Origin of the sequence: Nocardioides sp. Root1257, from assembly GCF_001425175.1 — a bacterium.
Taxonomy (GTDB): Bacteria; Actinomycetota; Actinomycetes; order Propionibacteriales; family Nocardioidaceae; genus Nocardioides.
Window position 1 is genome coordinate 392,346 of sequence record NZ_LMDV01000008.1, and the last position, 56,540, is coordinate 448,885.

Genomic DNA, 56,540 nt, shown 5'->3' on the forward strand with positions numbered 1-56,540 from the left:
CCCGTCGACGGTCCGGGCGTCGCGGCGGGAGTGCTGGAAGAGCATCAGGGCGAGCAGGGAGTCCACCTCGACGTCGTCGTACGGGAGCACCGAGCGCAGCACGCGCACCAGCCGGATCGCTTCGCCCGCCACGTCGGCGCGCAGCACGTCGGGCCCGGACCCGGGCGCGTAGCCGGCCGTGAACGCCAGGTAGGCGACGTCGGTGACCGTCGCGACCCGGGGCGCCAGGTCGGTCGGGATCGCGAACGACTCCCCGGCGAGCCGCTTGCGGGCCCGGGTCAGCCGCGCCGCCATGGTCGGCGTGGGGACCAGGAAGAGGCGGGCGATGTCCTCGGTCGGCACGCCCAGGACGAGCCGCAGCGTCAGCGCGGCCGCCGACTCCGGGGCCAGCGAGGGGTGCGCGCAGAGCAGCACCAGCCGCAGCCGCTCGTCCTGCACGGGCTCCCCGGCATCGGCCATGAACGCCTGCGCCTCCTCCTGGACGGTGGCCTCGACCGCGAGCAGCGGCAGCTTCCGGGCCGCCACCGCCTCCGAGCGCAGCCGGTCGACGACCCGGCGCCGGGCCGCGGTGAGCAGCCACGCGGGTGGGTTGTCGGGTACGGCGTCCCAGGTGCGCGCCGCCGCCTCGAACGCGTCGGCCAGCCCGTCCTCGGCGAGGTCGAGCCGACGGAACTGCGCCACGAGCAGGGCCAGCAACCGGCCCCACTCGTCGCGCAGCAGCGTCTCGAGCCTCGCGTGCGGCGTGGTCACGTGGGCAGGACCGGCCGGACCTCGATCGTGTACGCCGCGGGCAGCGACCGGGCCGCCGCGACGGCGTCGTCGAGCGACGGCAGCTCGACGAGGTAGAACCCGCCGAGCTGCTCGACGGTCTCGGCGTACGGCCCCTCCGTGACCACGCGGTCCGGTCCGGGCCGCAGCGTCCGGGCCTCGGTCGGGCGGGTCAGCGCCTCGCCGCCGACGACCTCGCCGCCGCGAGACGCGATCGCCTCGTCGAAGGCGCGGAACTCGTCGAAGACCGCCTGCTGCTCCGCCTCCGAGAACGCGTCCCACCGGGCGAAGTGGTCCGCCTCCGTCATCAGCACGAGGAACCTCACGTCGACGGCCCGTCCGCACCGCCGACCGCGGCCCGCACCTCGACGGCGCCCTCGGCGTCGGCGAGGATGCCGACGACCTCGAGCAGGTCGTCGAGGTCGTCGGTGTCGACGACGTAGTAGCCGGTGAGCTGCTCGACGGTCTCGGCGTACGGCCCGTCGGTCACGACGATCCCGTCGTCGCCGCGGCGGACGACGCGCGCCTCGCGCGAGTGCGTGAGCTCGGCCCCGCCGGTGATCGTGTGGCCGCGCTCGCCGAGCACCCGGGCGAACTCGCCGTGCTTGGCGTACATGGCGGCGCGGTGGTCCTCGGACGCGGACTCCCAGGTGTCCTCGTTGCCCGGCAGCAGGACGACGTACGTGCTCATGATGACTTCCTCTCGTGATCCCCGAGGGGTGCGGATGAGTCTGGCACCGAGATGACGCGCGGGCGCGCGGCAAATCGACAGCAGGTCCTTGACAGCCCGTGGGCGAGCGACCACAGTGGGAAGTGGGAACGCTCCCAAAACACCACCGAACGACGAGGGGTGGACCGCGCGATGGCCTCGGAACGACGTGGTGGGAGTGCCCGGCCCGAGCGGCGGTTCGTGGCCGGGCCCCGTCGTGCGGCGGGCCCGGGGCTCCTCGACGTCCCGGGCCCGCCGTTCGTCCCTCATCGCTCGTGGCGGCTCGGCATACTGACGCCATGAGCCGACCGCCACGTACCCGCCCGACCCTCGAGGAGGTGGCGGCCAAGGCCGGCGTCGGACGCGGCACGGCGTCCCGGGTCATCAACGGGGGCGAGAAGGTCTCCGAGCGCGCCCGCCTCGCCGTCGAGGAGGCGATCGCCGAGCTCGGCTACGTCCCCAACGCCGCCGCCCGTGCGCTGGTGACCCGCCGCACCGACACGATCGCCCTGGTCATCGCGGAGTCGGAGGAGCGGGTCTTCGGCGAGCCGTTCTTCGCGGGCATCGTCCGCGGCATCGGGTCGGCGCTGGCCGCCGCCGACCGCCAGCTGGTGCTCCTGCTCGCGCAGGCCTCGGAGCGGCGCGGCGCCCTCGACGACTACCTCACCCGCCAGCACGTCGACGGCGTGCTGCTGCTCTCGCTCCACGACGACGACCAGCTGCCCGAGCGGATCCGCGCCCACGGCGTCCCGGTCGTCGTCGGTGGCCGTCGCGAGGGCGTCTCCAGCGACTTCGTCGACGTCGACAACCTGCAGGGCGCGCGGCTCGCCGTCCAGCACCTGGCCGGGCTCGGGCGCCGCCACATCGCCACGATCGCCGGACCCGCCGACATGGTCGCCGGCCACTCGCGCTTCGAGGGGTACGTCGCCGCGCTGACCGCCGCCGACCTCCCGATCGACGACCGGCTGGTCGCGCGGGGCGACTTCACCCAGCAGAGCGGCGCCGAGGCGATGCGCGCCCTGCTCGCGAGCGGCGCCGAGGTCGACGGCGTCTTCTGCGCCAACGACCTGATGGCGGTCGGGGCGCTCCAGGTGCTGCGCGACGCCGGCCGCCAGGTGCCCGACGACGTCGCGATCGTCGGCTTCGACGACGCGCCGATCGGGCTCTCCACGGTGCCGCCGCTGACCACCGTGCACCAGTCGCCGGAGCAGATGGGGCGCGAGATGGTGGCCATGCTCCTCGAGGCGACCGGCGCCCCCGGCGTACCCCAGCCCGGCCTGATGCTGCCGACCCACCTCGTCGTCCGCGGAAGTGCGTGACCACCTACTCTCGCCCCATGACCGACCGGCCCGTCGTCCTGCTCGTCACCTGCACCGGCATGGACGACGGCGAGCCCGGCCATGCCGCGCTCGACGAGGCCCTGCAGGTCCGGGGCGTCGACGCCCGCTGGGTCCGCTGGGACGACGAGACGGTCGACTTCTCGGCCGCCGCGCTGATCGCCGTCCGCTCGACCTGGGACTACGACGCCCGGGTGGGGGAGTTCCTCGGCTGGGCCTCGGGCCTGGGCCCGCACGTCCTCAACGGCTATCGCGTCTTCAGCTGGAACGTCGACAAGCGCTACCTCCTCGACCTGATCGACGCCGGCCTGCCCGTCGTCCCGACGCGCACGGCCGACACGGTGGCCGACGTACGACGCCTGTCCGCCGAGCACGGCATCGCGGTCGTCAAGCCACGGGTGGGCGCCGGCGGCCGCGGCCTCGAGATCGTCCGTGACCCGGCCGGGTGGGAGCCGCTGGCCGGCCACGAGGGGCCGTGGATCGTGCAGCCCCTCGTCGAGTCGATCCACCACGACGGCGAGATGTCCGTCTTCGTGATCGCGGGGCACGCGGTCAGCCAGGTCGACAAGCTGCCCAGCACCACCGACATCCGGGTGCACGAGGAGTTCGGCGGCTCGTCGCGGCCCGCTCCGCTGCGACCCGACACCACCCGACTGGCGACCGAGGCGATCGCCACGGTCGCGGGCCTGCTCGGCGAGGAGATCGCCTACGGCCGGGTCGACATGATGCGCCACGAGGGCCGGCTCGTCGTGAGCGAGGTCGAGCTCACCGAGCCCGGGCTCTACCTCGACGTGCTGCCCGAGAACGCCGCGCCGTTCGCCGACGCCGTCCTCGAGCACCTCGACCGGCACCGCTAGCCGCCAACCTTTCCGGGTCCGGCCGCGTTCATGATGGCGTGATGTCGGACGAGACCGGGTTCCGTCGCTGGGCGGAGGAGCGTCAGCTGGCGCTGCTGCGCACGGCGGTGCTGCTCACCGGCGACCGGCACCGCGCCGAGGACCTCGTCCAGGAGGCGCTCACCCAGGTGGCGCTGCGCTGGCGACGGCTCGCGGACGAGCACCCCGACGCGTACGCCCGCCAGGTCATCGTGCGTCGCAACATCTCGTGGTGGCGCAAGCACCGTCGCGAGGTGGTCGCCGACCCGCCGGAGCGCGGAGCGGACTCCCGTGCGGAGGCGTACGCCGACCGCCGGATGCTGCTCGACCAGGCGCTGGCGCAGCTGACGCCGCGTCAGCGCGCGACGGTCGTGCTCCGCTACTACGACGACCTGTCCGAGCGCGAGACCGCGGAGGCGCTGGGCGTCAGCGTCGGCACCGTCAAGAGCCAGACCCACGTCGCCCTGCGCCGGTTGCGCGAGGCGTCGCCCGAGCTCGCCGACCTGCTGGGAGAGGAGTGCAGATGAGTGACCAGGACCTGCGCGACCTGCTGCATGACCGCGTCGACGACCTGACGTCGATCGACCTCGCCCCGGGCGCGTGGGAGCAGGCCGCACGCCGTCGCCGGGTGCGTCGGTCGCTCGTCGCCGGCGGCGTGGTGCTGGCCGTCGTGCTCGCGGCCGTCACCGTCGACCTCGTGCGCCTGCCGGACCGGGAGGGCGGCGCGCCGATGCCGGCATCGCCGGCGCCCACGCCGTCCGACTCGACCTCCTCGACCGCGTCGCCGATCGTCCCTGACGCCACCTACCAGGGCCTGCCGGTCTGGTGGAGCCCCGACCTGGACGAGGAGCTCGACCTGCCGTTGGTCCCTCCTGACCTGATGCCCTCCTGGGACGTCGACCTCACGGCCGAGGCCCCGGACCCGGCCGCCGCCCCGATCGTTCGCGCCGTTGCCGCGTTCGGGCGGGATCACTCGGTGGTGCTGGTCGCACCGAGCAGGGCGACGCGCCGCCTCCCGGTCGACCTCGACCAGCCCGAGACCGACGAGGCCGGCTACGAGGTCTCGCCGTACGGACCGTCGATGCTGTCGCCGGACGGCCGCCACCTGGTCTTCCCACAGGCGGGCAGCCTCGCGCTCTACGACGTGGCTCGGCACCGGTGGAGCTCGATCGACGTCGGGTCGGCGACCACGGCGTACGTCACCTGGGTCGGCGACGACCAGCTCCTGCTGCCGCGGCTGCCCGAGCAGTCGGGTCCCCTGTACGACGTCGACGGGACCCGCGTCGGCACCGGGGCGAAGCCGCCGGTCCGGGTCTTCCGGCTCCAGGAGTCGATGCAGAACCCGATCGGGCCGGCGCGCGGCGACGGCGAGGGTGCCACCGCCCAGAGCTGGGGGATGGGCCCGGGGATCCCGGTGCGCGATCCAGCGACCTACCTCAGTGGGCCCGCATCCCTGGTCGTCACCGGCGGTCCGACAGGCACCAGCGTGCTGGCATTCATGACCGCGATCGACGACCACCGGTGGATGGACGCGCCCGCCGTCGCGGGGTGGCTCGACGACGAGACGGTCGTCTACGAGTCGATCGCCGACGACCGCGACCTCCTCATCGCCTGGACCGTCGGGACGGACCTGTTCCGGAAGGTGGCATCGGTGACGCCGGGGTGGACCTCGAGCTTCGCCCGCCTCGGCTGAGGAGCGACCCGCTTCTTGCACTCGCCATGGTCGAGTGCTAAACATGACGCTGGCACTCTCGTCATGAGAGTGACAACTCCGGATCGGTGCCAGTTGAGGCCCTCCGCGCCGGCGAGAAAGGGTTCGCCGGGTCAGCAGGGTCGTCCGTCGCGGGCAACCCATCGACTCGGATCCCCGAACTCTAAGCGTGAGGAATCGCAGGAGTTATGCCCAAGCTGATTGCTTTCAACGAGGAGGCCCGGCGCGGTCTCGAGCGTGGCATGAACACGCTCGCCGACGCCGTCAAGGTCACCCTCGGCCCGAAGGGCCGCAACGTCGTGCTCGAGAAGAAGTGGGGCGCCCCCACGATCACCAACGATGGTGTGTCCATCGCCAAGGAGATCGAGCTCGAGGACCCGTACGAGAAGATCGGTGCCGAGCTCGTCAAGGAGGTCGCCAAGAAGACCGACGACGTCGCCGGCGACGGTACGACGACCGCCACGGTCCTCGCCCAGGCGATGGTCCGCGAGGGTCTGCGCAACGTGGCCGCGGGTGCGAACCCGATGGGCCTCAAGCGCGGCATCGAGGCCGCTGTCGCCGCCGTGTCGGAGCAGCTCTCCAACATGGCGATCGACATCGAGACCAAGGAGCAGATCGCCGCGACCGCGTCGATCTCCGCCGCGGACACCACCGTCGGCGAGATCATCGCCGAGGCGATGGACAAGGTCGGCAAGGAAGGCGTCATCACCGTCGAGGAGTCGAACACGTTCGGCCTCGACCTCGAGCTCACCGAGGGCATGCGGTTCGACAAGGGCTACATCTCGGCCTACTTCGTGACCGACCCGGAGCGGATGGAGACGGTCCTCGAGGACCCGTACATCCTGATCGCCAACCAGAAGATCTCGAACGTCAAGGACCTGCTGCCCCTCCTCGAGAAGGTCATGCAGTCCGGCAAGCCGCTGCTGATCCTCGCCGAGGACACCGACGGTGAGGCGCTGTCGACCCTGGTCGTCAACAAGATCCGTGGCACGTTCAAGTCCGTCGCCGTCAAGGCTCCGGGCTTCGGCGACCGCCGCAAGGCCATGCTGCAGGACATCGCGATCCTGACCGGCGGCCAGGTCATCTCGGAGGAGGTCGGCCTCAAGCTCGAGTCGACCGGCATCGAGCTGCTCGGCCAGGCCCGCAAGGTCGTCATCACCAAGGACGAGACCACCATCGTCGAGGGTGCCGGCGACGCCGACCAGATCGCCGGTCGGGTCAACCAGATCCGCGCCGAGATCGAGAAGTCGGACTCCGACTACGACCGCGAGAAGCTGCAGGAGCGCCTGGCCAAGCTGGCCGGCGGTGTTGCGGTCATCAAGGTCGGCGCGGCCACCGAGGTCGAGCTCAAGGAGCGCAAGCACCGCATCGAGGACGCCGTTCGCAACGCGAAGGCGGCCGTCGAGGAGGGCATCGTCGCCGGTGGCGGCGTGGCGCTCGTGCAGGCTGCGGCCACCGCGTTCGACAAGCTCGAGCTCGTCGGTGACGAGGCGACCGGCGCGAACATCGTGCGCTTCGCCTCCGACGCCCCGCTCAAGCAGATCGCGGTCAACGCCGGCCTCGAGGGCGGCGTCGTGGCGGAGAAGGTGCGCAACCTGACCGCTGGTCACGGCCTGAACGCGGCCACCGGCGAGTACGTCGACATGATCGCCTCCGGCATCATCGACCCCGCCAAGGTGACCCGCAGCGCGCTGCAGAACGCCGCCTCCATCGCGGCGCTCTTCCTCACCACCGAGGCCGTCGTGGCCGACAAGCCGGAGAAGGCGGCGCCCATGGGCGGCGACCCGACCGGTGGCATGGGCGGCATGGACTTCTGAGTCCAGCTCTCGCACAGCACTGAGAACGGCCCCGGGCACCAGCCCGGGGCCGTTCTTCGTTGAATCGAGACTTCTGACGGTTGAGTCCGGACTTAACTCTCGATTCAACCGTCAGAACTCTCGATTCAACCGTCCGACGTCCCGGCTCGACGGGAGGTGTGACAGCGTTGAGGTGTGGACGAGAGCCGACGGGAGCGCTTCGAGGCGGTCGCGCCGGGGATGGTCGAGCCGCTGCGGCGCTTCCTCGCCCGGCGTACCGACGCAGCCACCGCGGAGGACGTCCTCGCCGAGACGCTGCTGGTCTGCTGGCGCCGGGTCGAGGACCTGCCCGACGAGCCGTTGCCCTGGGCGTACGCCGTGGCCCGCAACTGCCTGCGCAACGCCCAGCGCTCGGCCCACCGGCAGGAGCGGGTGGCCGCCCGGCTGGCGGCCCAGCCGACCGTGGAGCCGACGGACCCCGGCGCGCCCGACGACACCGTGCTGGACGACGCGCTCGCACGGCTGCGCCCGGACGATGCGGAGCTGCTGCGGCTCTGGGCCTGGGAGCAGCTGACGCCGGCCGAGATCGCGACCGTCCTCGACATCACCGCGAACGCCGCGAGCATCCGGCTGCACCGGGCTCGCGAGAAGCTGAGGGACCAGCTGCGAAAGATCGAGACCGCAGCCGGACATGAGGAGTCGAGAGAGGGGAGAAGGCCATGACCGACGTGCACGACGACGAGCTCCGAGCTCGGCTGCGCGCGTCCGACCCGGCCGGATCCCTCCCGCCGGCCGCCCCGCACGAGGTGGCCCGACTCCTGGAGGACGTCATGGCCACCGAGCTCACCACCGAGACCCGCGAGACCGGCACCCACGGCCGCGGCCCGCTCACCTGGCTGGTCGCCGCTGCGGCCGTCCTGGTCATCGCCGGGGTCGGGTTCTTCGGCATCCACGCCCTGACGGGCAGCGACGACGTCGCGACGACGGGCGGCGACCCGGCGGCGTCGACGACCCGGCTCGACGTCCCGGCCACGGGCGACGCCAAGTGCGCGGTGCCGAGCGCCGAGCTGCTGGCGAGCGCGGACGTCGCGTTCGACGGCACCGTGACCGGGATCGTCGGTGACCAGGTCACGCTCGAGCCGACGCACTGGTACGCCGGCGACCCCACCGACACCGTCGTGGTGACCGCGCCGAGCAAGCAGATGCAGGACGTCGCCTCCGGGGTCGAGTTCCGCACGGGCGAGCGCTACCTGGTCTCCGCGAGTGGGGACCAGGTGAGCCTGTGCGGGTTCTCGGCGCCGTACAGCGACGAGCTCGCGGCCATCTTCGCCGAGGCCTTCCCGGGCTGATATGCAGGGACCCATGCACGGACTGCTGCTCGCCGCCGGGGCCGGAAGTCGGATGGGGATGCCCAAGGCCCTGGTGCGCGGCGACGACGGCGAGCCGTGGCTCGTGCGCGGGGTCCGGGCACTCATCGACGGCGGGTGCACCCGGGTGACCGTCGTGCTGGGCGCCTCCGCAGAGGAGGCGCTGCCGCTGCTCGAGGGCTCCGGCGCCACCGGCATCGTGGTCGCCGACTGGGCCGACGGCATGTCGGCGTCCCTGCGGGCCGGGCTCGCCGGGCTCACGGTCAGCGACTCCGACGCCGTGGTGGTCACGCTCGTCGACCTCCCGGACGTCGGCGCCGATGTCGTCCGTCGCCTCCTCGAGCCGGCCCCGGACCGCGCGACGCTGCGGCGCGCGTCGTACGACGGCCAGGTCGGTCACCCGGTCGTCCTCGGCCGCGACCACTGGGTCGCGGTGGCCGACGAGACGAGCGGTGACCGGGGCGCGCGGGGCTACCTCGCGACCCATGAGGTCGAGGTCGTCGAGTGCGGCGACCTCGCCACCGGCGAGGACGTGGACTCGCGGTGAGGCGGCTGGCGGCGGCACTCGCGCTGCTCGTCGTCGCCGGCCTGCCGGCTGCTCCGGCGGCCGCGCGGGCGGACGACCCGCTGCGGGTCGGCAGCTTCAACATCGACAAGGGGCAGCCGCTGGCGCCCTGGAAGCGGAAGGTGCACGCGCTGCGTGCCGAGGTCGACGTAGCCGGGCTCCAGGAGGTGAGCACCGCGGCCAAGCGGCGCTTCCTCGTCGCCAGCCCGGGGTGGGGTGTCTTCGGCGCGACGCCAGGCCCGGACCAGAACCCGGTGATCTGGGACGGCACCGTCTTCCGCAGGGCCGGCGCGCAGGCCGTGCGGATCGCGGGGAAGCAGGGTCGCTTCCCGGCGGCGTACGCGACCGTGGTCCGGCTGGTCCACCGCACGACCGGTCAGCGGTACTCCGTGCTCAACGTGCACCTCGTGTACGGCGCGGTCGCCGACGGGCGACGGATCCCCGGGCAGGCCGCGCGCTACCGCTACTACGTCGCCGAGGTGCGTGGGCTGGCTCGGGCGGTCGCGCGGGAGCAGCGTCGGACGGGTACCACGGTGCTCGTCGTCGGCGACTTCAACGACGACCACGTGGGCGACCGCGAGGTGCGCAACGCGGACCTGCCGGTGGTGCGGCTCGGCGCCCGCGACCTGGTCTCCGCGTGGGACAGCGCCGACGTCCTGCGCGAGGACGGCGGCACCAGCACGGTCGGTGCCGGCTACATCGACAACGTGTGGGCCGAGCGGGAGGCGCTGTCGGTGCGCGCCCTCGCGATGTCGGGCGGGCAGCACCACCCCGTGGTCGCGACGTACGACGTGGCTCCGGACCCAACCGTGGTCCAACGGCACGCTGAGTAGCCTGGAGGCATGGAGTCGTCGAACCTCGCCGGTGTGGCTCCCGGGGAGCTGGCAGAGCGCCTCGGCGCCACGGGCTACCTGTGCGACGACGCGCTCGCGACGGTGACCTACCTGGCGCTGCGGATGCAGCGTCCACTGCTGCTCGAGGGTGAGCCCGGCACCGGCAAGACCGCGCTGGCCGAGGCGATCGCGGAGTCGCTCGCCCTGCCGCTGGTCCGGCTGCAGTGCTACGAGGGCATCGACGCCACCCAGGCTCTCTACGACTGGGACTTCCCGCGTCAGATCCTGCACCTGCGGGCCCTCGAGGCCGCCGGCGCGACCGCGGTCGAGGAGGCCGAGAAGAGCCTGTACGACGAGCGCTTCCTGCTCGCGCGGCCGGTTCTCCAGGCGCTCCAGGCGAGCCCGGCGGTGCTGCTGGTCGACGAGGTGGACCGTGCCGACGACGAGTTCGAGGCGTTCCTGCTCGAGGTGCTGTCGACCTACCAGGTCTCGATCCCGGAGCTCGGCACCGTGCGCGCGGCCACGCCGCCGATCGTCGTGCTGACGTCCAACCGCACCCGTGAGCTGCACGACGCGCTGAAGCGGCGCTGCCTCTACCACTGGATCGACCACCCCGGTCTGGAGCGCGAGGTCGAGATCGTCCGCTCCCGCGCGCCCGAGATCTCCGCCGTCCTCGGCCGGCAGGTGGTCTCCGTCGTGCAGGAGCTGCGCGGCCGCGACGACCTGCAGAAGCCACCCGGTGTGGCCGAGACGCTCGACTGGGCGCGGGCGCTGCACTACTTCGGCACCGCCGAGATCGACCTCGCCTCGGCGTCGGCGACGCTGGGGGCGCTGGTGAAGTACCGCGAGGACGCCGACCGGGTGCGGCACGCGCTGGACCAGATGCTGAGGGCGTGAGCACCGTGGACCGGGGCGGTGACGAGATCCTGCTGGGCTTCGCCCGCGCGCTGCGGACGGCCGGGGTGCCGGTGACCCAGGACCGCGCGCACGGGTTCCTGGCGGCGACCGCGACGCTCGGCCTCGACGACCAGCGCGCGACGTACCTCGCCGGCCGGGCGACGCTGTGCGGCAGCCCCGACGACCTCGAGCGCTACGACCAGGTGTTCACGGCGTACTTCGACGGCCGCGACGGACTGCCGCGGCCCCGGCCCGCGCAGGCAGGGGTGCCCGGCTTCTCGGGCCTGCCCGACACGGAGTCGGCCGGAGCCGGCGAGTCCGACGCGGACGAGGAGGTCGTGCGCGCCCGGGCGAGCGAGGCGGAGGTGCTGCGGCACCGTGACGTCGCGACGCTCTCGGCGGCCGAGAAGCACCGGCTCAACGCGATGTTCGCGACGCTGCAGCCGCGGCCGCCCCTGCGGCGTACCTCCCGGCACCAGCACTGGCACCGCGGCCAGGTCGACGCCTCGCGCACGCTGCGTGCGTCGCTGCGCCGGATGGGCGAGCCCGGCGAGATCGCCTGGCGGCGGCGAGGGGTCCGGCCGCGGCGGGTGGTGCTGCTGGTCGACGTGTCCGGCTCGATGAGCGGGTACGCCGACGCACTGCTGCGCCTCGCGCACCGGTTCACCCAGGCCGGCCGCGCGAACGGCGGCGTCGTCGAGACCTTCACCGTCGGCACCCGCGTCACCCACCTGACCCGGGCGATGCGGATCGGCGACCCCGAGCGGGCCCTGGTCGCCGCCGGCGAGACCGTGCCCGACTGGTCGGGCGGCACGCGGCTCGGCGAGACGCTGCGGATCTTCTCGGACCGGTGGGGCCAGCGCGGGATGGCCCGCGGGGCGGTGGTCGTCGTCTTCAGCGACGGCTGGGAGCGCGGCGACCCGAGCCTCCTCGGCGAGCAGATGGCCCGGCTGCGGCGGGTCGCGCACCGCGTCGTGTGGGTCAACCCGCACCGTGGCAAGTCCGGGTACGAGCCGGTGCAGCAGGGCGTGCTCGCCGCGCTGCCGCACTGCGACGACTTCGTCGCCGGCCACTCGCTGGCGACGTTCGCCGAGCTGTCGGAGGTGATCTCGCGTGCGTGACGTGCTGCCCGAGCTGCTGGCCTGGTGGCGGTCCGGTGCGACCGTCGGCGTCGGCACGGTCGTCGCGACCTTCCAGTCCGCGCCCCGCCCGCCCGGCGCCTCGATGCTGGTCGGCCCCGACGGCACCGCCGTCGGCTCGGTGTCGGGAGGCTGCGTCGAGGGCGCCGTCTACGACCTCGCGGAGTCGGTCGTCGAGTCCGGCGAGCCGGTCCTCCAGCGCTACGGCGTCTCCGACGACGACGCCTTCGCGGTCGGCCTGACCTGCGGCGGCATCCTCGACGTGTACGTCGAGAAGGTCAGCCGCGAGACCTTCCCCGAGCTCGAGCAGGTCGCCGCCGACATCGAGGCCGGCCGACCGGTCGCCCTCGCCACCGTCATCGAGCACCCCGACCCGTCCTGGCTGGGTCGGCGCCTCGTCGTACGCCCTGACGCGCCGCCCACCGGGGGCCTGGGCTCGACCCGCGCCGACGACGCCGTCCACGACGACGCGCTGGGGCTGCTGGCGTCGGGGTCCAACGCGACGCTGACCTACGGGCCCGACGGCGAGCGCCGGGGCGAGGGCATGCGGGTGTTCGTGTGGGCGTTCGCGCCGAAGCCGCGGATGCTGGTCTTCGGGGCGATCGACTTCGCGGCCGCGGTGGCCCGGGTCGGCAGCTTCCTCGGCTACCACGTCACGGTGTGCGACGCCCGTCCGGTGTTCGCGACCCACAGCAGGTTCCCCGAGGCCGACGAGGTCGTCGTCGACTGGCCGCACCGGTTCCTGCAGGCCGAGTCCGACGCCGGTCGGGTCGACGGCCGCACGGTCATCGCCGTCCTGACCCACGACCCCAAGTTCGACGTACCCCTGCTCGAGGTGGCGCTGCGGCTGCCCGAGGTCGCGTACGTCGGGGCGATGGGATCGCGCCGTACCCACGACGACCGGATCGCCCGGCTCCGCGAGGCCGGCATCGACGACAAGGAGCTCGAGCGGCTCTCCAGCCCGATCGGCCTCGACCTCGGTGCGCGCACCCCGGAGGAGACCGCGATCAGCATCGCCGCCGAGATCGTCGCCCGACGGTGGGGCGGCAGCGGCGAGCGGCTCGGCGTCCGGGACGGCCGGATCCACCGCGACCTGATGTGAGCGCGATGGGGCGGCTGGCGGGGGTCGCGGTCGTGGCGGTCCTGCTGCTGACCGGATGCACGTCCGAGGCCCCGACCGCAGAACCGGCGCCGACCGCCAGCGGCCCACCGAGCGCAGCGCCCTCCTCGGGCCCCACCCAGCCCCCCACCCCCGCCGAGCGGGGCGAGAGCCTGCCACCGCGCACCGACACCCCGTCGCTGGCCAACCTGATGCGCGCGGACTTCGACGGCCGAGGGCTGCGGGTGCTCCGCACGGAGACGCGCACCGACGCCTACACCCGCCAGCAGGTCACCTACCGCAGCAACGGCACGCTGGTCTCCGGGGTGCTGCTCCGGCCGCACGGCGGTGGCCCGTTCCCCGCCGTCGTCCTCAACCACGGCTACATCGAGCCGTCGGCGTACGTCACCGGCCAGGGCATGGCCCGCGAGCAGGACTGGCTGGCGCGGGCCGGCTTCGTGGTGCTGCACACCGACTACCGCGGCCACGCGGCCGGGGATCCGGCCGGTGACCGGGAGCGCGAGCTGCGGCTCGCCTACACCCGCGACAGCATCAACGCCGTGCTGGCGCTGGAGAGGCTGCCGTACGTCGACGCGGACAAGACCGCCATGGTCGGTCGCTCGATGGGCGGCGGGGTCACCCTCAACGCGTTGGTCGCCGCGCCCGGGCTGGTCGACGCCGCGGTGATCTACGCCAGCGTCAGCTCGCGGTTCCTCGACAACCTCGAGCACTTCACGCGCCCCAACCGGCCCGAGGCCGTCGCCGCGCTCGCGTCGGAGTTCGGTACGCCGGAGCAGTCGCCCGGGTTCTACCGCGGTCTCTCCTCGCGCACGTACGTCGACCGCATCACCGAGCCCGTGCTGATCCACCACGGCACCGTCGACGCCACCTGTCCACCACGGTGGTCCCGCACCACCCACCGCCTGCTCGAGCGGGCCGGCGTCGACAGCACCCTCGTCGAGTACCCGGGCGAGGACCACGCGTTCTACGCACGCTGGCAGGACTCGATCGTGCGGACCGTCCGCTTCCTGCGACGGCACCTCGACGTGTGACCCGCGTCACGGGGCCGGTGCTACCTTCGACCGCATGGCACGGACCGAGCTCCAGGCGCGCAGGCTGGAGGCCGTCCGCGCGTGGACGTCGTTCGTCGAGCGCGGCGACGGCGCGGTCGACCTGGTCCGGCCCGAGATCCTGACGAGCTGGGCCCGCTCGGAGGCGGCGGTGCGCGCCGACGTCGCGGAGGCCCCGCTGGCCGACGAGGCCGAGACCGCGGCCTCCTGGCACGGCTCCCCGCTCCAGACGGCCGTCGAGCGCGTCGAGGCCGAGCTCCGGCGTACGGCGGAGGACGGCGACCTCGTCATCGCCGTCACCGACGCGCAGACCCGCATCCTCTGGACGTACGGCGGCCGGGTGATGCGCCGCAAGGCGGAGACCGTCAACTTCGTGCCCGGCGGCCGGTGGGACGACGAGTCCGTCGGCACCAACGCGCTCGACCTGGCGAACCGCACCGGCGCGCCCGAGATGGTCTTCAGCGCCGAGCACTACGCCTCCATCGTGCACAACTGGGTCTGCTGGGCGGCTCCGGTGCACGACCCGGTCACCGGCGCCAAGCTCGGCGTCATCGACCTCTCGACCTCGTGGGACCGCACCCACCCGATCGGGCTCGCCACTGCCCGCGTGATGGCCCGGCTGATCGAGACCGCGATGCCGCTCTCGCATCAGTACGCCGTGCTCGAGCAGCTCGACGAGACCTCCGAGCCGGGGCTGGTGATGCGGCTGCTCGGCACCGCCGAGACCTGGCTCGACGGCCAGCGCCTGCTGCTCAACCGGCGGCAGACCGAGGTGCTGGCGCTGCTCGCCATCCACCCCGAGGGGCTGTCGCTGGAGCACCTGCACGCGCTCGTCTACGGCGACCAGGCGGTCACCACCTCGACCCTCAAGGCGGAGGTCTCCCACCTGCGCTCCTCGCTGGGCGGCCAGCTCGCGTCGCGTCCCTACCGGCTGACGATGCCGGTCTCCACCGACGTCGACCTCGTGCTCACCCTGCTGCGGCGCGGACGGGTGGCGGCCGCCGTCGACGCGTACGGCGGCGACCTGCTCCCCGGCACGAACTCGCCCGCGCTCGCCGAGCTGGCCGAGCTCGTCGCGGTCGCGGTCCGGGAGGCGCTGCTCGCCGATCCCGACCCCGACGCCGTGCTGCGCTACGGCGAGCTCGCGCCCTACGACACCGAGGTCGTCGAGGTCTGCCTGAACCGCCTCCCGCAGGGCCACCCCGCCGTACCCTTGCTGAAGGGACGGCTCGCCGCCGCCCAACGCTGATCAGCCAGCGCTGACGTGGGGGGAACGATGGACGACGCCGAGCGCGTGCGCGCCGACATGGGCGCGGTGATGGCGACCCTGGCGGCCCGGATCGGGGCCGTGGCGGACGCCGGCCCGGACTGGTGGCTCGGCCTCACCGGCGGCGTCGCTCCTGACCTCAACATGGCGCTGCTGGCGACCGCGGACCCGGTGGTGCTCGACGGCACGATGACGATCCTCGACGAGGCCGGCCTGGACGCCCTGGTCTTCCTGGCCGGCCCCGGTCGCGAGCTCGCGACCCGGTTCGCCGCGCCGTGGGTCGGGGTCGGCGCCGCACCGGTGATGACCCGCGACCTCACGACCGGACCGGCCGAGGTCGTCGACGGCCGGGTGCGACAGGCCGGTCCGGCGGACGCTGCGGTGCTCGCGGACCTGATCGCCGAGGCGTTCTCGCTGAGTGCCGACGACACGGCCCTGATGGCGGCCGGCGCGGTGCCCGGGGGCGTGATCCGGGCCTGGCTGCTCGAGGACGGCGGTGAGGCGGTCTCGGCGCTCGTCTCCGGCCACGTGGACGACGGCGTCTCGATCTGGGCGATGTCGACGCCGGCGCGGTTCGCGCGCCGCGGCTACGGGCGGGCCCTGCTGGGCAGCGTGCTCGCGCACGCGCGCGCCGACGGAGCGCGGGTCGGCATGCTCGGCGCGACCCCGGCCGGGCTGCCGCTCTACGAGGCCACCGGGTGGCGGACGCTCGAGGAGTGGGAGCTCTTCACCAACGCCGCGTCGGCGCAGTTCGGCCACTGATGCGTGCTTAATGCGAGTTGTTCTCTAGACTTACCGCATGGTTGTCACCGACCGCGCCCCCGTCGAGACCGGCGCCGCCACCAGCACGGACCGCGTCGCGATCATCGGCGGCGGTGCCAGCGGGGTGCTCACGGCGCTCCAGCTGCTCTCCACCTCGACCGACTCCGCGCTCTGCGTGACGGTCCACGAGGCGACCGGCGTCCTAGGCCGGGGGATCGCCTACGGCACCTCGGACCCGCGGCACCTGCTCAACGTGCGTGCCCGGCACATGAGCGCGTACGCCGACGTGCCGTCCGACCTGCTCGACTGGGCCCGCCGCGCGGGCCGTGACCCCGACCCGCTCGGCTTCCTGCCGCGGATGGAGTTCTCGGCGTACCTCCAGGACACGCTCGCCGACGTCGCCGACCACCGCCTGACGATCAGCGCGGGCCGGGTCGACGACATCGTCCCCGTCGGCGGCGCGTTCGAGCTGCGCACCCGTGACCGGGTGGCCACGGCCGACACCGTCGTCCTCGCCTACGGCAACCAGCCGCCGCAGCCGCTCGCCGTCGACGGCGTCGACCTCGCGACGCTGCCCGGCTACCTCCCGAACCCCTGGGACCTCGCCGCGATCCGCGCCCTGCCGGGCGACGCCGAGGTGGTCATCGTCGGCACCGGGCTGACCGCGATCGACACGGCGATCACGCTGCTCGAGGAGTCCCCGCACCGCCGCGCCGTCATGGTGAGCCGGCACGGGCTGCTCCCGCGCGCCCACATCGAGCAGCAGTCCACGGCCTGGGTCAGCAACGTGCCGGGCGGACCCCTGACCGCCGACGGCATCGCTGCCTTCGTGCGCGGCCAGGTCGAGTCCGCGCGGGCGCACGGCGTCGACTGGCGCAACGTCGTCGACGGCCTGCGGCCCGCGACCCAGTCCATCTGGGCGCGCCTCGACCTCGACGAGCGACGACGCTTCCTCGCGACGTACGTCCGCGACTGGGAGGTGCGCCGCCACCGGATGGCACCCGAGGTGGCCGACCGGATCGCCGGCTACCGCCGCGACGGGCGCCTGAGCGTCGCCGACGGAGGTCTGGCCGGCGTCGACCTCAGCGCCGTCGACGCCGTTGTCAACTGCACTGGCCCGCTGACCGACATCTCGCGCACCGACGACCCGCTGCTCCAGGCGCTCCAGCGCCGCGGCCTCGTCGCGCCCGACCCGCTGCGGCTCGGCCTCGACTCGACGCCCTCGGGTCAGGTGGTCGGCGCGGACGGCGTACCCGTGCCCGGCCTGTACGCCGTCGGCCCGCCTCGCAAGGGCACGCTCTGGGAGTCGACCGCGATCCCCGAGATCCGCACCCAGGCCGCCGAGGTCGCGCGGCTCGTGCTGGATCGGACGAGGGCCCCCGCCTAGCTCACCGGGTTTCGACTCGCGGTCGTGCCCTCGCAGGCTCGGGCCCGCGCTCGCTCAACCGGGACAGCCTCGCCTCGGCACTCGTCCCTCGTGGTCGCGCGGATGAACGCCTCCGCCCAGCCCACCGGGTTTCGACTCGCGGTCGTGCCCTCGCAGGCTCGGACCCGCGCTCGCTCAACCGGGACAGCCTCGCCTCGGCACTCGTCCCTCGTGCCGAGGCGGCCTGACCCCAACCATTGACCAACCGGACGCTCCTAGCGTGACCTGCACCACTGCAGGTCCGCCCTAGGGAGAGTCCATGACCCGGATCAGCCTCACCGTCGACGGCGCGAGCGTGTCCGACGACGTCGAACCCCGCATGCTGCTCGTGCAGTACCTCCGCGAGCGTCTCGGCAAGACCGGCACCGTCATCGGCTGCGACACCAGCAACTGCGGCGCGTGCACCGTGCACCTCGACGGCACCAGCGTGAAGTCGTGCAACGTGCTGGCCGTCCAGGCCGACGGCGCCGAGGTCACCACGATCGAGGGGCTGGCGCAGAACGGCGAGCTGCACCCGGTGCAGGCCGCCTTCCGCGAGTGCCACGGCCTCCAGTGCGGCTTCTGCACGCCGGGGATGATCATGCAGAGCGTCGACCTGCTCAACACCAACCCGAAGCCCTCCGAGGAGGAGATCCGCCTCGGTCTCGAGGGCAACCTCTGTCGCTGCACCGGCTACCACAACATCGTGAAGGCGGTTCAGCACGCGAGCGGTCAGGGGGCGACGGCATGACCGTCACCGACGAGCGCCCCTCGGACGCCATCGAGAACGAGATCGGCCGCGACCGGCGCCGCAAGGAGGACCAGCGGCTGATCACCGGTCGCACCCGGTGGACCGACAACATCGTGCTGCCGGGCATGCTGCACCTGGCGATGGTGCGCAGCCCGTTCGCGCACGCGACCATCACGAGCGTCGACACCTCCGCAGCCAAGGCATCGACCAACGTGGTCGACGTCTTCAGCGGCGCCGACTTCGGGGAGGAGCTCGGCGCGATCATCAACGCCTGGCCGATCACGCCCGACCAGGTCACCCCGGCGCACTCGCCGATGCCCTCCGACCGGGTCGCCTTCGCGGGCGAGATCGTGGCGGTCGTCGTCGCTCGCAGCGCCGCGGAGGCACGTGACGCCGCTGAGCTGGTCGAGGTCGAGTACGACGAGCTGCCGGCCGCCCTCGACCTGAAGAAGTCTGCGGCGGACGAGGTGCTGGCGCACCCCGACCTCGGCACCAACAAGTCCGCGCTGTGGGTCTTCGACTCCGGCGAGGCTGGCACCGGCGGCAACGTCGAGGACGCGATCGCGAAGGCCCGCACCGACGGCATCGTCATCGAGCGGGAGTACCGCCAGCAGCGGCTGATCCCGGCGTTCATGGAGCCGCGCAGCGTCGTCGTCGATCCGACCGGCGAGCAGTACACGATGTGGTCGGCGACCCAGATCCCGCACATCGTCCGCTTCGCGCTGGCCGCCACGACCGGCGTGTCCGAGTCGAAGATCCGCGTGATCGCCCCCGACGTCGGCGGCGGCTTCGGCGGCAAGCTGCAGGTGACCCCCGAGGAGTGGATCGCCTGGGCGGTCGGTCGCCGTCTCGGCAAGCCGGTGAAGTACACCGAGACCCGATCCGAGTCGCTGATGAGCGCCCACCACGGCCGCGACCAGTGGCAGAAGCTGACGCTGTCGGCCGAGAAGGACGGCACCGTCACCGGCCTCAAGGTCGAGCTGCTCGCCGACCTGGGTGCCTACGTCGCCATCGTCGGTGGCGGCGTCCCGGTGCTCGGCGCGTTCATGTTCAACGCCATCTACAAGTTCCCGGCCTACCACTTCGCCGTCCAGACCGTGCTCACCAACAAGGCCTGGACGGACGCCTACCGCGGCGCCGGCCGACCCGAGGCGACGTACGCCATCGAGCGGCTGATGTCCGAGCTGGCCGCCGAGGTCGGGGTCGACCCGCTGGAGATCCGCGAGAAGAACTGGATCAAGCACGAGGAGTTCCCGTTCACCACGGTGGCGGGGCTCGAGTACGACTCCGGCAACTACGAGGCCGCCACGGCGAAGGCCAAGGAGATGTTCGGGTACGACGAGCTGCGCGCCGAGCAGATGGCGCGGCGGGCGTCCGGCGACACCGTGCAGCTCGGCATCGGCATCTCGACGTTCACGGAGATGTGCGGCCTGGCCCCGAGCCGGGTGCTCGGCCAGCTCGACTACGGCGCCGGCGGCTGGGAGCACGCGAGCGTGCGGATGCTGGCCACCGGCAAGGTCGAGGTGGTCACCGGGGCCTCGGCGCACGGCCAGGGTCACGAGACGGCGTTCAGCCAGATCGTGGCCGACCGGCTCGGCGTCGCCTTCGAGGACGTCGAGATCCTGCACGGCGACACCGCGATCTCGCACAAGGGGCTGGACACCTACGGGTCGAGGTCGTTGGTCGTCGGCGGGGAGGCGCTGGTCAAGGCCGCCGACAAGGTGATCGAGAAGGCCAAGCCGATCGCCGCCCACCTGCTCGAGGCGTCGGTCGACGACCTCGAGTTCTCCGGTGGCCGGTTCTCGGTGCGCGGCACGGACGCCGGGATGGGGATCGGCGAGATCGCGACGGCGGTCTTCGCCGCGCACAACCTGCCGGACGGCGTGGAGCCGAGCATCGACTCGGAGGCGACGTACGACCCCGTGAACTTCAACTACCCGCACGGCACCCACCTCTGCGCGATGGAGGTGGACACCGAGACGGGTGCGGTGAAGATGCGCAAGTACGTCTGCGTCGACGACATCGGCAACATCGTCAACCCGCTGATCGTCTCCGGCCAGGTGCACGGCGGGCTGGTGCAGGGGATCGCGCAGGCGCTGTGGGAGGAGGCGGTGTACGACGACGCCGGGACCCTGGTCTCCGGGTCGTTCGTGGACTACCTGCTGCCGACGGCCGCCGACACGATCAGCTTCGACATCGAGCACACGACGACACCGTCGCTGACCAACACGCTCGGCACCAAGGGCGTCGGCGAGGCCGGCACGATCGCCTCGACGCCGGCCGTCGTCAACGCGGTCGTCGACGCCGTACGCCACCTCGGGGTGAGCGACATCCAGATGCCCTGCACGCCCGAGCGGGTCTGGCGGGCGATCAACGGGCCCGGATCCGGTGGCTCGACCACCGAGGCCGCGATGCCCCACTTCGACGCGGAAGGCGGCCAGGCATGATCCCCGCAGCGTTCGACTACGTGGCCCCGACCTCGGTCGAGGACGCCCTGGCGGCCCTCGCGCAGTACGGCGACGACGCCAAGATCATCGCCGGCGGGCAGAGCCTGCTCCCGGTGCTCCGGATGCGGCTCAACGCACCCGAGTGGATCATCGACCTCGGGAGGATCGAGTCGCTCCGCGGCATCCGCGACGACGGCGACGCGATCGTCATCGGGGCGATGACGCCGCACGCCGTGGTCGGCTCCGACCCGCTCGTGGCGGAGCACGCCGCGCTGATCGCCAAGGCCGTCGAGCACCTCGCCGACGCCCAGGTGCGACACCGCGGCACGTTCGGCGGTGCGCTCGCGCACGCCGACCCCGCCGGCGATCTCGGGGCGCCGGCGCTGGCGCTCGGAGCGGAGTTCGTCATCGCAGGGTCGGGCGGCACCCGGACCGTGGCGGCCGACGACTTCTTCGTCGACCTCTTCGAGACTGCGATCGGCGAGGACGAGATCCTCACCGAGGTGCGGATCCCGAAGCGGACCGGCTGGGGGGCGACGTACGAGAAGTTCGTGCGGGTCGCCCACCAGTGGCCGATCGTCGCGGTGGCGGCGACGGTGCGCGTCGACGGCGGCACCATCGCCGAAGCACGGATCGGGCTGACCAACATGGGATCGACGCCGCTGCGCGCGCGGGCCGTCGAGGACGCGCTCGTCGGGCAGCCGGCCACCGCGGACGGCGTACGAGCGGCGGCGGAGCACGCCACCGACGGCACCAACCCGCCCTCGGACCTGAACGGCGACGCCGACTACCGGCGCCACCTCGCCACGGTGCTGACCCGGCGTGCGGTGCTGGCCGCGGCGGGAGCCTGAGGCCCGTGGACCTCACCCACCGCTTCACCGTCCCCACCTCGGTCGACGAGACCTGGGCGCACTTCCAGGACATCGCGTCCGTGGCCGAGTGCTTCCCGGGCGCGACCGTGACCGAGGCCGACGGCGACAGCTTCGCCGGCTCGGTCAAGGTCAAGCTCGGCCCGATCGCCCTGGTCTACAACGGCGCCGGCACGTTCGTCGAGAAGGACGAGGCGGCGCACCGCTTCCTGGTCGACGCGAAGGGGCGCGACAAGCGCGGCAACGGCACGGCGGGCGCGAAGGTCACGCTCACCATGACCGACGCGGCGAGCGGTGGGACCGACGTCGAGGTCGTCACCGACCTCGCGATCACCGGGAAGCCCGCGCAGTTCGGGCGCGGGGTCATGCAAGACGTCTCGGACAAGCTGCTCGGGCAGTTCGTGGAGTGCCTGGAGCAACGTCTGAGTGCGGGGTCCACGGGGGCCTCGCAAGAGACGACTCCAGCGTCCGAGCAGGCGACCGGGGCGGAACCCGAGACCGCCTCGGTCGCCACCCCACCGCCGACCGTCGGGGTAGTCCCTGACGTTTCGGCCCCGGCCGAGGCTCCCGACGGACCGAAACGTCAGGGACTACCCCAGCAGCCCCGCCAGGACGACGCGCTCGACCTCGGCTCGGCGGTGCTGCCGGTGCTGGCAAAGACCTATTGGAAGCCGGTGGTGGGTGTCGTGGTCGTGGTGGGCGTGGTCATCTGGTGGGTCTCCCGTCGCTGAGGACCGGCAGACTGGCGGCATGCTCTTCTTCTGCTACCACCGGGACCGGCCGGGGTCGGCAGACCTCCGGTGGGAGGTGCGCGAGGCGCACTGGTCCTACATGGACGGCTTCGCAGACGCGATGCTCGCACGCGGACCGACGTACGACGGGGAGACGCCGACCGGGAGCGTGCACGTGCTCGAGCTGCCGGACCCGACGGCGGCGCGGGCGTTCGCGTTCGACGAGCCCGGCTACCAGGCCGGCGCCTACCGGGACGTCCTGATCCGCCGCTGGCGCGACCTCCTGGGGCGGACGATGTGGGACTTCCCCGGCGAGGTCGGCGACCACGGCTTCCTGGTCCTCGGGCTCGGTGCCGGCGACCCTGTCGACGACGCCGTGCCGGCCGACGACTCGGCACTGGTGGCCTACGGCCCGCTGCTCGCCGACGACGGGGAGAGCTGGCTGGGCACGGCCGCGCTGCTGACGGCTGCGTCGGCCGACGAGGCGCGCGCGGTGCTGACGGCCGACCGGTACGCCGCGATCGAGGTGCACACCTGGGTGCCGGGCGGACGACCCGCCTGAGTCACTCCAGGGTGCTGGCTCGGGTCTTCGGCGTCGGCTCGGGTACGACGTCGGGGTCGGCGACCAGCTCGGGCTCGCGCACCCCGTTGACGCCCGGCGGCAGCTGCGGCTCCAGGCGTACGACGGCGAGCACACCGAGCAGGAGGCAGCCGACGACCAGCGTGCCGATGTAGACGCTGTCGAGGTGGTGGCCGATCAGGAAGCCGGCGATCGGCGGCGCGATGATCTGGGCGAGCTGGAAGGCCGCCGAGCTCGCCGCGTTGTAGCGCCCGCGCAGGTGGTCGGGTGCCAGGTCGTTGACCAGTGCCGGGACCGTCGGCTGCAGCAGCGTCTCGCCGAAGGCGAAGACCGAGGCGCAGGCGGCGACCAGCATCGTCGCGCCCCAGGTGCCCGAGACCAGCCCGGTCGCGCCGAGCAGCAGCCACGACACCGCCCACACGGCACCCATCACGGCGATGATCCGGGTCCGCCGTCGGCCCTCGATGCGCTGCAGCACGACGAGCTGGAGCAGCACGATCACCAGGGTGTTGGCGGCGAACGCGAAGCCGAGGCCGCGCGTCGAGATCTCGCCCACCGAGCGCGCGTACGCCGGCATGCCGGCGTTGAGCTGCGAGTAGCCGACGTACGACGACACGAAGCTCAGCAGAAGCATCGACGCGACCGCCGGCCGGCGTACGACGTCGAGGTAGCTGACCTTCGCGGCCGCCCCCTCGCCGTGGTGCTCGACGCGACCGGCGACGTGGCGCAGCGGCACCAGCATCAGGAAGAGCGCCGGCAGGTAGCTCGCGGCGTCGCCGAGGTAGATCGCCTGGAAGGTCGGCAGGTGGTCGACGCTCACGAACGCGCCGGCGACCAGGCCGCCGATGCCGATGCCGAGGTTGAGCAGGGTGAAGTTGACGCCGAAGTAGCGCTGCCGCAGCTCGGAGGGGATGACGGCCGCGATGAACGCCTGGAACCCCGGCCAGGAGACGCCGAAGGCGACGCCGCTCAGCAGCAGCGCGATCGCGGCGACGGCAGCGGTCGAGGCGAACGCCAGCGTCACGTTGCCGATCACCTGCAGCACGAGCGCGCCGACCAGGATCCGTCGCGCGCCCCACCGGTCGATCGCCGCCCCACCCGGCCCGACCACCAGGAAGCCGACCAGCGGCGGCAGCGCGAGCAGCAGGCCGGCGTCGCCGAGCGCGAAGCCGCGCACCTCGTGCAGGTAGACGATGTTGAACGGCAGGACCAGACCGGTGCCGATGAACTCGAAGACGACCACCGACAGCAGGAGCTTGCCCTCACGCGGCAGGTCGTGCCAGAACGAGCGGAGCGTGAGGGGGCTGGGGCTGGTCGGGCTGCTCATGTTGCAACGAGTGTTTCAGGGCGCACCGACAGTCTGCGAATCCTTATTCGCACACCCTTCGCACCCCCTAGGCTCCGCAGCATGAAGCGCATCGTGGGCTACACGATCGGCCTGGCCGTCGTGGTCCTGGTCCTGATGATCCCGGCTGCTCTGTACGGCTTCTCCACCGACGACGAGGGCCCGAGCAGCTACGACGAGACCACGATCACGTCGTACGACGCGGACTTCGACGTCGCCGACGACGGCGACATGGACGTGGTCGAGACCCTGACGGTGAGCTTCCCCAGCAGCGGCAAGCACGGCATCTTCCGCTTCTGGGACATCGACGACCCCAGTGCCCCCGACTCGCGCCGGATCCCGCACGACGTCACGGTCACGATGGACGGCGGCGACGTGCCGTTCGAGATGTCGCGTCAGGAGGGTGGGAAGTACCGCGTCGCCAAGATCGGCGACGCCGACTCGACCGTGGAGCCCGGCGACCACGTCTACCGGATCTCCTACCGGATCAACGGCGTCCTCGAGCCGGGCACCAACGGCTCGCGGACCCAGTTCTACTGGAACCTCATCCCGGCCGGCTGGGCCCAGGAGATCACCGCCGCCGACCTGACCGTGCACCTGCCCGCCGATGCCGAGCGGGTGCGCTGCGCGGTCGGCGACGACGACCGAGCCTGCCAGGTCGACGGCGAGGGCACGACGACCCTGCACGTCACCGCCGCCGACCTCCCGTCCCTGACCGGCGTCACCGTGAAGACCGGCCTCGACATGGAGACGCCCCCTGCGGGCGACGTGCTCCCGTGGCCGAAGTCCTTCGACGCCGTCTTCGGGTCGAGCGTCGTCGGCCTCGTCGTCGTGCTGGTGCTGTCGTTCCTCGCGGCCCTCCTCGGCCTCGGCCTGGCCCGCCGCGCCTCCGAGCGCGACCCGCAGTTCCCGCTCCTCTACGCGCCGCCCGAGGGCATCGGACCGGCCCAGGCGGCGTACCTGGTCACCGAGCAGGTCGACGACGAGCAGTACGTCGCGACGCTGCTGTACGCCGCCGAGCGCGGCGCCATCGACCTCGACCGCACCGAGGACGCGTGGACGATCACCGACAAGCAGGGTGCGGCCGGGTGGGCCGGGCTGGACCCGGTCACCTCGGGGGTCGCGCACATCCTCGGCGGTGAGCACGCGTCGTTCGAGGCGTCGCGGAGCAGTGTCTCGGCGGGCGAGCGGCTCAAGGACGAGATCGCGAGCTTCGAGCAGAGCACCAAGTCGTGGGCGTCGGCCAACGGGCTGATGACGCGCAGCGGCTTCGGCGGCCTGGGCGGGTTCGTGGTCGGCGCGTGCTTCCTGGCGGTGATCCTCACCGCCTTCGTCAACCCGTTCGACTTCTCGTTCGTGACGCTGATCGTGGGCGCGTTCGGCGTCTTCGCCGCCAGCCTCGCCGCGCCGGGCGCCGGCACCCGCCGGACCAGGGCCGGGCGCGAGCTGTGGTCGCGGGCCGGTGGCTTCCGGCGGATCCTCTCGACGCCGTCGGCCCAGGACCGGTTCGACTTCTCCGGCCGCCAGGAGCTCTACACGGCCTACATCCCGTGGGCCGTCGCCTTCGGCTGCGCCGACGAGTGGGCCGAGAAGTACCGCACCGAGATGGCCACCGAGCCGCCGGTGCCGTCGTACGTCGGGCACGCGTACGCCGGTGCCTACACCGGCGCCGCGATCTCGTCGATGGTGTCCGACTTCAACTCCACCGTCAGCTCCGCCATCTCGTCGTACGAGGCCACCCAGAAGTCGTCGTCCTCCTCCGGTGGAGGGGGCGGCTTCTCCGGAGGCGGCGGTGGCGGCGGCGGTGGCGGCGGCTCGTGGTGACCCCGATACTTTCCCTGCACCCCATGAACTGAGGAGTTCACATGCTCATCGCCATCATCGTCGTCGTGGTGCTCGTCGCCATCGTCGGCTTCGTCGTCGTCGGCTTCAACAAGCTGCGCACGACGGACATCGGCGCCCAGGAGGCGCTCGGCGGCATCGACGTCCAGCTCACCCGCCGCGCCGACCTGATCCCCAACCTGGTCGAGACGGTCAAGGGGTACGCCGCGCACGAGAAGGGCGTCTTCGAGGAGGTCACCCGGGCCCGCGCCGCGGTGACCGCCGCCGCCAAGGGTGACGACGTCCCGGCCAAGGCGGCCGCCGACCAGGCACTGGGTCAGGCACTGGTCAAGGTCAACGCCGTCGCCGAGGCCTACCCGGACCTCAAGGCGAACACGAACTTCCTCGAGCTGCAGAAGCAGCTGGCCGACACCGAGAACCAGATCTCGTTCGCCCGCCAGTACTACAACGACGCCGTCGCGACGCTGAACAAGCTGACCCAGACGATCCCGTGGATGTTCCTCACCGGCATCGCCAACGTGCACCAGCGCGACTTCTACGACGCCCCCGAGGGCCAGGACGTCGCGCCGACGGTCAGCTTCGAGTAGGCGGTTTCGAGACAGGCGCCAGCGTGCCTTCCTCAACCACCGAGTCGGTGGTCGAGGAGGTTGCGCCAGCAACCGTCTCGGAACCTCCGACCTGATCAGCCGAGCGCGCTGAGCGCCTCGAACTCGTCGTCGGTCAGCTCGATGCCGGCGGCGGCGGTGTTGGACTCGAGGTGCCCGACGCTCGAGGTGCCCGGGATCGGCAGCATCACCGGCGAGCGGCGCAGCAGCCAGGCCAGCGCGAGCTGGGACGGCGTCGCGTCGTGGCGCTTCGACGCCTCGGCCAGCGGGCCGTCCTGCTTCGAGAGCTCGCCGGTCGCGAGCGGGAACCACGGGATGAAGCCGATGCCCTCCGCCTCGCAGTAGTCCAGGACGTCCTCGGAGCTGCGGTTGGCGAGGTTGTAGAGGTTCTGCACCGTGGTGATCTCGGCGATCTCGCGGGCGGCCTTGATCTCGTCGACGCTCACCTCGGAGAGCCCGATGTGGCGGACCTTCCCCTCGTCCTGCAGGGCCTTGAACTCGCCCACCTGGTCCTCGAGCGGGTAGTTCTTGTCGATGCGGTGCAGCTGGTAGAGGTCGATCGTGTCGACGCCGAGCCGGCGCAGCGAGAGCTCGCACTGCTGGCGGAGGTACGGCGGGTAGCCCAGCTGCGTCCAGATGCCGGGGCCCTGCCGGGTGAGGCCCGACTTGGTCGCGATGACGACGTCGTCGGCGTACGGGTGCAGCGCGTCCTTGAGCAGCTGCTCGGCGGTCTCCGGACCGTAGGAGTCGGCGGTGTCGAAGAACGTGATGCCGAGCTCGACGCTGCGACGCAGCACGGCCATCGCGGTGTCGTGGTCCTTGGCCGGCCCCCACACGCCCTCGCCGGGCAGCTGCATCGTGCCGTAGCCGAGGCGCACCACCGGCAGGTCGCCACCGATCTCGAAGGTTCCTGAGCTGACTGCGATCTTGTCGGTCATACGAGGCCCAACCGGTCCGGGGCGGTGGGCATTCCACGGGGCTGTGATGGGATGGCGGCCATCACCGGCGACAGGAGAGGTCGTGGCGGACGCCTCGTTCGGCCGCTTCTGGGCAGCGGCGACGATCAGCTCGTTCGGAACCGCGGTCACGACGATCGCGATGCCGGTGCTGGTGATCCAGGAGCTCCACGCGTCGTCGCTCTCGGTCGGGATCGTCAACGCCGCGCAGTTCCTCCCGTATGCGGTGCTCGGGCTGGTTGCCGGGGTGTACGCCGACCGATGGCGGCGGCAGCGCATCCTGGTGTGGAGCAGCGTGGGACGGGCGGCGACGCTCGGGGCGGTCCCGGTGCTCTGGGCGGTCGGTGCCCTGGAGGTGTGGACGCTCGTCGTGCTGCTGCTGGCGTTCGGCGCGTTCTCGGTGTTCGCGTTCGCAGCCACGCAGTCGCTGCTGCCGCGCCTGGTTCCTCGCGACCGGCTGGTCCCGGCGAACGCCCGGCTCGACCAGAGCGACGCCGCCGCGCAGACCCTGGGTCCGGCGCTCGGCGGGGCCTCGTCGGTCTGCTCGGTGCACCTCTTGCCGTCGCCGTCGATGCGGTCAGCTATCTCGTCGACGCCGTGCTCAATGCCGGGCTCCGGGTGGACGAGTCGCCTGCTGGGCCGCCCGTGCAGCGGCACCTGGGACGGGAGGTCCGCGAAGGGTTGAGCTGGACCTACCGGCACCCCACCCTCGGTCCGCTGGCGGTGTCGACCCACGTCTGGTTCCTCGCCAACGCCGCGGGGTTCACCGCGCTGACGCTGGTCGCGCTGCGCGTGATGGGACTGTCGGCGGCCGCGTTCGGGCTGGTGGTCGCGGCCGGTGGCATGGCCGGTCTCGTCGGCGCCACGATCGCCCCGGCCGTCGGACGCCGACTCGGCACCGGACGGGCGATCCTCGCCACGCGATCGGTCCATCCGGTCGGGTGGATCCTGGTCGCGGCTGCACCGGCCCACTCCGCCGGCGTGGTGCTCCTCGGCACGGCGTTGGTGCTCCAGGGCCTGGCCATGGGCGTCGAGAACGCCAACGACACCGGCTACTGGCAGACCGTCACGCCCGACAGGCTGCTCGGGCGGGCGAACGTCACGCGGCGCGCGGTGAACCGCTCGGCCGGCGCGCTCGGCGCCGTCCTCGGCGGGGCCGCACTGGGCCTGTTCGACGAGCAACCGGTCCTGCTCGGCGTGGCCGCCCTGTCCGCGGTCTCGGCGTTGATCGTGGGCCGGTCCCGGGTCCGGGCGGTGCGCATGGCCTGACCTGCCGGGGGCCGTGCTCGGTCAGGCCTCGGACTCGCTGAGGTCACCCGCCCACGCGGTGTGGAACGTGCCGTCCCGGTCGACGCGGGCGTAGGTGTGGGCGCCGAAGTTGTCGCGCAGCGCCTGGATCAGCGCGGCCGGCAGGTGCTCGCGGCGCAGTCCGTCGAAGTAGGCGAGCGACGACGAGAACGCCGGGGTGGGTACGCCGGCGGTGACCGCCGTCGCGACCACCCGGCGCCACGCGTCCTCGCCGCGCTTCACGGCGTCGGCGAAGTACGGCGTGGTCAGCAGGGTCGTGAGGTCGGGCTCCTCGGCGTACGCCTCCTTGATGCGGTCGAGGAACTGCGCGCGGATGATGCAGCCGCCGCGCCAGATGGTCGCCATCGAGCCGAGGTCGACGTCCCAGCCGTGCTCGTCGCTGCCGGCCGCGATCTGGTCGAAGCCCTGGGCGTAGGCGACCACCTTCGACGCGTAGAGCGCCGCCCGCACGTCGTCGACGAAGCCGTTCCGCTCGACCTCGGGGGAGTCGGGGGTCGTGTCGAAGACCGCGCGGGCGGCCTGCCGCTGCTCGGTGTGCCCGGAGAGGCTGCGTGCGAAGGTCGCCTCGGCGATGCCGGTGACGGGTACGCCGAGGTCGAGCGCGCTCTGGACCGTCCAGCGACCGGTGCCCTTCTGCTCGGCCGCGTCCTGCACGACGTCGACGAACGGGCTGCCCGTCGCCGCGTCGGTGTGCTCGAGCACCACGGCCGTGATCTCGATGAGGAAGGACTCGAGGTCGCCGTCGTTCCACTCGCGGAAGACACCCGCGATCGCGGCTGGCTCGAGCCCGGCGACGTTGCGCAGCAGGTCGTAGGACTCGGCGATGAGCTGCATGTCGGCGTACTCGATGCCGTTGTGGACCATCTTGACGAAGTGGCCGGCGGCGTCGGGCCCGACATGGGTGCAGCAGGGCGTGCCGTCGACCTGGGCCGCGATCGACTCCAGCACCGGCCCGAGCCGCTCGTAGGCGTCGTCGGAGCCGCCGACCATGATCGACGGACCGTTCAGGGCGCCCTCCTCGCCGCCCGAGACGCCCATCCCGACGAAGTGCAGGCCCTGCTCCTTGAGGGCCTGCTCGCGGCGGAGCGTGTCGGTGAAGTGGGCGTTGCCGCCGTCGACGACGATGTCGCCCTCGTCGAGGAGCGGGACCAGCTCGTCGATGACGGCGTCGGTGGGCTCACCGGCCTTCACCATGATGACGATGGCCCGCGGACGCTCGATGCTGGCGACGAACTCCTCCATCGACTCGGCGGGGACGAAGTCGCCTTCGCCGCCGAACTCGTCGACCAGCGCCGTCGTCCGCGCCGTGGTGCGGTTGTGGACCGCGATCGTGTGTCCGTGCCGGGCGATGTTGCGCGCCAGGTTGCGACCCATCGTCGCCAGTCCGGTCAGTCCGATCGTCGCGCGTGCGTCCATGCCTCCACCCAAGCGCGGTGACCCAAACGCGCTGCGTGAGTGGTGGTCCCGAGGCTCGCTCGGCTCGCACCTCGAGACCTCAGGGCCGGGGCAGCTCAGAACACGTTGAGCGGGCGGAACTGCACGGAGACGCGGGGTCCGGCGTGCGCGACCTTGGGTACGGCGTGCTCCCAGGTGCGCTGGCAGGAGCCCCCCATCACGAGCAGGTCGCCGTGGCCCATCTCGAGCGAGATCGACGCGCCGCCGAGGCGTGGCCGCAGCGCGAGGCGGCGCGGGTCGCCGAGGGAGACGATCGCGACCATCGTGTCCTGCGTCTTGCCGCGGCCGATCGTGTCCCCGTGCCAGGCGACGCTGTCGCGCCCGTCGCGGTAGTAGCAGCAGCCCGCGGTCACGAACGGCTCGCCCAGCTCGGGGCGGTAGTGCGCCGACAGCGCTCCGCGCGCCCGGGCGAGGGCCGGGTGGGGGAGCGGCTCGCCCACGCCGTACATGCAGAGCAGGCGGGGCACGTCGACCTCGCGGTCGTACATCTGCCGGCGCTCGGCACGCCACGGCACGTCGCGCACCATGGCCGCGAAGACGTCGTCGGCCTCCGGCAGCCAGGCCGGGCAGACGTCGACCCAGGCGCCGCGGGTGAGCTCCCGGCGGTCGACGTGGTCGAAGGTCGGCGCCCCGGCGTCGCCGGTCGGGGAGGCGGGCGCCTCGAACAGCGAGCCCTGGAAGTCCATGGTCCGAGCATACGCCCGGATCGAACAGATGTTCGAGGACTATTCGGTGGCGATCGCCTCCAGCACGTTGAGACGCGAGGCCCGGATGGCCGGGAGGATCGCGGCGAGCACGCCGACCACGACCGCGATCACGAGGAACACCAGCAGCTGGCCCAGGGGCAGTCCCAGGCTGGTCAGGTCGTCCTTGAGCGCCTGCCGCAGGAGCACGCCGATCACCAGCCCGAGCGCCATGCCGAGCACGGCACCGAGAACGGCGATCGCCACGGACTCCAGGGTGATCATCCGCCGCAGCCGCGTGCGGCTCATGCCGATCGCGCGCAGCAGCCCGATCTCCCGGGTGCGCTCGATGACGGAGAGGCCCAGCGTGTTCACGATGCCGATCACCGCGATCACGATCGCCAGCGCGAGCAGGCCGTAGATCATGTAGAGCAGCTGGTTGACCTGGTCGCGGATCGACTCCGCGAACTCCTGCTTGTCGTAGACCGCGACGATCGGGGTCGACGCCACGGCCTCGTCCATCGCCTTGCCGACCGCGACCGGGTCGGCGCCCGGCTCGAGCATGATGCTGAGGCTGGTGTCCTGACGGGGCACACCGGCCTCGGCGAGCAGGTCGAGCGGGATGCTCACGTCGCCGGTCGTCTCACTTCCCTCGATGATGCCGGCGACCTCGAGGTCCAGCGCCTTGCCGGCGAGGAACGTGAGCTTCAGCGGTGAACCGACCTTCAGGCCGTGGTCCTCGGCGAACCCCTTGCTCACCAGCGCCTCGTCGCCCTGCAGGTCCTGGTGACCGGCGACGACGTCGAGGTCGTATATGTCGTTGAAGGCCGCGTCGTTGGCCGTGACGAGGACGGTCGAGTCGCCGACCTGGGCGCCGGTCCACTGCTGACGGCTCACGGTCGCGACACCGTCGACGTCGGCGAGGCTGTCGCCGACCGAGGTCGAGAACGGCAGGAAGTTGGTGCTCTGCACCAGGAAGTCGGAGGTGAACTCCTCGTCCACGACGTCGTCGACCGACGCGTTGAGCGACGTCGCGAGCACCCCGATGCAGGAGACCAGTGCGAGTCCGATCATCAGCGCCGACGCCGTCGCGCCGGTACGCCGAGGGTCGCGCAGCGCGTTCTCACCGGCCAGCCGGCCGGTGGTGCCGAAGAGCCGGCCGAACAGGCCGCGACACACGACCAGGACCGGGCGGCCGATGACGGAGCTGATCCCAGCGGCGGTCAGGATCCAGATCGCGGCGGCGATGCCGATCCACAGCGCGTCGGGGCCCGGACCGGCGCCGACGAGGCCGACCACGGCGAACGCGACGCCGACGGCCATCAGGACGCCACCGATGATGGTGCGGCGCCGCAGCGACTCGCGCACCGGCGCCGCGTCGGCCCGCATGGCCGCGACCGGTGCGACCTTCCCGGCGCGACGGGCCGGCAGGAAGGCCGCGACCAGGGTCACGCCGACGCCGACCGCGTAGCTGATGACCACCGCCTGCGCGTCGAGCGTGAGGGCGTCGCTGGAGATGTCGAGCCCGACCGCGCGGAACAGCGCGGCCAGCCCGCGCGCCAGCAGCCAGCCGATTCCGATGCCGATGGTGGCGGCCAGCGCCGACATGACCAGCGCCTCGAGCAGCACGGACTGCGTCACCTGGCGGCGGGAGGCTCCGAGGGCGCGCAGCAGGGCCAGCTCTCGGCTGCGCTGCGCCACGAGGATGGTGAACGTGTTGACGATGATGAAGCCACCGACGATCACGGCGATGATCGCGAAGACCAGCAGGAACGTCGAGATCACGTCGAGGAACTGACCGACGGCATCCTGTGACTCCTCCGCCACCTGGTCGCCGGTGACCGCCTCGAAGCCGGCCGGCGCCACCTTCGCGGCGGCTGCGGCCAGCGCCTTCTGGGAGACGCCGTCGGCCGCGGTCAGCGAGACCTGGTTGAAGGCGTTCGCCCCGTCGAGGAAGAGATCCTGCGCGCCCTCCGTGCTGAACACGAGCAGGGTCGCGCCCGCCGTACCGCCACCGTTGAACTCGGCCGTGCCCACCAGCGTGGCCGTGCGCTGGGACTCGCCGAACGGCGCGAGCAGCTTCACCTCGTCGCCGAGCGCGTAGTCGCCGTGGTCGGCGGCCGCATCGTCGAGGACGACCTCGTCGGGCGAGGTGGGCCAGCGGCCGCTGGTCAGCCCCATGGGCGGCTCGCCGGCCATGTTCGGGCCGTCGGTGTGGTTGAACGCGAGGGTGGGCGCACCCGTGCCGCCGACGAGCGTGCCGTCCGAGGCGAGCAGGCTCATCCCGATGCCGTTGACGTCACCGTCCGCACGGGCGACCTCGGGGAGTGCCGCGAGCTGGTCGACCGCCTCGGGAGAGATGGTCTGGGTGGTCGTGGCGCCGCCCGCGTCGAACGACGAGGTCTGCTCGGGGCGCACGATGCCGTCGGGCGTGGAGCTGTAGATGATGCTGTCGAAGGTCGACGACAGGCCGTTGCTGAAGACGAGGACACCGGACAGGAACGCCACGCCCAGCACGATCGCCAGGCCGCTCATCACCAGTCGCACCTTGCGGGCGAACAGGTTGCGCAGGGTCAGCTTGAGCACGCCGTACCCCTCAGGCGCCGGTCGAGCGAGCGGCGGCGAGGTCCTGCAGCCGGGTCATGTGCTCCAGGATCTGCTCGCGCTGGGGATCGTGGATCTCGTCGACCACCAGGCCGTCGGCGAGGAAGACGACCCGGTCGCAGTACGACGCCGCGACCGCGTCGTGGGTGACCATCACGACCGTCTGGCCGAAGTCGTCCACGCTGCGGCGCAGGAACGACAGCACCTCGGCCCCGGAGGTGCTGTCGAGGTTGCCGGTGGGCTCGTCGGCGAACACGATCGAGGGCTTGCTCGCCAGCGCCCGGGCGCACGCCACGCGCTGCTGCTGCCCGCCGGACAGCTCGGTGGGCCGGTGGCCGAGCCGGTCTCGCAGCCCGACGGCGTCGATGACGGTGTCGAGCCACTGCTGGTCGGGCTTGCGGCCGGCCAGGTTGAGCGGGAGCAGGATGTTCTCGGCGGCGCTCAGCGTCGGGATCAGGTTGAACGCCTGGAACACGAACCCGATCTGCTCGCGGCGCAGCGCCGTGAGGTCCTTGTCCTTGAGCCGGCCCAGGTCGGTCCCGCCCACCTCGACCGTGCCGGACGAGGGCGTGTCGAGGGCGGCCATGCAGTGCATCAGCGTCGACTTGCCGGAGCCGGACGGCCCCATGATCGCCGTGAACCGGCCGGCTTCGAGGTCGAGGGTGACTCCGGCCAGGGCGTGCACGGCGGAGTCGCCGGCGCCGTACGTCTTGCGCAGATCGTAGGCGCGCGCTGCCGGGGCAGCCGCTGGATGCGAGGGGATCGTCATGGGCACCAGCCTGCCGGACCCGACCGACGTCCGCCATCGGGGAGCACCCTGAGGAGGCTCCGCGCAATTGCGACGGAATGAGCCCGTATAACACAGCGCCCATCGGTAAATGCGGAACCAAGGACGGGACCGCATTTCACTGCCTACAGTTCAGCCGTGGACGAGTTGCTGGTGTCAGAGGGACGTGCTCTCAAGCACGTGCAGGTGCGTGAGTACGTGCGCTCTCTCGTCACGGGGGCGGCACCCGGTTCACCTGCACCCTCGGAACGCGAGCTGGTGCATCGGTTCGGGGTCGCCCGCATGACGGTGAGACAAGCGATGGATGCGCTCGTGGTCGAAGGACTGCTGGAGCGCATTCCCGGACGGGGCACCTTCGTGGCCCGTCCCCGACGGATGGCGAGCCGCCTGACGAGCTACACCGAGGAGATGTCGCGGCGCGGCCTGCTGGCCGAGTCGCAGACGCTGCTCGCGCGGCGCGAGCAGGCCGGCCCCGGCGTGGCCCGGGCGCTCAACGTCAGCGAGGGCGACGCGGTGATCCACTGGCGTCGCCTGCGCCGGGCGGACGGGCAGCCGATGTGTCTCGAGGACGCCTACCTCAACGAGGTGCTGATCCCCGGCTTCCTGCAGAGCGGCATGCCGACCAGCCTGTACGACGCCCTCGAGTCGCGCGGGCTGCGGCCGACCTGGGCCGAGGACTCGATCAACGCGGACGTCGCGAACGACGAGGAGGCCGAGCACCTCGAGCTGACCCCGGGCGCCTCGGTGCTCCGGCACTCGCGTCGCGGCCTCTCGGGCGAGAAGGTCGTCGAGGTGTCGCGCACGGTCTACCGCGCCGACCGCTTCACGATGTGGTTGCAGGTCGGCGCCGAGGGCTGATCGTCACCTTCGGGTGACGCGCAGGGTCGACGTTCGCGACGTGGGCAACCACGGACCGTCGTCGGTCGGCTCGAACTCGATCAGGATCCGGTACGTGCCGGGCGCGTCCAGCCGTGGAGTGCGAAGCCGGGCGTGGTTGTGTCGCAGGGTCCGGGTCTGCTCCGACGTCCAGCCGGTGCGTGCGTGCGTGACGGTCATCGTGATGACACCGTGGACCTGAAGCGCGCCACGTGTCTTGACGGACACCACGACCGTAGCCCGGGCGGATCGCGCCACCTCTCGGTCGCCGGCGATCGAGAGCGTGGGTTGCCCGCAGGAGTCGGGGGAGTAGGGGCTCGGTTCGCACGCGGCCGCCGGGGAGGAGCCCAGCCAGACGAGCCCCGTGGTGACGAGCAGGATCAGGGCGAGAAGGCGGCGCACGGCGCCATCCTGCCCGCGATCGACGACGGCCGGAGGCTAACGGCCCAGGTCGCCGAGGGGCGCGACGACGTCGCCGCTCTCCTCGCACACCCACACGGGGTCGGGGCCGCCGAGGTCGGGCTGGATGTAGAGCGCGTGCAGGGGCGCGTCGTCGCCGCAGCCGGAGCACAGCGGCCACCGGCCGACGGACTCGAAGAGCGCGTCCTGGACGTCCTGGGCGACCAGGCCGGCGATGTATTGAGCACCTTCGGGCCACTGCTCGGCCCACCACTTGCGTTGCGCGACCGCATCCTCGAGAGCCGAGACCGCCTCGGCCGTCGCCCGGCCGCGGGCCTGCAGGTCAGCGAGCACCCGAGCGCGCGCGTCGAACAGCAGGGCGTTGTCCATCCCCCCATCATGCCCCCGCACCGAAGCGGCGGGCCTCCCGCAGCGGATCGCCCACCCGCCGTACCCTGGCCGCATGGGTGACGGCCTCCTCGAGGTGACCGTCCTCGACCCGCGAGATGTCGCCGGCGCGGAGGAGGGCGGTGCCGACCGCCTGCTCGTACGCAGTCCGACCGGGATGTCGCCCGAGCCGGCGCTGGTCTCCGCGGTCTGCCACGAGACCGACCTCCCGGTGCACGCGGTGCTGCGGCTCAACGACACCTGGACGACGACCGGCGGCGAGCTGGCCCGGCTCGCGGGGCTCGGCGAGGACTACCTCGGCTCCGGTGCCGTCGGCGTCTCCTTCGGCTTCCTCGACGGACAGCTCGAGGTCGACGCCGAGGTGTGCGCGTACCTGTCGGGCCTGCTCCCGGGCGTCCCGTGGACCTTCGGCCGGGCGATCGACGACACCCTCGACCCCCGGCGCTCCTGGCGCCACCTGCTCGACCTCCCCGACCTCGCCGCCGTGCGCTCGGCGGGGTCGCCCCGTGGGCTCGACGTCGGGTTCGACGACCTGCTCGCGACGGCTCGGGACCCGCTCGTCGCCCGGATGCTGATGCCCGGGGGCGGTCTGATCGCCGAGCAGGTGCCGTGGTTCGTGCGCGCCGACGTCCGCCAGTTCCACCTCGGCCGCCAGGTCCGCCCCGGCGGATCGCTCAAGGCGTACGTCGACGCCGGCCACGTCCGGTCCTGGCGGCTGCTCGTCGACGACGCGCTCGAGCGGGCGGTCCGCTCCGTCGGATGACCATCCTCATCGACCCGCCCAACGCGGCCGGGCACGGCCGGCTGTGGTCGCACCTCGCCAGCGACACGTCCTACGACGAGCTGCACGCCTTCGCCCGCACGCTCGACATCCCGCCGCGCGGCTTCGACCGCGACCACTACGACGTGCCGTCCGAGTGGTACGACTCCGTCGTCGCCGCGGGCGCCCTCCCCGTCACGTCGCGCGAGCTCGTCTCCCGCCTCACCGCGGCCGGTCTGCGGCGCCGGAAGCGTAGTCCCTGACGAAATGGTCCTCCCGCCCGCTCAGGGTGGGCCGTTCCGTCAGGGACTACTCCGGCGGCGCCAACGTCTCCAGCTCCCGCTCCACGTTGGCCCGGGCGTCGGCCTCCCAGGCGTCGCGGGCGTACGCCGTGTGGAAGAGGTGCGGCTTGGCGAGCAGGTCGCGCAGGATCGTGGCCCGCCCGGCGGCGAACGCGTCGTCGGGGACCGCGGCGTACTCCGACCGCACCGACGCGGTGTACTCGTCGTACCGTTCCGGCGGCGCCGCCAGGATCGCGAGGTCGGCGTCGGAGAGAGCGCAGCCGTTGACGTCGTCGTCGGCGGGCTGGTGGTGCTCGGTCATCAGCACCAGGCGGACCACCTCGTCCACGACCGCCTGGTCGACCAGCGTCGGCAGCGCCTCGGCCGCCCACGCCGCCGAGCGCTTCTCGGCGTCCGGCTGCGCGTCGTAGACGCTGTCGTGGAACCACGCGGCGAGCAGCACCGCCATCCGGTCGAACTCCACGCCGTGCGCCGACAGCTCGTGCACCCGGTCGAGGACCTCACCGAGGTGCCGGCCGTCGTGGTAGCGCCGGTCGGGGTGGTCGTAGGACGCGACCAGCTGGGCGCCGAGGGGACGGGCTCCGGGCAACGGCCAGGCGAGGAGGAGGTCCACGCGGTGCATTCAAGACCCCCGGGCCTCCGACGCGCTAGCGTGTCGTACCCCAGGAACGTGTTCTAGGTCGAGGAGACACCGCATGCCCGCCAGTCCGGACCGCATCCGCCAGGTCGTCGACGACTACATCCGTCTCGTCGGCACCGGCACCGCCGACGAGGTCGTCGCGCTGTACGCCGCGGACGCCACCGTCGAGGACCCGGTCGGCTCCGACGTGCGCCACGGGCACGCCGCGATCCGCGAGTTCTACGCCGGTCTCGAGGGGCTCCAGCAGGAGACGCGCCTGATCACCGCGCGCATCGCGGGCGGCGAGGCCAGCTTCCTCTTCGAGATCATCACGCGCGCCGGCGACAAGACCTACACGCTCGCGCCGATCGACGCGATGACGTTCGACGACGACGGCCTGATCACCACCATGCGCGCCTACTGGGGCGACGCCGACATGGCGATCAGCTGACTCAGGGCCAGCAGGCTTCCTGATCCTGCTGCGCGGCGGGCAGGTGCGGCAGCGGGACGCTCCCGAGGTCGGCGTCGCGGCCGGTCGTGATCGAGAACGCGCCGGTCGTGAACTTGCCGTACTTGCAGTAGTGCGTGGTCTGGCCGAGGTACGGCGAGTACGCACCCGGCTGCGCGACGACGGTCATGCCGCCCTGCGTGGTCAGCTGGCCGGCGAACGAGAACTCGCCGGAGCCGTTCGTCGTGGTGGAGCCGCGCTGCGCGCCGGTCTTGTCGAAGAGCAGCACCTGCGCGCCGGAGAGCGGGTAGCTCGGGTCCTTGGCGTCGACCACGACACCGGACACCGAGGCGCCCCTCTTCGTGAGGCGGTAGCTGCCGAAGGCGACCTTGCCGGGACGGACGACGCCGCCGTGGACCGAGCCGGTGCTGGCCAGGTAGCTGCCGACGCCGGGCACGACGATCTTGTAGCGACCCGGGAAGAGGCCCTGGAACGACGCCGAGCCGTGCTTCGCGTTCGCGCTCCAGAACTGGCCGTTCGCCTTGCTGACCACGGTGACGTTGACCCGCTTGGTGATCGGCTGGTCGCCGGCGTACAGGTCGACCAGGAGCCGGCCGGCGGGCTTCGTCAGCCTGATCGCGACGTTGCTGGCCCTGCCGGGCTTCAGCCCCGGGACCCACAGGCTCTTGCCGACGAACTTCTTGGTGCGGTCATAGGTGAAGACCGAGTAGCTCCCGGCCGGGAGGCCGCCGAGGGCGAACTGGCCCTTGCCGTTGGCCTTCACCTCGAAGGACTGCTCGGAGGCGTTCGCCGCCACGACCCGCGCACCCTTGGCGACCTTGCCGCCGGCCTGCACGGTGCCGGTGATCGCCGCGCCGGGGCGCATCCGCACGCTCTTGGTCACCGTGCGACCGGCCCGGACCGTCACCTTGATGTTGGTCGGCGCGGCCTTGGTGACGTCGTACGCCGGGCGCTGGTCGACGAACTGGATCCAGTACGTGCCCGGCGGCAGCGTCAGCGAGTAGGAGCCGCCGGTCTGCTTGCGCTTGCCGAGGTAGGTCCAGTCCTTGGTGAACCACTGCATGACGACCTTCGGCGTGGTGCCGTGGGCGCCGTAGATGCCGCCACGGACCTTGCCGGTCGCTGCAGCGTCAGCGGGGGCCTGGAACGCGAGCATCGAGGCGACGAGCGTCACCACGACCACGAGAGAAGCGCGAAACCTTCGGGTAGGGAGCATGGTCCCAGCCTAAGTCGGCTCGCTTGAGGTCCCCCAAAGATCGCCTCAGGCTTCGCTCAAGACGGGTGAGCGCGCTCACCCTGCCGCTCACGTGGCGTCATCGCCCACCGGATCGTGCCGGTCGCGACGCCGCCCAGCGCGCGCACGACGGTGCGCTCCGACACCGGGAACCACGGCAGCCGGAGCGGGCGACGGGTCCAGCGCGGCATCAGGCCGACGGCGGCGGCCGCGATCACGCCGTACGGCGCCCGCGCGGGCAGCGGCAGGGGCGGGCGCAGCAGCAGGTAGCCCACGGTCGCGCGGGCCTCCGGGGTGCTGCGCAGCTCGGGACGGTACGCCGCGATGGTGGCCGCCAGCTCCGCCTCGGTGGTCGGCGGATCGAGCACACCGAGTCGGCGCGCGACCTCGGCGGTCTGCGCGACGTACTCGTCCCGCTCCGCGCCGGTCAGCGGTTCGCGCCCGTAGACGGTGTGCGCCCGCAGGAAGCTGTCGACCTCGGCGACGTGCACCCACGCGAGCAGGTGCGGGTCGGACGCGGCGTACGGCGTGCCGTCGGGCATCGTCCCGACGATCCGCTCGTGGATCGTGCGCACCGCGGTGACCGCCTGGGCGGCGTCGTCGGCGGTCCCGAAGGTCGTCACCGCGATGAAGCGGCTGGTCCGGGCGAGCCGGCCCCAGGCGTCGTGGCGGTAGTCGGAGTGCTCCGCGACGCCGCGCATCGCGGACGGGTGCAGTGTCTGCAGGAGCAGGGCGCGCAGCCCGCCGATGAACATCGACGCGTCGCCGTGCACCCGGGTGATCGGGCTGCCCGGCTCGAACCACCGCGGACCGGGGCGGTTGTGGATCCGGTCGGCGTGCTTCGCGCCGTCGGGACCGGCGACCCGGGCGAACAGCTGCTCGCCGATCCGGTCGCGGACGAGAGGGAGGACGCTTGCCACCACCCGACCCTACGGGGTCTGATCTACCCCATGCTCACGAAGAAGGTGGCGGCCGCGGTCGCCGGGATCCTCACGGCTGGACTCGTTGCGGTCGTGCCGCTGAACGCACCGACGGCGGTAGGCGGGTCGCCGGAGGCCGCCTCAGCAGCGGCTCCGGCCATCAGCTGGGGCCGGTGCAAGGACCCGGACCTGCGCAAGGCGAAGGCCCAGTGCGGCACCCTCGTCGTGCCGCTCGACCACGCCGATCCGACCGGCCCCACCGTCTCGCTGGCCGTCTCGCGGGTGCTGCACACGCGCGGCCCCTTCCGCGGCGCCGTCTTCACGAATCCCGGCGGCCCGGGCAGCGACGGCACCTGGCTCGCGCCGTACGGCAAGTACGTGCCGCGCAAGGTCGGCCTGACCTACGACTGGTACGGCGTCGACCCGCGCGGCACCGGAGCGAGCCGCCCGCTGCTCACCTGCGACAGCAGGTACTTCGGCTGGGACCGCCCCGACTACGTGCCGACCAGCGCGAAGATCATGAAGTACTGGCGGCACACGACGGAGAAGTACGCGAAGGACTGCGGTCGGGCCGGTGCGAAGCGGCTCCTCGGCCACGTGCGGACCACGGACACCGCCACCGACTTCGACCTGCTCCGCCAGGCCATCGGCGTCGACAAGGTCACCTTCTTCGGCTTCTCCTACGGGACCTACCTCGCGCAGGTCTACGCGACGCTCTTCCCCGACCACGTGCAGGCGCTGATCATGGACGGCGTCATCGACCCCGACCGCGTCTTCTACCAGTCCAACCTCGACCAGGACCCGGCCTTCCAGAAGTCGTTCAACGCCTTCCTCGCCTGGGTCGGCAAGCACGCGTCGACCTACCACCTCGGCCGCGGCCGCAAGGCGGTCGAGCGCACGTACGAGCACCTGCGCGCCCGCCTGAAGCGGCACCCGGCCGGCGGCAAGGTCGGGCCGGACGAGCTCGACGACGCCCTGCTGAACGCCGGCTACTACAACGGCTACTACCCGTACGTCGCCGATGCCCTCGCCGCGCTCGTCAACGACGGCGACCCGGCCGGGATCAAGCAGCTCTACCGGAGCTCGAACCCGGTCGGGAAGGCCGCGGACAACAGCTTCGCGATGTACCTCGCCGTCCAGTGCACCGACGCCGTGTGGCCGACGGACTGGAAGACCTGGCGCGACGACAGTCGCCGGCTGGACCGCAAGGCGCCGTTCCTCACCTGGGCCAACAACTGGTTCAACGCGCCGTGCCGCACCTGGCCGGTGGCCGGGACCCCGCGGGTCGACGTGACCGGCGCCGGCCTCGACGACGTGCCGGTGCTGCTGCTCAGCGAGACCCACGACCCGGCGACGCCGTACGCAGGGGCGCTCGCGGCGCGCCGGATCTTCCCGAGCGCCCGCCTGGTCGCCGGGGTCGGCGGCTACTCCCACGCGGTGTCACTCTCGGGCGTCGCCTGCACCGACAACGCGATCGCGAACGTGCTCGAGGACGGCTCGCTCCCGGCCCGCCGGGCCGGCAACCGCGCCGACAAGGAGTGCCGCCCGCTGGCGCCCCCGGAGCCGCCGAAGCAGAACGCCCGCCTGGCGCTCCCGCAGCACCGGACCTGGTGGGGGCGGTAGGTGCCACGGGGCGGCGTGTCTGCGGGTTTTGGCGGTCAGCCGGTGAAACCCGCAGGCACGCCGGCGCGAGCTGGCCGTCCGCTCGCCTGTCAGCCAAGACCTGCACGACGCGCCGTACGTCGCCGGCGTGTTGTGCGGGTTCCGGCTGACGGGTGTCCGGGTTTTGGCGGTCAGCCGGTGAAACCCGCAGACGCGCCGTACGGCCCCGACGATCTGGTGACCTGTCAGCCAAGACCCGTACGACGCGCCGTACGTCGCCCGCGTGTCGTGCGGGTTGTGGCTGACGGGTGTGCGGGTTTTGGCGGTCAGCCGGTGAAACCCGCAGACACGCCGCCCCCGAGCACCAACCAGACTCAGGCGTCCCAGGTCCGCAGCCAGATGGTGTGCTCGGACTGGGAGAGCTTGGCGAGCGCGTCGTCGGGCAGCGGGTCGAGGGTGTCGGTGACGACGTACCCCTGCTCGCCGCGGGTGGAGAGGTACTGCCCGGTGACGTTGGCGCCGGCGTCCGCGAGCACGCCGTTCACGCCGGCGAGGACCCCGGGGACGTTGACGTGCAGGAAGCCGATCCGGTGGCCGGCCTGGAGCTGCGGGGCGAGGACGGCGGGCACGTTGACCGACAGCTCGGTGCGGCCCTCGAGGGAGAAGCCGCCCAGCTTGCCGGCGACGAAGTAGCCGATCTCCTCCTGCGCCTCCTGGGTGGAGCCGCCGACGTGCGGGGTGAGGATCACGTTGTCGAGGCCACGCAGGACCGACTCGAACTCGTCGCCCTGGACCTTCGGCTCGACCGGGAAGACGTCGAGCGCGGCGCCCGCGATGTGCCCCGACAGGATGTGGTCGCGCAGCGACTCGTTGTCGACGACCATGCCGCGCGCGGCGTTGATGAAGATGCTGCGGGGCTTCATCCGCGCGAACTGCTCGGGGCCGAAGAAGCCGGCGTTGCCCGGGCGGCCGTCCACGTGGAGGCTGACGACGTCCGCCTTCTCGAGCAGCTCGTCGAGGGTCTTCATGCGCTGCGCGTTGCCGTGCGCCAGCCGGTCGGCGGTGTCGAAGAAGATCACCCGCAGGCCGAGGGCCTCGGCGAGGTTGGACAGCTGGGTGCCGATGTTGCCGTAGCCGACGATGCCGAGCGTGCGGCCGCGGACCTCGTGGCTGCCCTTCGCCGACTTGTCCCACACGCCGGCGTGCATCTTCTCGGTCTTCTCGGTGAGCCGGCGCGCGAGCGAGATGATCTCCGCGATCACGAGCTCGACCACGCTGCGCGTGTTGGAGTACGGCGCGTTGAAGACCGCGATCCCGCGATCGGCCGCCGCCACCAGGTCGACCTGGTTGGTGCCGATGCAGAAGCAGCCGATCGCGAGCAGGTCGGGCGCCCCGTCGAGGACGGCCTCGGTGATGTGGGTGTTGGAGCGGATGCCCAGCAGGTGTACGCCGGGGAGCGCCGCCAGCAGCTCCTCCTCGGAGAGGGAGCCGGCCCGCAGCTCGACCTCGAAGCCGCGCGCCTCGAGGATCTCGACGGCGACCGGGTGGATGTTCTCGAGCAGCAGCACCTTCACGATCGACCAGCCTAGGCGCGCCACGCGCGGGAACCGAACCCGCGACGGAGCGTGGACGGGGCATAGTTCGGCCCATGCCTCGTCGTACCGGCCGGACCGCGGCCCTCGTCACGCTCGCCCTGGTCGCGGCCCTGCTCGTCGGCGTGGGCGGCAGGGTCGCCGCGGACCCGGCCGAGCGGTCGAGCAACCGGGGGACCTGGCAGGTCCGCGCGCTCGGCGCCGGGCAGTACGCCGTGAGCTGGACGTCGCCCACCCGGCTGCCGCTCACCTCGGACCGGCCGACGGTCGTCGGCCCGTCGGGGTGGCTGATCGGCACCTCGACCGTCGCCTCCGACGGGCGCACGGTGCAGGCGCGGGTGGCGGCACCGACCCGGCCCGACGCCGCCCGTCTCGACGTGGTGCTCTCGGGCGACCGCCTCGACGTGGTCGGCAGCGACCGCGCCCGCCGCGGCGGCGCCGCGGCGGTGGACCCGCCGCTCGACCTGCCCGGTACGCAGACGCTGCCGGTGGACCCGGCGACGCCCGGCCCGTACGCCGTCACCACCTCCGACTACACGCTCGACCCGGTGGCGGTGCCGGGCATGCGGGTGCCGATCGAGATGGTCGGCCACGTCGTCGAGCCGGCTGCGGCCGAGCCGACCGGGCCCCGGCCGCTGGTGCTCTTCCTGCACGGCCGTCACGGGGTCTGCTACAACCCCTCCGACGCGGACGCCTGGTCGGACGACTGGCCGTGCAAGGCGCCGTTCCGGGAGATCCCGAGTCAGCTCGGCTACGACTACATCCAGCAGGTGCTGGCCTCCCAGGGCTACGCGACGGTGTCGATCCGGGTCAACGGCATCAACGCCCAGGACTTCGCCGCCGCCGACGGAGGTGCCGACGCCCGTGCGCGCCTGGTGCAGGCGCACCTCGACCACTGGGTCGGCCTCGCCGCCGGTCACCAGGTCGACCTGTCGCGGGTCGTGCTCGTCGGGCACAGTCGCGGCGGCGAGGGCGTCGACCGGGCGTCGATCCGGATCCCGCTGACCGCGCCGTACCGGATCGTCGGCCAGGTGCTCATCGCGCCGACCGACTTCGGTGCCCAGGCGGCGCCGTACGTCCCCACCGTGACGCTGCTGCCCTACTGCGACGGCGACGTCAGCGACCTCCAGGGCCAGAAGTTCACCGACAACGGCCGTGACCTCACGGCCGACGACACCTCGCTGAAGAGCAGCGTCCTGGTGATGGGGGCCGACCACAACTTCTTCAACACCGAGTGGACGCCCGGCACGTCGGCGGCGCCGTCCTCCGACGACTGGGCCGGCGCCGTCGACCAGACCTGCGGCACCCGCGACCCGCAACGGCTCAGCGCCGCGGAGCAGCGCGCCGTCGGGGTCGCGTACGTCGCCGGTGCGGTGCACCTCTTCGCGGCCGGCGACCAGTCGACGCTGCCGCTCTTCGACGGCTCGCGGGCCCGAGTCGCCTCGCAGGGCGACGCCCAGACGCTGAGCCATGCGATCGGCGGCGGCCGGGTGCTGCGGGCGCCCGGGATCTCGACCGGGCTCGCGCTGGCCGACGGCGCGACGACCCGCTTCTGCTCGGGCGTGTACGACGCCGGTCGGATCGCGTCGTGCGGCCGCGGCGCCGCGGCGGCCGCGGCCACACCGCACTGGTCGCTGGGCGGCGAGCGGGTCCCGGTCCGGACCTTCTTCGAGATGGCCTGGACGGCGAGCGGCCAGTCCGGCGGGATGCTGCTCGGCAGTCCGCTCGACCTCACCGGCCGTCGGCTCGAGCTGCGCACGATCGTCGACGGCCGCGCGAGCACGGCGGTCCGGGTCCGGCTCACCGACGCCGACGGCGCCAGCGCGGTGCTCGACCCCGTCGGCGGCGACGCGCTGCCGGCCCTCGGGTCCGCGCCCGAGGTCCGCAAGCTCTGGGCCCAGACCGTCGTCGTCGACCCGGCGGCGGCCGCCCTCGACCTGACCCGGGTCGTCCGGGTCGACCTGGTCGGCGTCAGCAGCCGTGGCCGGCTCTGGGTGGCCGACCTCTCCTCGGCACCGGCGGCGCTCGCCGCCGTCCCGGCTCGACGCCTGCCGACCATCGACATCTCCCGGCTGCGGGTCACCGAGGGCTCGGGCGGGGCCAAGGTCGCCGAGGTCCCGTTCCACGTCAACGGCGTCCTGACCGCGCCGGCCCGCTTCGTCGTGCTCACCGTCGGTCAGGCGCGCGGTGACCTGCAGCGGTTCGCGGTCGACCTGGCCCCCGGGCAGACCGGCGGCACGATCCCGGTCGGGTACGTCGCCGACCGGCGCGCCGACTACCGGCGCCTCGTCACCCAGGTCGCCGCGTGGCCGACCCGCAACGTGATGACGGACCGCTACATCGGCGACCTCACCGTCCTCGACGACGACCCGCGACCCGTCGTCACCGTCGACACCGTCGCGCCGCGCGTGAGCGAGGGGAGGCCGGCCCAGTGGCGGGTCAGCATCGACCGGAAGGCCGACCTCGAGCTCACCGTCACGGGCCGCGTCGTGCACGGTCCGGGCCGCCCGGTCCAGGTCGCCGACATCGCGTCGTCCTGGACCGACCTGCACGTCGGCCCGGCCGACCCGAGCAAGCCGCTGTGGTCGCTCGGTGCGATGACGTACGACGTCCTCCGGTCGGGCCGCAAGGAGGTCCTCGTCTCGATCCCCACCGCGAAGGACGCCGCGGCCGACGGTCCCGAGACGATCACGCTGCGCTTCCGCGTCGGGAGGGAGTCCTTCCGGCGCACCGTGACGGTCCTGGACCACTAGGCCCAGGACCGCCTCGGCGAGCGGCTCAGTCGCCCTTCACGTTCACGATCTGACGCAGCGTGTGCCGCACCTCGACCAGGTCGGCGGCGTCCGCCATCACCTGGTCGATGTCCTTGTACGCCGCCGGGATCTCGTCGATGAACGCGTCGGTGTCGCGGTACTCGATCCCGACCATCGCCTCGCGGAGCTGGTCACGGGTGAAGGTCCTGCGGGCCCGCGACCGCGAGTACTCCCGACCCGCGCCGTGGGGCGCGGAGCTGAGCGCCATCACGTTGCCGCGACCGGAGACGACGTACGACGCCGTGCCCATCGACCCGGGGATCAGCCCGGGACGGCCGGCCTCGGCGTTGATGGCGCCCTTGCGCGAGAGCCAGACGTCCTTGCCGAAGTGGCGCTCCTGCTCGGTGTAGTTGTGGTGGCAGTTGATCTCCTCCTGCCGCTCCACCGGGCCATCCACCCACTCCGCGAACTGCCGCACGACCCGGTCCATCATCTCCTCGCGGTTGAGCAGCGCGTAGGTCTGCGCCCACCGCATCTGGCCGATGTAGGACCAGAACTCGTCCGTGCCCTCGGGCAGGTAGGCGAGGTCACGGTCGGGCAGCTGCACCCACCACTTCTCGCACAGGTCGCGGGCCACCCGGATGTGGTGCTGCGCGATCTTGTTGCCGACCCCGCGCGACCCGGAGTGCAGGAAGAGCCAGACCCGCTGGAGCTCGTCGACCGTGACCTCGATGAAGTGGTTGCCCGACCCCAGGGTGCCCAGCTGCAGCTCCCACCGACCGGCGTACGACCCGGGCTCGAACCCGGTCTCCTCGGCCAGTCGCGTCAGCTGCTCGAGGCGCTCACGCGTGTGGTCGCGGCTGACCTTCCGGTTGCTGGCGCCGGCCGAGAGCGGGACGGCCCGCTCGATGGCCTCGCGCAGCGGTCGGCGGTCGGCCGGCAGCTGGTCGACGGCGTACTGGGTGCGGACGGCGATCATGCCGCAGCCGATGTCGACGCCGACCGCGGCAGGCATGATCGCGCCGAGGGTCGGGATGACCGACCCGACGGTCGCTCCCAGACCCAGGTGGGCGTCGGGCATCAGTGCGAGGTGCGGGAAGATGAACGGCATCGTCGACGCCGTCACCGCCTGCTCGCGGGTGCCCTGCTCGAGGATCGAGGCCCAGCTCATGAGCCTCGTGGTGATCTGCTCCATCGTCTTCTCCTGCTCGGTCCTTCCTTGCGTGCTCGCGCCGACCGGTCGGTCGGCGACGCGTCAGGCTAGGTACCTGAAATGGGGTTGCACACCGCATTTCCGCTGTGTGCTGCCGCGGTGCTCGCTACCGTCGATGCATGGTGCGCGCCGGACGGTTGGCCCTGGTCCTGGGGACGTCCGCTGCCGCGCTCGTGCTGGTGCCGCTCGCGGGAGGCGCCGAGGCGCACCGGGGTACGACGTCCGTCGCGCTGCCCGACCGGCTCGCGGACTACTCCCACCTGACGGCGGACGTCACGGACGCGCCGGTGGGTCGGGCGGTGGCGCTCTACCAACGGGGCTTCGGCGTCGAGCTCTTCGACTCCCCGCAGGCCGTGCTGCTGGCCGCCGACGACGACGTCTACCGCCGGTTGGGCGCCGCCGAGAGCCGGGGCGGTCCCGAGTCGCAGGGCGACCCGGGTCCGATGCTCCTGTCTCCGGACGGGCGCCAGGTGGTGCTCGGGGACCACGACACCGGGTCGCCGGACCTCGCGGTCGTCGACCTCGGGTCCGGCGACGTCGCGACGCACGGGCTGCCCGATGCCCGCAGCGTCATCCCGGTGGCGTGGTCGCCGGACGGCAGCCGGGTCGCCTACCTGTCGGACGACAGCCCCACCAACCCGTACTCCGGCGGCCTGATCGTCGGCGACCTCGTCGTGCTCGACCTGGCGTCGGGGGAGGCGTCGCCGGTGCCGGGCGGGGAGGACGTGTCGGCCGCCGCGTTCTCGCCAGACGGTGCTGAGCTGGCGGTGCAGCACGCCAGCGGCTCGGGCGGACTCGCGATCGTCGACCTGGCCTCCGGCGCGGTGCGCCGTGTGGACGCCACCGGCAGCCTGGCCGGCCCGGACGCCTGGTCGCCCGACGGCAGCCTGCTGGCACTCGTCGGCGCGCCCGGGCTGTCGTTCGTCGACCCCGACGGGACGGGCGTGCCGCTCACGCTGGCCCGTCCGGCGACTGACGGGATCCTCGGGTGGACCGGCAGCCGGGAGGTCGCGGTGCTCGAGAGCCCGGACGCGGACGACGCCACGATCACGGCGTACGCCCTCGACGGCGGCAGCCGCCCCCTGACCGCCATCGGCGACCTCGGCAGCTACGGGATCGGCCGGATCCAGCTGGCCTCCGGCCTGATCGCCGACCTCCAGGCGCGCCCCGCCGGCTCGCCCGACCACGGTCCGTGGCCGCCCGCCTTCCGGATCGGCGTCGCCCTCGTCCTGGGACTGGCGATCGCGCTGGTCGTGGTGCTGGTGGACCGTCGGCGGGGAGCCACGAAGGCCTAGGGCCTAGGCGGTCGGAAACGGCTTGCTCACCTGGTTTTCGACGTGGGTCACTACGTCGCGTGACCCCGACCGCAGACGACTTCCAGGCGCTGGCGCGCAGCTCGCCGTGGCGCTGGACGACCCTGCACGTCCGGCACCGGGCGACGCTGGTCGAGGACGGGGTGGAGGCATGGGTGCGACGCCCGGGCGAGCTGGTGGTGCGCCAGCCTGACGGCGAGGTCCACCGGGTGCACCAGCAGCCGGGTGCCGGCCGCGGCTACGTCTCGAGCGACCCCGACTTCGTGCCGCCCGAGGTGCGGGTCCCCCAGGACGTCGTGCCGATGTACCGGCCCGACGGTCTCGTCGCCGCCCGACCGGACGACTGGGCGATCGAGTACGACGACCCGATGTGGGTCAACTACCGCTGGGTGGCCGCGCTGGACCCGGTCGAGCTGAGCCACCACGTGGCCGTCGATGACCTGCGCGTCGACACCGTCGACGCCCGCCCGGTGTGGCGGCGTCGGTGCGTGCGCTGCCGGGCTACGACCCGCGCTGCGGCGGCAACTGCTGCGAGCTGATCTGGAGCGAGGCCGGCCGGCTCTGCGAGGTCGACGACCCGGCTGACGCCTACCACCCGCCGGGCTACGACTACCCGGACCACTACGACGTGGCGCTCGACGTACAGACCGGGATCGTGGTGCGCTGCCTGCCGGTCGGAGGCGATCCGCGGAGTCCCTGGCTCGAGAACACCATCCTCGACGTCGGCTGACACACCACGCACCGGTTTCGTGCGAGAACCGGTGCCTGATGTGTCACCGGACGCGCCCGCCTAGGCCCCGACGTCCTCCGCGTCCACGATCCGGTAGGCGTAGCCCTGCTCGGCGAGGAAGCGCTGCCGGTTCTGGGCGAACTCGGCGTCGACGGTGTCGCGGGACACGATCGTGTAGAAGTGCGCGGTCTTGCCCTCGGTCTTGGGTCGCAGCAGCCGGCCGAGCCGCTGGGCCTCCTCCTGGCGGGAGCCGTAGGAGCCGGAGACCTGGATGGCGACCTCGGCCGACGGCAGATCGATGGAGAAGTTGGCGACCTTCGAGACCACCAGGAGCCCGACCTCGCCGGACCGGAAGGCGTCGAAGAGCCGCTGCCTCTCCTTCACTGGCGTCTCGCCCTTGATGACCGGGGCGTTCAGTGCATCGGCCAGCTCGTCGAGCTGCTCGATGTACTGCCCGATCACCAGCGTGGGCTGGCCCGGGTGCGAGTCCACGAGCGAGCGGACCACGTCGATCTTGTGGTGCGTGCACGACGCGAGCCGGTAGCGCTCCTCGGGCTCGGCGGTCGCGTAGGTCAGCCGCTCGGACGACGGCAGGGTCACCCGCACCTCGACGCAGTCGGCCGGCGCGATCCAGCCCTGCGACTCGATGTCCTTCCAGGGCGCGTCGTACCTCTTCGGGCCGATCAGCGAGAAGACGTCGCCCTCGCGGCCGTCCTCGCGCACCAGCGTCGCCGTGAGGCCGAGCCGGCGACGGGCCTGCAGGTTGGCGGTCATCCGGAAGATCGGCGCGGGCAGCAGGTGCACCTCGTCGTACACGATCAGGCCCCAGTCGCGCGCGTCGAGCAGCTCGAGGTGCGAGTAGACGCCCTTCCGCTTGGTGGTCAGCACCTGGTACGTCGCGATGGTGACCGGCCGGATCTCCTTGACGGCACCGGAGTACTCGCCGATCTCGTCCTCCGTCAGCGACGTACGTCGGACCAGCTCGTCCTTCCACTGCCGCGCGGAGACGGTGTTGGTGACCAGGATCAGCGTGGTCGCCTTGGCCTCGGCCATGGCGGCGGCGCCGACCAGCGTCTTGCCCGCGCCGCACGGGAGGACGACGACGCCGGATCCGCCGTGCCAGAAGGACTCCGCGGCCTCGCGCTGGTAGGCGCGCAGGTGCCACTCGGTCTCGTCGAGGAAGATCGGGTGCGCCTCGCCGTCGACGTACCCGGCGAAGTCCTCGGCCGGCCAGCCCAGCTTGAGCAGCGCCTGCTTGAGGTTGCCGCGCTCGGAGGGATGTACGGCGACCGTGTCGTCGTCGATCCGGTCGCCGAGCATGCCCGCGACCTTCTTGGCGCGCAGCACCTCCTCGAGCACCGGGCGGTCGTTGGAGACCATGACCAGCCCGTGGATCGGGTTCTTCTCCAGCCGCAGCCGGCCGTAGCGGGCCATCGTCTCCGCGACGTCGACGAGCAGCGCGTGCGGCACGGCGTACCGGCTGAACTCGAGCAGCGTGTCGACGACCTGCTCGGCGTCGTGGCCCGCGGCGCGGGCGTTCCAGAGGCCGAGCGGCGTCAGCCGGTAGGTGTGGACGTGCTCGGGGGAGCGCTCGAGCTCGGCGAACGGCGCGATCGCCTTGCGGCAGTCCGCGGCGCGCTCGTGGTCGATCTCGAGCAGCAGCGTCTTGTCCGACTGGACGATGAGGGGGCCGTCATTCACCGGACAAGCCTACGGACCTACCCTGACGCGTCGGCGCCCGCCGACCGGGGGAGGGCGGCAGGTGGATCTCAAGCAGCCGAGGTGGCTGTTCCGTCCCTTCTGGACCAGGCCAGCCTTCATCGTCGGGTACGCCGCGGCGGCGCTCGCCCTGGTGCCGTTCCTGCTGTGGCTGACGGTAGAGGCCGTCGCGGCCGGCCACGCGCTCGACCAGGGCTCCAGCGCGCTGACTCGCGTCGAGGGCACCCTCGACGGGCCGCACGGTGTGCGCAGGTCCGTGAACGACAGCTGGGACGTCGGCGACCTCGGCCCGATCGAGGTCGGACCGGGCGCATCCGCGACCTTGAAAGGGCTGCGCGGGCAGACGGTCACCGCTCTGCTCTACCGGGGGGAGGTCGTCGCCATCGAGACTCCCGACGGTCAGCGGATCACAGGTCTCGACGTCGGTCTCCGTGGCGCGGTCGAGTGGGGAGCCGTGAGCCTGTTCGTGGGAGGCCTGAGCGCTGGCGGGCTGCGCCACGCGAGACGCAAGCGCCGAGCGTGCGGCGGCTGGTGGGTGGTCTCCAGGACGTCGGTGGATGTCACCGACCGCCCCGTCCTCATCCCAGTCGCGTTCGCGGGTGCGCTCGTCGTCCTGCTCCGCCTCGGCCTGACGTGGCAGGTCGCAGGCGGCATCGCTCTCGCCGTGACCCTCGTCGTGGTGGTGACCACCGATGTGGGATGGAGATGGATCGCCTCCGCCCCAGGGCGCCACGCCCGCGAGGACTGAGCGCTCAGCTGTAGAGGCAGAAGGGGTGCCCGTCGGGGTCGAGCATGACCCGCACGGTCTCCTGCGGCTGGAACTCCGCCTGCGTCGCCCCGAGCTCGATCGCGTGCTCGACGGCGACGGCGAGGTCCTCGACCTCGAAGTCGAGGTGCAGCTGTTGCTGCTGGAGATCGGCGGACGACGGCCAGACCGGGCGCACGTGCTGCTCGTTCTGGTGGAAGGCGAGGTAGGCGATGCCGTCCGGCGCCCGCAGGGTCACCCAGTCCTCGTCGTCGTTCGCGAGCTCCCACTCCAGGAGCGCTGCGTAGAAGCGGCCCAGCTCGCGCGGCGTCCGCGAGTCGAGGACGACGCCCCAGTAGTCCTTGCGGGCCTTGCGATCCGGGTTCGGGTCGTGCGTGATGCGTCCGCGCATGGAGGCGACGCTACGCCTCGATCGCTGCCTTGCGTCGAGCCCGGTACGCCGCGACGTTGGCCCGCGACGAGCAGCGCTCGGAGCAGTAGCGCCGGGAGCGGTTGGGGGAGGCGTCGACGAACGCGTTGGAGCACTGCGCCGACGAGCACACGCCCAGCCGGTCGGCGCCGAGGTCGCAGACGAGCGTCGCCAGGCCGAGCAGGGACTCCCCGACGACCTGCTCCGCGACGCTGCCCGAGCCGGTGCCGACGTGCAGGTGCAGGTTGGACGCGTCGTGGTCGGAGATCTGCGGCGTCATCGGGTGCCGGGTGAGCAGCCCGTTCAGGCCGCTCACGACCGCGGTGATGTCGCCGGCCTCACCGGCGTCGAAGACGGGACGCAGCTCACGCTGGAGCTTGCGCAGCAGCATGCAGTCGCGGTCGAGGGCCCGCTCCTGCAGACCCGGTCGCCCGTCGAGGTACGCCACCAGCCCGTCGACCTCGCTGAGGTCGGCGTTCAGCAGCGAGGCCGCTGCCTCGGCGTACCGGATGAAGTCCACGATTCAATCTTACGGAGTGGGTAGTGGCCGCACCGTCGTGATCCGGTGCACGGCGAAGGTGCGTACGTCGTCGCTGCGGTGGTCGTGGGCGGTGAGGCTGCCGCCGTCGAGCGAGACGGGGTCGACGACACGGTCCGTGCTCGCGCCCTGGTTGTCGACGTACCCGATCACGACGGTGGTCCCGGTCTCGATCGCCTCGCGCAGCGCAGCCATCGAGCCGGTGGGGGTGAGCCGGTCCGCCGGCACCGCCGGCCGGGTGGACTCGGCACGGTCGCCGGCGCGGATCGCGCTGACGACCTGGCTGGCGAGCGCGGTCTCCCGGGCCGAGCGCTGCGCTCGGCCGCGCGACTCCTTGGGCGTGCGCGCGCGGAGCACGTCGGGGCGCGCCACGTGGACGCTCCCGTCCGGCGACTCGACGACGGCGGCGATGCCGAGGTCCCGCAGCCGGGGGAGCAGCACGTCGATCGGCGTCGTGCTGATGATGACCGTCGGGGCGAGGCGCCGCAGTCCGAGCGAGGCGGCCTTCGGGTGGTGCAGCAGCTCGACGAGGGCCGCCTCGTCGTCGGCGCGCAGGAACGCCTCCGCGTGCCCGACCCGCACCGAGCCGAACGTGCGGGCGGTGTCGTCGACCAGGTAGGTGAGGGGCTGGGGGACCGGGGTCCGCGAGACGGAGGCGATGAACTCGTGCAGCTCCACCGCCGACCAGCCGGTGTCGAGCGCACGGCGTACGGACCCGGGCGTGAACCGGTAGACGGTGGCGCCGCCCCTCGACTCGACATCGGCCAGCAGCTGGAGCTGGCGCGCCAGCTGGGACTCGAGGGGGCCGGGCGCGACCGCGGTCAGGTCGGCCTGCAGCAGCACGTGGTCGACGGGAGTGGGCAGCAATGCGGCCAGCCCGGCGCCCGCCTTGTCGCGCTCGCCGGCGAGGAGCAGGTGTGCGTACGTCGCCAGCCCGCCGAGCGCCGCGACCCCGAGAGCCGTGGCCTCGTCGACCGCCCACACCACCTGGTCCGCACGGGTGCGGGGACGGCGCGGGCGCAGCCACTCGACCCGCGAGCGCAGCGACGGGACGCCCGTGCCGGTGGCCAGCACGGTGCCGGGCGCGAGATCGTCGAGGACGCCGAGCGTGAGCAGCCGGGTCTCGACCTGGTGCACCCCGGACAGCTCGGGGGCGAGGGCGTTCCACGTCTTCCCGGCGGGGTCCCGTGACCCGACGAGGCCGGGCAGCCGCGGACTCTCGAGCCAGGCGGCGACCAGGGCGAGCCACCGCTCGGCGGTCGGGCGCGCGGTCCAGGCGTCGAACGCGTCCGTCGGGATCCACCGGGGCGAGCCGTCGGGGCCGGCCGCGGTGGAGAGCAGCCCGGCCGCCGAGGCGACCTCCACCAGCAGCGCCGCGACCGGCTCGGTCGCGTGCAGCTCGACCGACAGCGCCCGCAGGTCACGGACGCCGAGGCCGCCGCTGCGCAGGGCCGCGGGCGGCTTCGTGCTCCACGCGTCGAGCATCAGCTCCACCTTGTGCACCGCCTCGAACGCCGCACCCGCGGCGGCCCGGTCCACCAGGTCCTGCCCGCGGTCGGAGGTCGCGATCGCGGGCGGCTCGTCGACGGGGTACGACGTGGTGTGGCCACCGCGCAGCGCGATCCCGACCTCGCCGGGCAGCACGACGCTGGTGCCGGGGCGCGGCACCAGCAGACGTCGGGCGAGCAGCTCCTCGGCGGGCGTCGCCGCCTCCTCGGGCAGCACGGTGTGCCGCGACGTACCGGTGGTGGCGGTGCCGCCCGCGTCGAGGACGTGCTCGAGGAGCGCCCGGGCCTGGGGGGAGATCGCCTCGAGCCGCTGCGCGAGCTCGGCCGCCGACAGCGGATCGGCGGAGACGGGGCGCAGCCCGCTGACTCCGGGGGTGCCGGGGGCGAGGGCCTCGGCCACGGTCGTGAGCGGTCGGATCCCCTGCGGGCTCTCCCAGGCGAGGGCCAGGTCGAGCAGCGACTCCAGTGCCGTGCGGACCGAGTCCGCGCCGGCGTGCACGACGTCCACCAGCTCGTCGGCGCTGGTTTGACCGACCACGACGAGGGCATCAAGCACACAGAGCTCGCAGCGGTTCAGCTGGTCGAGCGCGCGGAGGACAGAGGACCGGGTGGCCGCCCGCGAGGCGAGCTGGCCGGAGTCGTGAGGGGCTGGAGTGGCGAGATCGGGGCGCAGGTGCAGCAGACGGGACAGCCGTTCGACCGGCCAGCCGCGGAGCTGGTCGGCGAGCGTGCGGTACGCCGTCGTGGACATCCCTCCCACGCTACCGGGCCAGGCACAGGGGGACCGCCCGTGAGCGCCGCGTGGTCGTTCCGCGGAGGCGAGTGGTTCGGCATCTTCGGGCCGAGCGCGACGGTCGTGCTGCCGCCGTCCGAGAAGGACCGCGTCGCCCGGCTCTGGGAGCTGGTCGACGACGGTGCCGGCTTCGACGAGACCCTCGACGCGCTGATCTCGTCGGGTCTGCGCGAGCTGCCCGGCTTCGTCCTCGTGAGCGAGGGCGAGTCCGAGACCAAGGTCGTCATCCGCGGCGCCGCCCGGGTGCACCTGGCCACCGGCGACGAGGTCGTCCACGTCGAGGGCGACGGCGCGACCACCTGGGTGGAGCGCAGCGTGCGCGACGTGACCCGCGTCCGGATCGAGGTCGCCGACGAGACCGACGCCGGGGACGCGCTGGACGGGGTGCTCGACGGGGGCCTGGTCCGGCTCGCCAGTGCCGAGCACCCGCCCGCGTCCGAGGAGCCCACCGAGTCCACGGAGTCCGCGGAGTCCTCAGAGTCCACGGAGCCTGCCGAGGACGAGACCGACCACGACGGGCTCACCCGCTACCCGCAGACCGTCCCGGTCGACCTCGTCGCCCCGCGCGAGCCGGGAATCCCCGGCCAGCCGCCCGTGCCGCCGGTGACGGCCCGCCCGGTCGCCCGCCTGCTGCTGCCCACGGGCGACACCGTCGACGTCGACCGGTCCGTCCTGGTCGGCCGGGCACCGGAGGCGAACCGCATCGTCACCGACGGCGAGCCGCGCCTGGTCGTCGTCGACAGTCCGCACCAGGAAGTCTCCTCGACCCACCTCGAGGTCCGGCCCGGGTCCGGTGCCGACCACGGCTGCGCCGTCGCCACCGACCTCGGCTCGACCAACGGGTCGGTGGTCGTCCAGCCCGGCCTGCCGCCGGAGGACCTGCGGCCGGGCGTCACCGTCCAGCTCGTCCCCGGCGCCGTCGTCGACCTCGGTGACGGCGTGAGCATCGAGGTCATCGACGCGTGAGCGGAGAGATCGCCCCGCCCACCTCGGTCGCCGACCTCGACCGACGCTTCTACGCGTTCGCGATCGACCGCGCCATCGCGTGGGGCAT

At 72.5% G+C, this 56,540-nt stretch carries 55 protein-coding genes and 1 pseudogene (2 of these 56 cut by a window edge); 36 read left to right on the forward strand and 20 right to left on the reverse strand.

From position 1 onward, the window contains the following. The 3 genes in view from ASC77_RS09975 to ASC77_RS09985 are tightly spaced (each overlapping or abutting the next) and all read right to left on the reverse strand, a layout consistent with a single transcriptional unit that may run on beyond the window. Positions 1-750: the 5' portion of an RNA polymerase sigma factor gene (locus tag ASC77_RS09975; protein ID WP_056151625.1), read on the reverse strand. 456 nt of this gene lie to the left of the window's left edge; only the first 750 of its 1,206 coding nucleotides appear in the window; it begins with the start codon at positions 748-750; its stop codon lies beyond the left edge, outside the window. After that, on the reverse strand, positions 747-1,094 hold the full coding sequence (locus ASC77_RS09980) for a YciI family protein (RefSeq protein WP_056151628.1): 348 nt from the start codon (positions 1,092-1,094) through the stop codon (positions 747-749). The genes ASC77_RS09975 and ASC77_RS09980 overlap by 4 nt, the downstream gene beginning before the upstream one ends. After that, positions 1,091-1,459, reverse strand: coding sequence for a YciI family protein (locus tag ASC77_RS09985; RefSeq protein ID WP_056151629.1), 369 nt, complete (start codon positions 1,457-1,459; stop codon positions 1,091-1,093). The genes ASC77_RS09980 and ASC77_RS09985 overlap by 4 nt, the downstream gene beginning before the upstream one ends. A 317-nt stretch (positions 1,460-1,776) precedes the next feature. Between ASC77_RS09985 and ASC77_RS09990 the strand changes: the two genes are divergently transcribed. From ASC77_RS09990 to ASC77_RS10090, 21 genes are all read left to right on the forward strand, one after another. Continuing rightward, on the forward strand, positions 1,777-2,796 hold the full coding sequence (locus ASC77_RS09990) for a LacI family DNA-binding transcriptional regulator (RefSeq protein WP_056151634.1): 1,020 nt from the start codon (positions 1,777-1,779) through the stop codon (positions 2,794-2,796). A gap of 17 nt (positions 2,797-2,813) precedes the next feature. Beyond that, entirely contained in the window at positions 2,814-3,671 is an 858-nt protein-coding gene (locus tag ASC77_RS09995; RefSeq protein WP_056151637.1) for an ATP-grasp domain-containing protein, read from the forward strand. Positions 3,672-3,712: 41 nt separating this feature from the next. After that, positions 3,713-4,216, forward strand: a complete 504-nt coding sequence (locus ASC77_RS10000; protein WP_056151640.1) for a SigE family RNA polymerase sigma factor — start codon at positions 3,713-3,715, stop codon at positions 4,214-4,216. Continuing rightward, positions 4,213-5,382 carry a hypothetical protein gene (locus ASC77_RS10005; protein ID WP_056151643.1) on the forward strand — a complete coding sequence of 390 codons (1,170 nt, stop codon included), beginning with the start codon at positions 4,213-4,215 and terminating at the stop codon, positions 5,380-5,382. The genes ASC77_RS10000 and ASC77_RS10005 overlap by 4 nt, the downstream gene beginning before the upstream one ends. Positions 5,383-5,588: 206 nt before the next feature. After that, entirely contained in the window at positions 5,589-7,217 is a 1,629-nt protein-coding gene (groL, locus tag ASC77_RS10010; protein WP_056151645.1) for a chaperonin GroEL, read from the forward strand. A 174-nt stretch (positions 7,218-7,391) separates the two neighbouring features. Further along, entirely contained in the window at positions 7,392-7,919 is a 528-nt protein-coding gene (locus tag ASC77_RS10015; RefSeq protein WP_235547568.1) for an RNA polymerase sigma factor, read from the forward strand. Then, positions 7,916-8,545, forward strand: coding sequence for a hypothetical protein (locus ASC77_RS10020; protein ID WP_056151648.1), 630 nt, complete (start codon positions 7,916-7,918; stop codon positions 8,543-8,545). The genes ASC77_RS10015 and ASC77_RS10020 overlap by 4 nt, the downstream gene beginning before the upstream one ends. Before the next feature lie 13 nt (positions 8,546-8,558). After that, positions 8,559-9,110: an NTP transferase domain-containing protein gene (locus ASC77_RS10025; protein ID WP_056153965.1), complete on the forward strand. Its 552-nt coding sequence runs from the start codon at positions 8,559-8,561 to the stop codon at positions 9,108-9,110. Continuing rightward, positions 9,107-9,961, forward strand: a complete 855-nt coding sequence (locus ASC77_RS10030; protein ID WP_056151651.1) for an endonuclease/exonuclease/phosphatase family protein — start codon at positions 9,107-9,109, stop codon at positions 9,959-9,961. The genes ASC77_RS10025 and ASC77_RS10030 overlap by 4 nt, the downstream gene beginning before the upstream one ends. A gap of 9 nt (positions 9,962-9,970) precedes the next feature. Further along, entirely contained in the window at positions 9,971-10,858 is an 888-nt protein-coding gene (locus ASC77_RS10035) for an AAA family ATPase (protein ID WP_056151654.1), read from the forward strand. Beyond that, a complete protein-coding gene (locus tag ASC77_RS10040) occupies positions 10,855-11,979 on the forward strand; it encodes a vWA domain-containing protein (RefSeq protein WP_056151658.1) in 1,125 nt (374 codons plus the stop codon). The genes ASC77_RS10035 and ASC77_RS10040 overlap by 4 nt, the downstream gene beginning before the upstream one ends. Next, positions 11,972-13,099 (forward strand): XdhC family protein, encoded by a 1,128-nt coding sequence (locus tag ASC77_RS10045; RefSeq protein WP_056151661.1) that lies wholly within the window; start codon positions 11,972-11,974, stop codon positions 13,097-13,099. The genes ASC77_RS10040 and ASC77_RS10045 overlap by 8 nt, the downstream gene beginning before the upstream one ends. Before the next feature lie 5 nt (positions 13,100-13,104). Further along, positions 13,105-14,148, forward strand: coding sequence for an alpha/beta fold hydrolase (locus tag ASC77_RS10050; RefSeq protein WP_082574710.1), 1,044 nt, complete (start codon positions 13,105-13,107; stop codon positions 14,146-14,148). 34 nt (positions 14,149-14,182) lie between these two features. Further along, the gene (locus ASC77_RS10055; RefSeq protein ID WP_056151664.1) at positions 14,183-15,415 is read left to right on the forward strand and encodes a transcriptional regulator; all 1,233 of its coding nucleotides are present in this window, start codon (positions 14,183-14,185) and stop codon (positions 15,413-15,415) included. Between the two features lie 27 nt (positions 15,416-15,442). Then, the gene (locus ASC77_RS10060; RefSeq protein ID WP_056151667.1) at positions 15,443-16,195 is read left to right on the forward strand and encodes a GNAT family N-acetyltransferase; all 753 of its coding nucleotides are present in this window, start codon (positions 15,443-15,445) and stop codon (positions 16,193-16,195) included. Positions 16,196-16,232: 37 nt separating this feature from the next. Continuing rightward, on the forward strand, positions 16,233-17,582 hold the full coding sequence (locus tag ASC77_RS10065; protein ID WP_056151671.1) for an FAD/NAD(P)-binding protein: 1,350 nt from the start codon (positions 16,233-16,235) through the stop codon (positions 17,580-17,582). A gap of 298 nt (positions 17,583-17,880) precedes the next feature. Then, positions 17,881-18,351, forward strand: coding sequence for a (2Fe-2S)-binding protein (locus ASC77_RS10070; protein WP_056151674.1), 471 nt, complete (start codon positions 17,881-17,883; stop codon positions 18,349-18,351). Then, positions 18,348-20,798 carry a xanthine dehydrogenase family protein molybdopterin-binding subunit gene (locus ASC77_RS10075; protein WP_056151678.1) on the forward strand — a complete coding sequence of 817 codons (2,451 nt, stop codon included), beginning with the start codon at positions 18,348-18,350 and terminating at the stop codon, positions 20,796-20,798. The genes ASC77_RS10070 and ASC77_RS10075 overlap by 4 nt, the downstream gene beginning before the upstream one ends. After that, complete coding sequence (locus tag ASC77_RS10080; RefSeq protein WP_056151680.1) at positions 20,795-21,649, forward strand: FAD binding domain-containing protein; 855 nt, start codon at positions 20,795-20,797, stop codon at positions 21,647-21,649. The genes ASC77_RS10075 and ASC77_RS10080 overlap by 4 nt, the downstream gene beginning before the upstream one ends. Positions 21,650-21,654: 5 nt before the next feature. Beyond that, positions 21,655-22,398: an SRPBCC family protein gene (locus ASC77_RS10085; protein WP_056151683.1), complete on the forward strand. Its 744-nt coding sequence runs from the start codon at positions 21,655-21,657 to the stop codon at positions 22,396-22,398. Positions 22,399-22,417: 19 nt separating this feature from the next. Further along, positions 22,418-22,960: a YciI family protein gene (locus ASC77_RS10090; protein WP_056151686.1), complete on the forward strand. Its 543-nt coding sequence runs from the start codon at positions 22,418-22,420 to the stop codon at positions 22,958-22,960. A 1-nt stretch (position 22,961) separates the two neighbouring features. Here the strand turns inward: ASC77_RS10090 and ASC77_RS10095 are convergent, their stop codons facing one another. Further along, on the reverse strand, positions 22,962-24,305 hold the full coding sequence (locus ASC77_RS10095; protein ID WP_082574621.1) for an MFS transporter: 1,344 nt from the start codon (positions 24,303-24,305) through the stop codon (positions 22,962-22,964). 81 nt (positions 24,306-24,386) lie between these two features. Here ASC77_RS10095 and ASC77_RS10100 point away from each other — a divergent pair, with 81 nt between their 5' ends. Both ASC77_RS10100 and ASC77_RS10105 read left to right on the forward strand, forming a co-directional pair. Continuing rightward, positions 24,387-26,147, forward strand: coding sequence for a DUF2207 domain-containing protein (locus ASC77_RS10100; protein ID WP_082574622.1), 1,761 nt, complete (start codon positions 24,387-24,389; stop codon positions 26,145-26,147). A 41-nt stretch (positions 26,148-26,188) separates the two neighbouring features. After that, positions 26,189-26,752: a LemA family protein gene (locus ASC77_RS10105; RefSeq protein ID WP_056151692.1), complete on the forward strand. Its 564-nt coding sequence runs from the start codon at positions 26,189-26,191 to the stop codon at positions 26,750-26,752. A gap of 95 nt (positions 26,753-26,847) precedes the next feature. Here the strand turns inward: ASC77_RS10105 and ASC77_RS10110 are convergent, their stop codons facing one another. Then, positions 26,848-27,708: an aldo/keto reductase gene (locus ASC77_RS10110; RefSeq protein ID WP_056151695.1), complete on the reverse strand. Its 861-nt coding sequence runs from the start codon at positions 27,706-27,708 to the stop codon at positions 26,848-26,850. Between the two features lie 46 nt (positions 27,709-27,754). Here ASC77_RS10110 and ASC77_RS27415 point away from each other — a divergent pair. Next, positions 27,755-28,995 (forward strand): annotated as a pseudogene (locus tag ASC77_RS27415) (MFS transporter). 21 nt (positions 28,996-29,016) lie between these two features. Here the strand turns inward: ASC77_RS27415 and gndA are convergent. The 4 genes from gndA to ASC77_RS10135 all read right to left on the reverse strand — a co-directional run bounded on the left by gndA (position 29,017) and on the right by ASC77_RS10135 (position 34,545). Then, positions 29,017-30,450: an NADP-dependent phosphogluconate dehydrogenase gene (gene gndA, locus ASC77_RS10120; protein WP_056151697.1), complete on the reverse strand. Its 1,434-nt coding sequence runs from the start codon at positions 30,448-30,450 to the stop codon at positions 29,017-29,019. 95 nt (positions 30,451-30,545) lie between these two features. Beyond that, positions 30,546-31,175 carry an alpha-ketoglutarate-dependent dioxygenase AlkB gene (locus ASC77_RS10125; protein ID WP_056151700.1) on the reverse strand — a complete coding sequence of 210 codons (630 nt, stop codon included), beginning with the start codon at positions 31,173-31,175 and terminating at the stop codon, positions 30,546-30,548. A 39-nt stretch (positions 31,176-31,214) separates the two neighbouring features. Then, positions 31,215-33,758, reverse strand: coding sequence for an ABC transporter permease (locus ASC77_RS10130; RefSeq protein WP_056151703.1), 2,544 nt, complete (start codon positions 33,756-33,758; stop codon positions 31,215-31,217). Positions 33,759-33,768: 10 nt separating this feature from the next. After that, positions 33,769-34,545 carry an ABC transporter ATP-binding protein gene (locus ASC77_RS10135; RefSeq protein ID WP_056151705.1) on the reverse strand — a complete coding sequence of 259 codons (777 nt, stop codon included), beginning with the start codon at positions 34,543-34,545 and terminating at the stop codon, positions 33,769-33,771. Positions 34,546-34,761: 216 nt separating this feature from the next. On the opposite strand from ASC77_RS10135, the gene ASC77_RS10140 reads away from it, so the two are divergent. Continuing rightward, positions 34,762-35,421 carry a GntR family transcriptional regulator gene (locus tag ASC77_RS10140; RefSeq protein WP_082574712.1) on the forward strand — a complete coding sequence of 220 codons (660 nt, stop codon included), beginning with the start codon at positions 34,762-34,764 and terminating at the stop codon, positions 35,419-35,421. A 3-nt stretch (positions 35,422-35,424) separates the two neighbouring features. Here ASC77_RS10140 and ASC77_RS10145 read toward each other — a convergent pair whose 3' ends face one another. Both ASC77_RS10145 and ASC77_RS10150 read right to left on the reverse strand, forming a co-directional pair. Further along, positions 35,425-35,841, reverse strand: coding sequence for a hypothetical protein (locus ASC77_RS10145; protein WP_056151713.1), 417 nt, complete (start codon positions 35,839-35,841; stop codon positions 35,425-35,427). Between the two features lie 36 nt (positions 35,842-35,877). Next, complete coding sequence (locus ASC77_RS10150) at positions 35,878-36,228, reverse strand: hypothetical protein (RefSeq protein WP_056151716.1); 351 nt, start codon at positions 36,226-36,228, stop codon at positions 35,878-35,880. Between the two features lie 73 nt (positions 36,229-36,301). Here ASC77_RS10150 and ASC77_RS10155 point away from each other — a divergent pair, with 73 nt between their 5' ends. Together ASC77_RS10155 and ASC77_RS10160 are read left to right on the forward strand one after the other, a co-directional pair. Continuing rightward, entirely contained in the window at positions 36,302-37,009 is a 708-nt protein-coding gene (locus tag ASC77_RS10155) for a copper homeostasis protein CutC (protein ID WP_056151719.1), read from the forward strand. Beyond that, positions 37,006-37,269 (forward strand): DUF4031 domain-containing protein, encoded by a 264-nt coding sequence (locus ASC77_RS10160; RefSeq protein ID WP_056151722.1) that lies wholly within the window; start codon positions 37,006-37,008, stop codon positions 37,267-37,269. The genes ASC77_RS10155 and ASC77_RS10160 overlap by 4 nt, the downstream gene beginning before the upstream one ends. Before the next feature lie 46 nt (positions 37,270-37,315). Here ASC77_RS10160 and ASC77_RS10165 read toward each other — a convergent pair whose 3' ends face one another. Continuing rightward, on the reverse strand, positions 37,316-37,921 hold the full coding sequence (locus tag ASC77_RS10165; protein WP_056153971.1) for a hypothetical protein: 606 nt from the start codon (positions 37,919-37,921) through the stop codon (positions 37,316-37,318). Between the two features lie 82 nt (positions 37,922-38,003). Here ASC77_RS10165 and ASC77_RS10170 point away from each other — a divergent pair, with 82 nt between their 5' ends. Beyond that, positions 38,004-38,378 (forward strand): nuclear transport factor 2 family protein, encoded by a 375-nt coding sequence (locus ASC77_RS10170; RefSeq protein WP_056151725.1) that lies wholly within the window; start codon positions 38,004-38,006, stop codon positions 38,376-38,378. Position 38,379: 1 nt separating this feature from the next. Here ASC77_RS10170 and ASC77_RS10175 read toward each other — a convergent pair whose 3' ends face one another. Continuing rightward, positions 38,380-39,573 carry a collagen binding domain-containing protein gene (locus ASC77_RS10175; protein WP_156391023.1) on the reverse strand — a complete coding sequence of 398 codons (1,194 nt, stop codon included), beginning with the start codon at positions 39,571-39,573 and terminating at the stop codon, positions 38,380-38,382. Positions 39,574-39,668: 95 nt separating this feature from the next. Further along, positions 39,669-40,550: an oxygenase MpaB family protein gene (locus tag ASC77_RS10180; RefSeq protein ID WP_200944949.1), complete on the reverse strand. Its 882-nt coding sequence runs from the start codon at positions 40,548-40,550 to the stop codon at positions 39,669-39,671. 30 nt (positions 40,551-40,580) lie between these two features. Between ASC77_RS10180 and ASC77_RS10185 the strand changes: the two genes are divergently transcribed. Further along, positions 40,581-42,173, forward strand: coding sequence for an alpha/beta hydrolase (locus ASC77_RS10185; RefSeq protein WP_056151736.1), 1,593 nt, complete (start codon positions 40,581-40,583; stop codon positions 42,171-42,173). A 353-nt stretch (positions 42,174-42,526) separates the two neighbouring features. On the opposite strand, the gene serA is transcribed toward ASC77_RS10185, so the two are convergent. Continuing rightward, entirely contained in the window at positions 42,527-43,726 is a 1,200-nt protein-coding gene (serA, locus tag ASC77_RS10190; RefSeq protein ID WP_056151739.1) for a phosphoglycerate dehydrogenase, read from the reverse strand. A 74-nt stretch (positions 43,727-43,800) separates the two neighbouring features. Here serA and ASC77_RS10195 point away from each other — a divergent pair, with 74 nt between their 5' ends. Beyond that, positions 43,801-46,497, forward strand: coding sequence for a hypothetical protein (locus tag ASC77_RS10195; protein WP_056151742.1), 2,697 nt, complete (start codon positions 43,801-43,803; stop codon positions 46,495-46,497). 25 nt (positions 46,498-46,522) lie between these two features. Here ASC77_RS10195 and ASC77_RS10200 read toward each other — a convergent pair whose 3' ends face one another. Beyond that, on the reverse strand, positions 46,523-47,692 hold the full coding sequence (locus tag ASC77_RS10200; RefSeq protein ID WP_056151744.1) for an RtcB family protein: 1,170 nt from the start codon (positions 47,690-47,692) through the stop codon (positions 46,523-46,525). Between the two features lie 137 nt (positions 47,693-47,829). On the opposite strand from ASC77_RS10200, the gene ASC77_RS10205 reads away from it, so the two are divergent. From ASC77_RS10205 to ASC77_RS10215, 3 genes are read left to right on the forward strand one after another with little or no spacing between them, the layout of a single operon-like run. Continuing rightward, on the forward strand, positions 47,830-49,005 hold the full coding sequence (locus ASC77_RS10205; RefSeq protein ID WP_056151748.1) for a TolB family protein: 1,176 nt from the start codon (positions 47,830-47,832) through the stop codon (positions 49,003-49,005). 59 nt (positions 49,006-49,064) lie between these two features. Then, positions 49,065-49,562, forward strand: a complete 498-nt coding sequence (locus ASC77_RS10210; RefSeq protein WP_056151751.1) for a hypothetical protein — start codon at positions 49,065-49,067, stop codon at positions 49,560-49,562. Then, positions 49,508-49,753, forward strand: a complete 246-nt coding sequence (locus tag ASC77_RS10215; RefSeq protein ID WP_056151753.1) for a hypothetical protein — start codon at positions 49,508-49,510, stop codon at positions 49,751-49,753. Before ASC77_RS10210 ends, ASC77_RS10215 begins: the two co-directional genes overlap by 55 nt. Before the next feature lie 60 nt (positions 49,754-49,813). Here ASC77_RS10215 and ASC77_RS10220 read toward each other — a convergent pair whose 3' ends face one another. Beyond that, on the reverse strand, positions 49,814-51,454 hold the full coding sequence (locus ASC77_RS10220; RefSeq protein WP_056151757.1) for a DNA repair helicase XPB: 1,641 nt from the start codon (positions 51,452-51,454) through the stop codon (positions 49,814-49,816). 61 nt (positions 51,455-51,515) lie between these two features. Here ASC77_RS10220 and ASC77_RS10225 point away from each other — a divergent pair, with 61 nt between their 5' ends. Continuing rightward, a complete protein-coding gene (locus tag ASC77_RS10225; protein WP_056151760.1) occupies positions 51,516-52,220 on the forward strand; it encodes a hypothetical protein in 705 nt (234 codons plus the stop codon). A 4-nt stretch (positions 52,221-52,224) separates the two neighbouring features. Here the strand turns inward: ASC77_RS10225 and ASC77_RS10230 are convergent, their stop codons facing one another. The 3 genes from ASC77_RS10230 to ASC77_RS10240 are packed head-to-tail and all read right to left on the reverse strand — an operon-like array spanning position 52,225 to position 55,444. Continuing rightward, on the reverse strand, positions 52,225-52,629 hold the full coding sequence (locus ASC77_RS10230; RefSeq protein WP_056151763.1) for a VOC family protein: 405 nt from the start codon (positions 52,627-52,629) through the stop codon (positions 52,225-52,227). Between the two features lie 10 nt (positions 52,630-52,639). Continuing rightward, complete coding sequence (locus ASC77_RS10235) at positions 52,640-53,167, reverse strand: CGNR zinc finger domain-containing protein (protein ID WP_235547570.1); 528 nt, start codon at positions 53,165-53,167, stop codon at positions 52,640-52,642. A gap of 9 nt (positions 53,168-53,176) precedes the next feature. Further along, positions 53,177-55,444, reverse strand: a complete 2,268-nt coding sequence (locus ASC77_RS10240) for a helicase-associated domain-containing protein (protein WP_056151768.1) — start codon at positions 55,442-55,444, stop codon at positions 53,177-53,179. A 39-nt stretch (positions 55,445-55,483) separates the two neighbouring features. On the opposite strand from ASC77_RS10240, the gene ASC77_RS10245 reads away from it, so the two are divergent. Both ASC77_RS10245 and ASC77_RS10250 read left to right on the forward strand, forming a co-directional pair. Beyond that, positions 55,484-56,452: an FHA domain-containing protein gene (locus tag ASC77_RS10245; protein WP_056151773.1), complete on the forward strand. Its 969-nt coding sequence runs from the start codon at positions 55,484-55,486 to the stop codon at positions 56,450-56,452. Then, positions 56,449-56,540: the 5' end (the start) of an RDD family protein gene (locus ASC77_RS10250; protein WP_056151786.1), read on the forward strand. Its footprint extends 1,063 nt past the window's final position; only the first 92 of its 1,155 coding nucleotides appear in the window; its start codon is at positions 56,449-56,451; its stop codon lies beyond the right edge, outside the window. Before ASC77_RS10245 ends, ASC77_RS10250 begins: the two co-directional genes overlap by 4 nt.

Coding starts and splice junctions, on each gene's coding strand:
- ASC77_RS09985 (WP_056151629.1), bottom strand. CDS start 1,459: ATGAGCACGTACGTCGTCCTGCTGCCGGGCAACGAGGACACCTGGGAG.
- ASC77_RS09990 (WP_056151634.1), top strand. CDS start 1,777: ATGAGCCGACCGCCACGTACCCGCCCGACCCTCGAGGAGGTGGCGGCC.
- ASC77_RS09995 (WP_056151637.1), top strand. CDS start 2,814: ATGACCGACCGGCCCGTCGTCCTGCTCGTCACCTGCACCGGCATGGAC.
- ASC77_RS10000 (WP_056151640.1), top strand. CDS start 3,713: ATGTCGGACGAGACCGGGTTCCGTCGCTGGGCGGAGGAGCGTCAGCTG.
- ASC77_RS10005 (WP_056151643.1), top strand. CDS start 4,213: ATGAGTGACCAGGACCTGCGCGACCTGCTGCATGACCGCGTCGACGAC.
- groL (WP_056151645.1), top strand. CDS start 5,589: ATGCCCAAGCTGATTGCTTTCAACGAGGAGGCCCGGCGCGGTCTCGAG.
- ASC77_RS10020 (WP_056151648.1), top strand. CDS start 7,916: ATGACCGACGTGCACGACGACGAGCTCCGAGCTCGGCTGCGCGCGTCC.
- ASC77_RS10025 (WP_056153965.1), top strand. CDS start 8,559: ATGCACGGACTGCTGCTCGCCGCCGGGGCCGGAAGTCGGATGGGGATG.
- ASC77_RS10035 (WP_056151654.1), top strand. CDS start 9,971: ATGGAGTCGTCGAACCTCGCCGGTGTGGCTCCCGGGGAGCTGGCAGAG.
- ASC77_RS10050 (WP_082574710.1), top strand. CDS start 13,105: ATGGGGCGGCTGGCGGGGGTCGCGGTCGTGGCGGTCCTGCTGCTGACC.
- ASC77_RS10055 (WP_056151664.1), top strand. CDS start 14,183: ATGGCACGGACCGAGCTCCAGGCGCGCAGGCTGGAGGCCGTCCGCGCG.
- ASC77_RS10060 (WP_056151667.1), top strand. CDS start 15,443: ATGGACGACGCCGAGCGCGTGCGCGCCGACATGGGCGCGGTGATGGCG.
- ASC77_RS10065 (WP_056151671.1), top strand. CDS start 16,233: ATGGTTGTCACCGACCGCGCCCCCGTCGAGACCGGCGCCGCCACCAGC.
- ASC77_RS10070 (WP_056151674.1), top strand. CDS start 17,881: ATGACCCGGATCAGCCTCACCGTCGACGGCGCGAGCGTGTCCGACGAC.
- ASC77_RS10075 (WP_056151678.1), top strand. CDS start 18,348: ATGACCGTCACCGACGAGCGCCCCTCGGACGCCATCGAGAACGAGATC.
- ASC77_RS10080 (WP_056151680.1), top strand. CDS start 20,795: ATGATCCCCGCAGCGTTCGACTACGTGGCCCCGACCTCGGTCGAGGAC.
- ASC77_RS10090 (WP_056151686.1), top strand. CDS start 22,418: ATGCTCTTCTTCTGCTACCACCGGGACCGGCCGGGGTCGGCAGACCTC.
- ASC77_RS10095 (WP_082574621.1), bottom strand. CDS start 24,305: ATGAGCAGCCCGACCAGCCCCAGCCCCCTCACGCTCCGCTCGTTCTGG.
- ASC77_RS10100 (WP_082574622.1), top strand. CDS start 24,387: ATGAAGCGCATCGTGGGCTACACGATCGGCCTGGCCGTCGTGGTCCTG.
- ASC77_RS10105 (WP_056151692.1), top strand. CDS start 26,189: ATGCTCATCGCCATCATCGTCGTCGTGGTGCTCGTCGCCATCGTCGGC.
- ASC77_RS10110 (WP_056151695.1), bottom strand. CDS start 27,708: ATGACCGACAAGATCGCAGTCAGCTCAGGAACCTTCGAGATCGGTGGC.
- gndA (WP_056151697.1), bottom strand. CDS start 30,450: ATGGACGCACGCGCGACGATCGGACTGACCGGACTGGCGACGATGGGT.
- ASC77_RS10125 (WP_056151700.1), bottom strand. CDS start 31,175: ATGGACTTCCAGGGCTCGCTGTTCGAGGCGCCCGCCTCCCCGACCGGC.
- ASC77_RS10135 (WP_056151705.1), bottom strand. CDS start 34,545: ATGACGATCCCCTCGCATCCAGCGGCTGCCCCGGCAGCGCGCGCCTAC.
- ASC77_RS10150 (WP_056151716.1), bottom strand. CDS start 36,228: ATGGACAACGCCCTGCTGTTCGACGCGCGCGCTCGGGTGCTCGCTGAC.
- ASC77_RS10155 (WP_056151719.1), top strand. CDS start 36,302: ATGGGTGACGGCCTCCTCGAGGTGACCGTCCTCGACCCGCGAGATGTC.
- ASC77_RS10160 (WP_056151722.1), top strand. CDS start 37,006: ATGACCATCCTCATCGACCCGCCCAACGCGGCCGGGCACGGCCGGCTG.
- ASC77_RS10170 (WP_056151725.1), top strand. CDS start 38,004: ATGCCCGCCAGTCCGGACCGCATCCGCCAGGTCGTCGACGACTACATC.
- ASC77_RS10185 (WP_056151736.1), top strand. CDS start 40,581: ATGCTCACGAAGAAGGTGGCGGCCGCGGTCGCCGGGATCCTCACGGCT.
- ASC77_RS10195 (WP_056151742.1), top strand. CDS start 43,801: ATGCCTCGTCGTACCGGCCGGACCGCGGCCCTCGTCACGCTCGCCCTG.
- ASC77_RS10200 (WP_056151744.1), bottom strand. CDS start 47,692: ATGGAGCAGATCACCACGAGGCTCATGAGCTGGGCCTCGATCCTCGAG.
- ASC77_RS10205 (WP_056151748.1), top strand. CDS start 47,830: ATGGTGCGCGCCGGACGGTTGGCCCTGGTCCTGGGGACGTCCGCTGCC.
- ASC77_RS10230 (WP_056151763.1), bottom strand. CDS start 52,629: ATGCGCGGACGCATCACGCACGACCCGAACCCGGATCGCAAGGCCCGC.
- ASC77_RS10240 (WP_056151768.1), bottom strand. CDS start 55,444: ATGTCCACGACGGCGTACCGCACGCTCGCCGACCAGCTCCGCGGCTGG.